The 56,430-nt window shown below is 66.0% G+C and carries 49 protein-coding genes and 2 pseudogenes (1 of these 51 only partly in view); 19 read left to right on the top strand and 32 right to left on the bottom strand.

Features of this window, described 5'->3' with window-relative positions:
- From J7I92_RS12965 to J7I92_RS12955, 3 genes are all read right to left on the bottom strand, one after another.
- On the bottom strand, positions 1-783 hold the 5' portion of the coding sequence (locus tag J7I92_RS12965; protein ID WP_214841075.1) for a hypothetical protein. 57 nt of this gene lie to the left of the window's left edge; the window shows 783 of its 840 coding nt (coding positions 1-783); its start codon is at positions 781-783; its stop codon lies off the left edge, out of view.
- A gap of 87 nt (positions 784-870) precedes the next feature.
- Entirely contained in the window at positions 871-1,770 is a 900-nt protein-coding gene (locus J7I92_RS12960; protein ID WP_214841074.1) for a hypothetical protein, read from the bottom strand.
- A gap of 217 nt (positions 1,771-1,987) precedes the next feature.
- Complete coding sequence (locus tag J7I92_RS12955; protein WP_214841072.1) at positions 1,988-2,656, bottom strand: hypothetical protein; 669 nt, start codon at positions 2,654-2,656, stop codon at positions 1,988-1,990.
- 160 nt (positions 2,657-2,816) lie between these two features.
- On the opposite strand from J7I92_RS12955, the gene J7I92_RS12950 reads away from it, so the two are divergent.
- Positions 2,817-4,067, top strand: a complete 1,251-nt coding sequence (locus J7I92_RS12950) for a mechanosensitive ion channel family protein (RefSeq protein WP_251039870.1) — start codon at positions 2,817-2,819, stop codon at positions 4,065-4,067.
- A gap of 91 nt (positions 4,068-4,158) precedes the next feature.
- On the top strand, positions 4,159-6,027 hold the full coding sequence (locus tag J7I92_RS12945; RefSeq protein WP_251039869.1) for an alpha-glucosidase: 1,869 nt from the start codon (positions 4,159-4,161) through the stop codon (positions 6,025-6,027).
- Positions 6,028-6,338: 311 nt separating this feature from the next.
- Here the strand turns inward: J7I92_RS12945 and J7I92_RS12940 are convergent, their stop codons facing one another.
- The 6 genes from J7I92_RS12940 to J7I92_RS12915 all read right to left on the bottom strand — a co-directional run bounded on the left by J7I92_RS12940 (position 6,339) and on the right by J7I92_RS12915 (position 13,054).
- Positions 6,339-7,133 carry an alpha/beta fold hydrolase gene (locus J7I92_RS12940; RefSeq protein WP_214841070.1) on the bottom strand — a complete coding sequence of 265 codons (795 nt, stop codon included), beginning with the start codon at positions 7,131-7,133 and terminating at the stop codon, positions 6,339-6,341.
- A gap of 91 nt (positions 7,134-7,224) precedes the next feature.
- Entirely contained in the window at positions 7,225-8,091 is an 867-nt protein-coding gene (locus tag J7I92_RS12935) for a glycosidase (protein WP_214841068.1), read from the bottom strand.
- A gap of 225 nt (positions 8,092-8,316) precedes the next feature.
- Positions 8,317-8,694 carry a hypothetical protein gene (locus J7I92_RS12930; RefSeq protein ID WP_214841066.1) on the bottom strand — a complete coding sequence of 126 codons (378 nt, stop codon included), beginning with the start codon at positions 8,692-8,694 and terminating at the stop codon, positions 8,317-8,319.
- 27 nt (positions 8,695-8,721) lie between these two features.
- Positions 8,722-9,546: an alpha/beta fold hydrolase gene (locus J7I92_RS12925; RefSeq protein ID WP_214841064.1), complete on the bottom strand. Its 825-nt coding sequence runs from the start codon at positions 9,544-9,546 to the stop codon at positions 8,722-8,724.
- Between the two features lie 3 nt (positions 9,547-9,549).
- Complete coding sequence (locus J7I92_RS12920; RefSeq protein WP_214841063.1) at positions 9,550-11,847, bottom strand: FdhF/YdeP family oxidoreductase; 2,298 nt, start codon at positions 11,845-11,847, stop codon at positions 9,550-9,552.
- A gap of 118 nt (positions 11,848-11,965) precedes the next feature.
- Positions 11,966-13,054: an adenosine deaminase gene (locus J7I92_RS12915; protein WP_214841062.1), complete on the bottom strand. Its 1,089-nt coding sequence runs from the start codon at positions 13,052-13,054 to the stop codon at positions 11,966-11,968.
- Between the two features lie 48 nt (positions 13,055-13,102).
- Between J7I92_RS12915 and J7I92_RS12910 the strand changes: the two genes are divergently transcribed.
- Both J7I92_RS12910 and J7I92_RS12905 read left to right on the top strand, forming a co-directional pair.
- Positions 13,103-15,745 (top strand): excinuclease ABC subunit UvrA, encoded by a 2,643-nt coding sequence (locus J7I92_RS12910; RefSeq protein WP_214841061.1) that lies wholly within the window; start codon positions 13,103-13,105, stop codon positions 15,743-15,745.
- Positions 15,746-16,006: 261 nt separating this feature from the next.
- Entirely contained in the window at positions 16,007-16,675 is a 669-nt protein-coding gene (locus J7I92_RS12905) for a transglycosylase family protein (RefSeq protein ID WP_214841336.1), read from the top strand.
- Positions 16,676-16,820: 145 nt separating this feature from the next.
- Here J7I92_RS12905 and J7I92_RS12900 read toward each other — a convergent pair whose 3' ends face one another.
- Positions 16,821-17,873: a siderophore-interacting protein gene (locus J7I92_RS12900; protein WP_214841060.1), complete on the bottom strand. Its 1,053-nt coding sequence runs from the start codon at positions 17,871-17,873 to the stop codon at positions 16,821-16,823.
- Between the two features lie 27 nt (positions 17,874-17,900).
- Positions 17,901-18,905, bottom strand: a complete 1,005-nt coding sequence (locus J7I92_RS12895) for an ABC transporter substrate-binding protein (protein WP_214841059.1) — start codon at positions 18,903-18,905, stop codon at positions 17,901-17,903.
- Positions 18,906-19,006: 101 nt separating this feature from the next.
- On the opposite strand from J7I92_RS12895, the gene J7I92_RS12890 reads away from it, so the two are divergent.
- Genes J7I92_RS12890 through J7I92_RS12880 form a run of 3 tightly spaced genes read left to right on the top strand, consistent with a single transcriptional unit; the run spans position 19,007 to position 21,992 of the window.
- Positions 19,007-20,101, top strand: coding sequence for an iron ABC transporter permease (locus tag J7I92_RS12890; RefSeq protein ID WP_214841057.1), 1,095 nt, complete (start codon positions 19,007-19,009; stop codon positions 20,099-20,101).
- Positions 20,098-21,189: an iron chelate uptake ABC transporter family permease subunit gene (locus J7I92_RS12885; RefSeq protein WP_214841055.1), complete on the top strand. Its 1,092-nt coding sequence runs from the start codon at positions 20,098-20,100 to the stop codon at positions 21,187-21,189. The genes J7I92_RS12890 and J7I92_RS12885 overlap by 4 nt, the downstream gene beginning before the upstream one ends.
- A complete protein-coding gene (locus tag J7I92_RS12880; protein ID WP_214841053.1) occupies positions 21,186-21,992 on the top strand; it encodes an ABC transporter ATP-binding protein in 807 nt (268 codons plus the stop codon). The genes J7I92_RS12885 and J7I92_RS12880 overlap by 4 nt, the downstream gene beginning before the upstream one ends.
- A 135-nt stretch (positions 21,993-22,127) precedes the next feature.
- On the opposite strand, the gene J7I92_RS12875 is transcribed toward J7I92_RS12880, so the two are convergent.
- On the bottom strand, positions 22,128-22,700 hold the full coding sequence (locus J7I92_RS12875; RefSeq protein WP_214841051.1) for a hypothetical protein: 573 nt from the start codon (positions 22,698-22,700) through the stop codon (positions 22,128-22,130).
- Between the two features lie 197 nt (positions 22,701-22,897).
- Here J7I92_RS12875 and J7I92_RS12870 point away from each other — a divergent pair, with 197 nt between their 5' ends.
- The 4 genes and pseudogenes from J7I92_RS12870 (at position 22,898) to J7I92_RS12855 (ending at position 26,081) form a co-directional block, all read left to right on the top strand.
- Complete coding sequence (locus tag J7I92_RS12870) at positions 22,898-23,809, top strand: MSMEG_6728 family protein (RefSeq protein WP_214841049.1); 912 nt, start codon at positions 22,898-22,900, stop codon at positions 23,807-23,809.
- 52 nt (positions 23,810-23,861) lie between these two features.
- Positions 23,862-24,764 carry an NAD-dependent epimerase/dehydratase family protein gene (locus J7I92_RS12865; protein ID WP_214841047.1) on the top strand — a complete coding sequence of 301 codons (903 nt, stop codon included), beginning with the start codon at positions 23,862-23,864 and terminating at the stop codon, positions 24,762-24,764.
- Between the two features lie 58 nt (positions 24,765-24,822).
- Positions 24,823-25,191, top strand: a pseudogene (locus J7I92_RS12860) (DUF1622 domain-containing protein); the annotation flags it as partial.
- A gap of 134 nt (positions 25,192-25,325) precedes the next feature.
- Positions 25,326-26,081 carry a YqjF family protein gene (locus J7I92_RS12855; protein WP_251039867.1) on the top strand — a complete coding sequence of 252 codons (756 nt, stop codon included), beginning with the start codon at positions 25,326-25,328 and terminating at the stop codon, positions 26,079-26,081.
- Between the two features lie 100 nt (positions 26,082-26,181).
- Here J7I92_RS12855 and J7I92_RS12850 read toward each other — a convergent pair whose 3' ends face one another.
- The gene (locus J7I92_RS12850; protein ID WP_214841046.1) at positions 26,182-26,736 is read right to left on the bottom strand and encodes a TetR/AcrR family transcriptional regulator; all 555 of its coding nucleotides are present in this window, start codon (positions 26,734-26,736) and stop codon (positions 26,182-26,184) included.
- A gap of 350 nt (positions 26,737-27,086) precedes the next feature.
- On the opposite strand from J7I92_RS12850, the gene J7I92_RS12845 reads away from it, so the two are divergent.
- The 3 genes and pseudogenes from J7I92_RS12845 (at position 27,087) to J7I92_RS24400 (ending at position 29,279) form a co-directional block, all read left to right on the top strand.
- The gene (locus J7I92_RS12845; protein ID WP_214841044.1) at positions 27,087-27,608 is read left to right on the top strand and encodes a DUF2269 domain-containing protein; all 522 of its coding nucleotides are present in this window, start codon (positions 27,087-27,089) and stop codon (positions 27,606-27,608) included.
- 555 nt (positions 27,609-28,163) lie between these two features.
- Positions 28,164-28,914: pseudogene (locus J7I92_RS24405) on the top strand (DUF222 domain-containing protein); the annotation flags it as partial.
- Positions 28,875-29,279, top strand: a complete 405-nt coding sequence (locus J7I92_RS24400) for an HNH endonuclease signature motif containing protein (RefSeq protein WP_396020389.1) — start codon at positions 28,875-28,877, stop codon at positions 29,277-29,279. The pseudogene J7I92_RS24405 and the gene J7I92_RS24400, both read left to right, overlap by 40 nt.
- 16 nt (positions 29,280-29,295) lie before the next feature.
- Here the strand turns inward: J7I92_RS24400 and J7I92_RS12835 are convergent, their stop codons facing one another.
- The 3 genes from J7I92_RS12835 to J7I92_RS12825 form a co-directional block, all read right to left on the bottom strand.
- The gene (locus tag J7I92_RS12835; RefSeq protein ID WP_214841043.1) at positions 29,296-29,655 is read right to left on the bottom strand and encodes a hypothetical protein; all 360 of its coding nucleotides are present in this window, start codon (positions 29,653-29,655) and stop codon (positions 29,296-29,298) included.
- Between the two features lie 103 nt (positions 29,656-29,758).
- A complete protein-coding gene (locus J7I92_RS12830) occupies positions 29,759-31,633 on the bottom strand; it encodes a gamma-glutamyltransferase family protein (protein WP_214841041.1) in 1,875 nt (624 codons plus the stop codon).
- 80 nt (positions 31,634-31,713) lie between these two features.
- Complete coding sequence (locus J7I92_RS12825) at positions 31,714-34,218, bottom strand: Tex family protein (protein ID WP_214841332.1); 2,505 nt, start codon at positions 34,216-34,218, stop codon at positions 31,714-31,716.
- A gap of 288 nt (positions 34,219-34,506) precedes the next feature.
- Here J7I92_RS12825 and J7I92_RS12820 point away from each other — a divergent pair, with 288 nt between their 5' ends.
- Entirely contained in the window at positions 34,507-34,803 is a 297-nt protein-coding gene (locus tag J7I92_RS12820) for a hypothetical protein (protein WP_214841040.1), read from the top strand.
- Between the two features lie 86 nt (positions 34,804-34,889).
- Here J7I92_RS12820 and J7I92_RS12815 read toward each other — a convergent pair whose 3' ends face one another.
- Positions 34,890-35,393, bottom strand: a complete 504-nt coding sequence (locus tag J7I92_RS12815) for a nucleoside deaminase (protein WP_214841039.1) — start codon at positions 35,391-35,393, stop codon at positions 34,890-34,892.
- A gap of 246 nt (positions 35,394-35,639) precedes the next feature.
- On the opposite strand from J7I92_RS12815, the gene J7I92_RS12810 reads away from it, so the two are divergent.
- On the top strand, positions 35,640-39,467 hold the full coding sequence (locus tag J7I92_RS12810; RefSeq protein WP_214841038.1) for a bifunctional RecB family nuclease/DEAD/DEAH box helicase: 3,828 nt from the start codon (positions 35,640-35,642) through the stop codon (positions 39,465-39,467).
- Here the strand turns inward: J7I92_RS12810 and J7I92_RS12805 are convergent.
- The 13 genes from J7I92_RS12805 to J7I92_RS12750 all read right to left on the bottom strand — a co-directional run bounded on the left by J7I92_RS12805 (position 39,424) and on the right by J7I92_RS12750 (position 52,052).
- Positions 39,424-40,311, bottom strand: coding sequence for a triose-phosphate isomerase family protein (locus J7I92_RS12805; RefSeq protein ID WP_214841037.1), 888 nt, complete (start codon positions 40,309-40,311; stop codon positions 39,424-39,426). The two genes, J7I92_RS12810 and J7I92_RS12805, sit on opposite strands and share 44 nt — an antisense overlap.
- A gap of 114 nt (positions 40,312-40,425) precedes the next feature.
- Positions 40,426-41,775, bottom strand: coding sequence for an MFS transporter (locus J7I92_RS12800; protein ID WP_214841036.1), 1,350 nt, complete (start codon positions 41,773-41,775; stop codon positions 40,426-40,428).
- A gap of 51 nt (positions 41,776-41,826) precedes the next feature.
- On the bottom strand, positions 41,827-42,021 hold the full coding sequence (locus tag J7I92_RS12795) for a hypothetical protein (RefSeq protein ID WP_214841035.1): 195 nt from the start codon (positions 42,019-42,021) through the stop codon (positions 41,827-41,829).
- A gap of 12 nt (positions 42,022-42,033) precedes the next feature.
- Positions 42,034-42,801 carry an SDR family NAD(P)-dependent oxidoreductase gene (locus J7I92_RS12790; RefSeq protein ID WP_214841033.1) on the bottom strand — a complete coding sequence of 256 codons (768 nt, stop codon included), beginning with the start codon at positions 42,799-42,801 and terminating at the stop codon, positions 42,034-42,036.
- A 73-nt stretch (positions 42,802-42,874) separates the two neighbouring features.
- Positions 42,875-43,876, bottom strand: a complete 1,002-nt coding sequence (locus tag J7I92_RS12785; RefSeq protein WP_214841032.1) for a 3-hydroxyacyl-CoA dehydrogenase family protein — start codon at positions 43,874-43,876, stop codon at positions 42,875-42,877.
- A gap of 2 nt (positions 43,877-43,878) precedes the next feature.
- Positions 43,879-44,373 carry a ribose-5-phosphate isomerase gene (locus J7I92_RS12780; RefSeq protein WP_214841031.1) on the bottom strand — a complete coding sequence of 165 codons (495 nt, stop codon included), beginning with the start codon at positions 44,371-44,373 and terminating at the stop codon, positions 43,879-43,881.
- The gene (gene dhaL, locus J7I92_RS12775) at positions 44,370-46,178 is read right to left on the bottom strand and encodes a dihydroxyacetone kinase subunit DhaL (protein ID WP_214841030.1); all 1,809 of its coding nucleotides are present in this window, start codon (positions 46,176-46,178) and stop codon (positions 44,370-44,372) included. The genes J7I92_RS12780 and dhaL overlap by 4 nt, the downstream gene beginning before the upstream one ends.
- 86 nt (positions 46,179-46,264) lie before the next feature.
- On the bottom strand, positions 46,265-47,269 hold the full coding sequence (locus J7I92_RS12770) for a sugar phosphate isomerase/epimerase (RefSeq protein WP_214841029.1): 1,005 nt from the start codon (positions 47,267-47,269) through the stop codon (positions 46,265-46,267).
- Between the two features lie 161 nt (positions 47,270-47,430).
- A complete protein-coding gene (locus J7I92_RS12765) occupies positions 47,431-48,138 on the bottom strand; it encodes a GntR family transcriptional regulator (RefSeq protein WP_214841028.1) in 708 nt (235 codons plus the stop codon).
- A gap of 143 nt (positions 48,139-48,281) precedes the next feature.
- Positions 48,282-49,361 (bottom strand): alkene reductase, encoded by a 1,080-nt coding sequence (locus J7I92_RS12760; protein ID WP_214841027.1) that lies wholly within the window; start codon positions 49,359-49,361, stop codon positions 48,282-48,284.
- Positions 49,362-49,373: 12 nt separating this feature from the next.
- Positions 49,374-49,898 carry a zinc-binding dehydrogenase gene (locus tag J7I92_RS24615; protein WP_396020382.1) on the bottom strand — a complete coding sequence of 175 codons (525 nt, stop codon included), beginning with the start codon at positions 49,896-49,898 and terminating at the stop codon, positions 49,374-49,376.
- 23 nt (positions 49,899-49,921) lie between these two features.
- Complete coding sequence (locus J7I92_RS24610) at positions 49,922-50,188, bottom strand: hypothetical protein (RefSeq protein ID WP_396020381.1); 267 nt, start codon at positions 50,186-50,188, stop codon at positions 49,922-49,924.
- A 73-nt stretch (positions 50,189-50,261) separates the two neighbouring features.
- Positions 50,262-52,052: an NAD(P)/FAD-dependent oxidoreductase gene (locus tag J7I92_RS12750; RefSeq protein WP_214841026.1), complete on the bottom strand. Its 1,791-nt coding sequence runs from the start codon at positions 52,050-52,052 to the stop codon at positions 50,262-50,264.
- Between the two features lie 224 nt (positions 52,053-52,276).
- Between J7I92_RS12750 and J7I92_RS12745 the strand changes: the two genes are divergently transcribed.
- Positions 52,277-53,629: a helix-turn-helix domain-containing protein gene (locus J7I92_RS12745; RefSeq protein ID WP_214841024.1), complete on the top strand. Its 1,353-nt coding sequence runs from the start codon at positions 52,277-52,279 to the stop codon at positions 53,627-53,629.
- Positions 53,630-53,656: 27 nt separating this feature from the next.
- On the opposite strand, the gene J7I92_RS12740 is transcribed toward J7I92_RS12745, so the two are convergent.
- Both J7I92_RS12740 and J7I92_RS12735 read right to left on the bottom strand, forming a co-directional pair.
- Complete coding sequence (locus tag J7I92_RS12740; RefSeq protein WP_251039866.1) at positions 53,657-54,202, bottom strand: PKD domain-containing protein; 546 nt, start codon at positions 54,200-54,202, stop codon at positions 53,657-53,659.
- A 404-nt stretch (positions 54,203-54,606) separates the two neighbouring features.
- Entirely contained in the window at positions 54,607-55,269 is a 663-nt protein-coding gene (locus J7I92_RS12735; protein ID WP_214841022.1) for a DUF6318 family protein, read from the bottom strand.
- 238 nt (positions 55,270-55,507) lie between these two features.
- Here J7I92_RS12735 and J7I92_RS12730 point away from each other — a divergent pair, with 238 nt between their 5' ends.
- Both J7I92_RS12730 and J7I92_RS12725 read left to right on the top strand, forming a co-directional pair.
- Entirely contained in the window at positions 55,508-55,942 is a 435-nt protein-coding gene (locus J7I92_RS12730) for a pyridoxamine 5'-phosphate oxidase family protein (protein WP_214841020.1), read from the top strand.
- 43 nt (positions 55,943-55,985) lie between these two features.
- Positions 55,986-56,405, top strand: a complete 420-nt coding sequence (locus J7I92_RS12725) for a very short patch repair endonuclease (RefSeq protein WP_214841018.1) — start codon at positions 55,986-55,988, stop codon at positions 56,403-56,405.
- Positions 56,406-56,430 lie beyond the last annotated feature (25 nt).

Genomic DNA, 56,430 nt, shown 5'->3' with positions numbered 1-56,430 from the left:
CCAGACCAGCACGGCGCCAATTGCGCCGATGAGCACCGGGATGGTCAGGCCCAGCGGCTGCGCCCAGTCCTTCACCACCGCATTCAGCAAATAGCCCAGCTCGATCTCCACCTGGATGTCTTCCCGGAACGTCTCCAGGCTCAGGTCAGGGCCGTCCTCGGCAGTGGCAAACAGCTGCAGTGTCATGGTTTTCCGGCCCCAGTCCCGGGGCGTGATCCACCAACTCCACTCCGCCACACCCTGCTCCGGGACCAGCATCTCCCCGTCCGGGTTGCCGGCCCGCTGAATGTCCATGCCCGGCCCGGACAGGTCCGCCCGCATCTCCTCGCACACGATGGGCGCCCGGGTCTCCACCGGGTTGCTGCCCGGGATCTTCTCTTCATGGCCTGCACCCGGATCGCCCATGGTGAGGTGCAGGACGAACTCCCTGGTCTCGCCCTGGCGCATAGGGGACGGCGGGCGGAAGGTCAGCTCCCCTTCCAGGCACGTCTCGAGGATCTCCCTGGCACGGCGGGCGCGCTCGACCCTAGTGGCCGTGGAACTTGGCGCAGGCGTGCTTTCTTCGGGGAACGGCCCGGTTTCGGTCACCGAGTAGGTGGTAGGCGGGCCGCCGGGATCGACGCCGGGACGGGTGGTTGTAGGGGTGGCCGGCGGGCCGCCCGGTCCCGGCTCGCAGCCGCCCAGGCCGATTGCGACGCAAAAGGCCACGACAGCGGCTGCCATTACCTTCGCACCGCCTGCCTTCGCACCGCCCTCGAGCTGCTGCTTCCCCAGCGCGTACATCAGAACTCCGACTGATCGGACCGCTCCTGATTCGAGTCTGCGCGGGCCGGCAGGGCGAGTCAAGGAACGCCGGCAGGCCACGGCAGGCTATCGCGCGGGCCGCAGCGATGTGATCATCCGGCGGATATTCCGGTACTCGCCCGTCTCGACATAGAGCATCGCCTTCTCCAGGTACGGCAGCGACGGGTCGCCCGGCGTGGTGTTGTTGGCGGGGTCGTAGCCCGCCCCGAACACCGCTCCGCTGGGCGGCCACCGGAACAGCAGGAAGATCGGGCACGCCAGCGTCCCGATCTCCTCCGGGATCATGGTGATGCCGTAGGCTGCGATTGTTTCGGCCGTCCGTGCCGGCGCGGACGGATCTCCCCTGGTCTCGAACATGTATCGGGGCGCAGTTTGGTCCGCCACGCCTTTTTCAGCGAGGGCCGTCATGGGTTCGGAATCCAGCGCGGTGAACGGGTACTGCTGCACGCACTCCGCACCGGTGACCACCTTGGTCTGGAGGACGGCCATCGGCTTGCGCGCCGCGTTGGAAACTTCGACGAACATTCCGCCGAGGGGCGAGCTTCCGGCCGGATCCTTGATGGTCCAGTCGCCGGGATAGTCGAATGTCAAGTCCCTGTCCGACGTCGTAAACGTCTTCCAGCCGGACGCCGTCGGGGACGGCAACCGGCTCGGGGTGGTCTCCGACGGCGGCTCGGTCAGCGTCGGGCCGGCGGTGGCGCCGGGCGGGACGGAAGTCACTGTCACCGAAGCGGTCGCAGTGGCGCTCGCTGTTCCGTCCGTAGTACTGCCCGCCGTCGCGCTGGGCGGAGTGGCCGACGCGGACCCGGCGCCAGGCGGAGCCGAGGACGGCTCGCAGGCTGCCAGAAGGAGTGCGAGGCATGCCAGCGCGGCAACCGCGACCCCGGACCCTGGTGGTCCGGAACGTGGTGGTCCGGAACGTGCCGGTCCGGATGATCGATAGCCGGGCTTCACTGATCGGCGCATGCAATCCTCCTCAAACCGCTGAGGAATTAATTGTGGCCCTGCCCTTCGCGGCTGACGCGGGCGGGGCCATTTTGCCGCCAAAACGTTGCGCACCGCGGGTTGCCCCGCGGTGCGCAGCGAGTCTTGCGGTTTGACGCTGTTTGGCTCCCTCTGTTCAGGCGGCGGGCCGCAGTGAGGTGATCATTTTCTTGATGTTCTTGTATTCCTGCGTCCCCATCTAGACCTCAGGGGTGTCCACGTGCATCTCATTGCCGGGCGTCGTGTCGAAGGGGTCGTAGACGCCGCCGAACATCGCGCCGCTGGGCGGCCAGGTGAAGAAGTGGAAGATGGGGCATGCTTCCGTTCCGGTGGGTTCGGGTGCGGACGTGATGCCGTAAGCGAAAAGGGTCATCAGCTTCGGATCAGTGGCGGTGGTATCCGTCCGGCTCTCGAAGGTGTACCGGGGCACGCTTCCGCTCTGTTCGAGGGCAGGCATGGGTTCGGATTCATAGCCAGCGAACGGCTGCTTCTGCGTGCACTCGGCGCCGGTGACCACATTCGTGCGGAGCGTCGCAATGTTCTTGCCGTTGGCGTTGGTGATTTTTACAAAGACGCCTCCGGCTGCTGCCTCCCCGCCCGGATCAGTGATCTTCCAGTCCTCCGGGTAATCGAAGGTGAGTCCGTCGGACGTGGTGTAGGATTTCCAGCCCGCTTCCGGCTCCGCCGAGGAGGAGGTTGTCGCCGTCGCGCTCGGCGACGCCGAAGTGGTGGAGGTAGCGGTGGCCGTAGCCGTGGCCGCCGGGGAACTCGTCGACGGTGACGAAGCCGGCGGGCCGCAGGCTGCCAGCAGGAACGCGAGGCAAAGGGCCCCCGAAACTGCGACAACCGGGTGTGCTGAGCGGTGCATCTGAACTCCTGTTTCTCATGAGACCGCGAATTATTCCTCAATTGTGGACCGGCCCAAACACCCCCGAAAGCAATAAATCCAATCAATGTCCAAATGTTATCGCCACGCCGGACGCCGGCGTAATTTCAGCCCTTCCGCGAAGCTTGATAGAGCTTAAACAATGCAAGCTTTCATCACCCCTGCCATGCCCTTCCTGGCGATCGTGCTCGCTGTGGCGGCGGGACTGGTCCTGTCCTGGCTGGTCCGCAAGACCGTCCTCCGGCTCAACCGCCGCCGTCCTGAACTTCACGCCACCTCACGCGTGGCGCGACTTCCCTTGCGCCTGGCGCTCTGCCTGATCGGCGTCCGCGTCGCGCTGGCGCTGACCACCAACGACGACGGCGGGTGGCGGTCCGCCGTCGACCATTTCCTCTTGATTGCCCTCATGGGTTCCCTGGCATGGCTCGCCGTGGCGGTGCTGTTGATCGTGGAGGCCTTGGTCCTCAGCCACTACAGCGTGGACGTGGCCGACAACCGCCGCGCGCGGCGGCTGCAGACCCAGATGATCCTGGCCCGGCGGATCGGCGTGGCACTCATCGTGGTGGTGGCAGCGGGCAGCGTCATGCTGACCTTCCCCGCCATCCAGGCACTCGGCGCCGGGCTGCTCGCCTCCGCCGGCGTGATCTCCATCGTGGCCGGGCTCGCCGCGCAGACCTCGCTGGTCAACGTATTTGCCGGCATGCAGCTTGCCTTCACGGATGCGATCCGGGTGGACGACGTTGTGGTGGTCCAGAAAGAGTGGGGCCGGATCGAGGAGATCACCCTGACCTACGTGGTGGTCCACATCTGGGACGACCGCAGGCTCATCCTGCCCTCCACCTACTTCACCACCACGCCGTTCGAGAACTGGACCCGCCGCCAGTCCGAGGTGATGGGAACCGTGGAGTTCGACCTCGACTGGCGGGCCCCGATCGAGGCCATGCGCGCCGAACTGCGGACCGTGCTGGCCGGGACCGACCTGTGGGATGAACGCGTGGGAATTCTGCAGATCACGGATGCCACCAACGGCTATGTCCGGGTCCGGATCCTGGTGAGCGCCGCGGACAGTGCCGCGCTCTTTGACCTGCGGTGCCTCATCCGCGAAGCCATGGTGACCTTCTTGCAGGAAGGCCATCCTGCCTCCCTCCCGCATGTGCGCTGGGAGCCCGTGCAGCCGGCGCCCGCCCGGGAGCTGCACCGCGGGATGGAATCCCGGCGCCCCGCGGTGGAATCGCGGGAGCCGCGGCATCCGGGACACCTGCATCAAACGGATCCGCAGGATTCCCAGCTCTTCACCGGGTCGGTGGAAGCCGTGGAACGGTCCCGCGCGTTTACCGGTCCCGGCGAGGAAGTCTTCGAAGACCGCGACAAGACGCTCGCGGCGAGGAACTAGCGGGGACGCCTTTCCTGCCCGGCGGATCTGAACAATAATCGAAGCGAGCCCCACCGTCAGAGCAGCAGCAAGCAACTGAGGAGACCAGGCCATGACCACCCACGCGGAACCCGCAACGGAACCACCTGTCAGCGAAGCGGCAGACACCGATGATGAGGTGACCACGGATCCTGGCTGGTTCCGCAAGGCGGTGGTCTACCAGATCTATCCGCGCAGCTTCGCGGACTCGAACGGCGACGGCATCGGTGACCTGCCCGGGATCATCAGCAAGCTGGACTACCTGCAGAAGCTGGGGGTCGACGTCGTCTGGCTCTCCCCCATCTACATGTCCCCGCAGGACGATAACGGCTACGACATCAGCAACTACCGCGATGTGGATCCCCTCTTCGGCACGCTGGCGGACCTGAAGAAACTCACCGACGGGCTGCACTCGCGCGGGATGAAGCTGGTGATGGACCTGGTGGTCAACCACACCTCGGACGAGCACCCCTGGTTCGTGGAGTCGCGGTCGTCGAAAGACAATCCCAAACGCGACTGGTACTGGTGGCGGCCGCCCCGGGAGAATCCGGAAGCCGGCCCCGGAGCCAGCGCTGAACCGAACAACTGGGGCTCCGCGTTTTCCGGCCCGGCGTGGGAATTCGACCAGGTCACCGGCGAGTACTACCTCCACTTGTTCTCCCGGAAGCAGCCGGACCTGAACTGGGAAAACCCGGAAGTCCGGGCCGCCGTCTACGAGATGATGAACTGGTGGCTGGACCGCGGGGTGGACGGCTTCCGGATGGACGTCATCAACTTCATTTCGAAGGACACTTCCTTGCCGGACGGGCTCAAAGCGGAAGGCATGCTGTTCGGCGACGGCAGTCCGCACTTCATGTCCGGGCCGCGGATCCACGAGTTCCTGCACGAGATGCACCTGGAAGTCTTCACCGGCCGGGACAAGCCGCTGCTCACCGTGGGCGAGATGCCCGGCGTCACCGTGGAGGATGCGGTCCTGTTCACGGATCCCGCCCGGCGCGAAGTGGACATGGTGTTCCAGTTCGAGCACGTGGCGCTGGACCAGGAAGACGGCAACAAATGGCGGCCCAGAAAGCTCCGGCTCACTGACCTGAAGCAGTCCCTTGGCCGCTGGCAGGAAGGGCTGGCCGGGCGCGGCTGGAACAGCCTTTACTGGGGCAACCACGACCAGGCCCGGGCCGTGTCCCGCTTCGGCGACGACGGGCAGTACCGCGAGCTCTCCGCCAAGATGCTGGCGGGCATCCTGCACCTGCACCGCGGCACGCCGTACGTGTACCAGGGCGAGGAACTGGGCATGACCAACATGAGCTTCGGCGCTATCAGCGATTACCGCGATATTGAAGTGCTGAACCACCACCGCGAAGCCACCACGCACCTGGGCCACACGGACGCAGAGGTCCTGGCCGCCCTGGCACCCCTGAACCGCGACAACGCGCGCACCCCGGTGCAGTGGGATGCAAGCCGGCACGGCGGCTTCACCACCGGAGCCCCCTGGATCGCCGTCAACCCCAACACCAGCCATGTGAATGCCGCCGAGCAGGTGGACAATCCGGACTCGGTGTTCAGCTTCTACCGCCAGGTCATTGCCCTGCGGCATTCCGAACCGGTGGTGGCCGACGGCGACTTCACTATGCTGCTGCCCGATGACGAGCATGTGTACGCCTTTCGGCGGTCGCTGCTGGGACCGGCGTCGGAATCCGGGGCGGGGGCAACGCCCGGCGTCCAACTGCTGGTGCTGGGCAACTTCTCCGGGGAAGACCGGACGGTGGAGCTCGACGGCGGCGGCTGGGGCGACGCCGAAGCAGGCGCAGCGGAACTGGAACTGGGCCACTACCCTGCGGAACTGGTCCTGGGCAATTACCCGCACGACGGCGCCGGGACCCACGATGCCGTGACCCTGCGTCCCTGGGAACTGAAGGTATTCCGCCGTCAACACAACAACTAGGCCGTCACACCAAGTAAGCCCAACATCAGCGAAGGAACCACCCCCGAAGCAAGGAGTGCATCATGACAATTCCACCGCTGCCTGAACCGGATCCGTTCCCGCCCGAACCGGGCCCCACCGGCCCGCCGGACCCGGACAATCCGTTTCCGCCCCACAGGCCTGACCCCACGGAACCGCGCCCGCCGGGCCCGCGGCCCGAACCGGGACCTGCGCCCGGGCCGCTGCCGATTCCCGACCCGGGACCGGTCCCGCCGACACCGCCGCCGCCCAATCCGGACCCCACGCGGTTCCAGCGGTAGGAAAGTTCAGTCTTAGTCGCCGATGCTGTGCAGGAAACGCCGGACTTCGGTGTTGAACGCCTCGGGCGTTTCCGCCGCAACCATATGCCCGACGTCGGGAATCATCACGAGCTGGGCGCCGGGAATCTGGCGGCGCATCTCCCGGGCCACCGCGAGCGGGGACCGGACGTCTTCTTCCCCGTAAAGCAGCAGCGTGGGCACGGTGATGGTGGGCAGCACGTCGCGGTAATCGGCGTGCCCGCTCGCGCTCAGCATGGCCCGCATGCCGTCGGGGTGGAAGTCGGCCATGATGGCGCTGGCCTCTTCGACGACGGCGGGATCAGCCCGCTCGGTGAAGAGGGTGGGCATCCAGACGGGGATGAATTGCTCGGGCGGCTGGTCGAGTTCGGCGAGAACCTGCGCGTACCGCCGTTCCACTTCTTCGGGCGGCAGCGAGCCGGCCCAGCCGGCGTAGGCCGAGACCAGCAGCAGCGACGCCGCCATGTTCGGGTGGTTCCGGTACAGCTCCAGCGCAACCCCTGAACCCCAGGACAGCCCGAGGACGTGCGGTTTCCGCGGAGCTACTGCACGGAGGAACCCGGCCAGGGCATCGCCGAGGTCCCGGCCGGAGAAGTCCGGAGGGGGATCGTCTGACCGGCCGCATCCCGGGGCGTCCCAGGCAATAACAGTGAAGTCCCGGGACAGCGCCTCGAGTTGCCGGCGCCAGATGCGGCTGTCCTCATACGCACCGTGAAGCAGGACCAGCGGAGGCCCCTCGCCGGCACGCTGATAGCCGATGCGCAGTCCTGAGATCTCAACGGTGTCCATGCCACACCGGTCCTTTGTGGAGCTGACCCTGATTGCTCTGATTCTAAGCCGATCAGGGTCAGCTGCCTACAGGACTAACCGAGGGGGCGGCTTAGACCAGGGTGATGTCCCGGGTCCGGTGATCGTAGTTGAAGGTGATCCGGCCACCGGGGTGGTGCAGTTCGTGGTTGGCGCCATCAAACGCACCGAAGGCTCCGTAGTTCTCGTCCCAGGAGCGGTTCAGGGCGATCTTGAAGGTGTAGCGCCCGGCGGGAAGGTCTGCGGAGAGCTTCCACAGCTGGTCCACGGCATCCAGCTTCATCTGCGCTTCGTCGTACTGCGGCGCCCAGTTCGCCGGTGCACCCAGCAGCACGTTGAAGTCGCCGGCGATGGCAACTGCCTCCGGCTGGTCGATGGACTCGACGCTCGGGGTCTGGGCGTCCTCGTCGGCGGCAGGCTTCGCGGCCGCTTTGCGGGTGCGCACAGCCTTCGTCACCGGCGCAACCGCGTCTTCAACCAGCTCGGCAGCCTTTTCAACTACCTTGGCGGCCCTGGACGGCGCCTTCTTCTTCGGTGCAGCCTTGGGAGCTTTTGCCGCGGCGTTGGCGGGGAGAGCCGTGGGTACCGGTACGTCAGCGGGAACGGGCGTGCCTTCGGCAAGTGCCGCTGCGAACGAGTCAACGTCCGGGAAGGCCACCGTGGCACGGAGGCCGTCCTCGGTGATGGTCCAGCCGCCGCGTCCCTTGACGAGCCAGCCCGCCTTCACAAGCTTGCTGGTGGCCGTGGTCAGGGCCTTGTGTCCCCGCGGGATCCCTCCGCTGAGCAGCTCACTTTCCTTCTCGTTCAGCGGCACGCGGACCGTGGCCTGGGCCAGGACGGCGCCGGCACCGAGGGTCTCGCCTGACAGAACGCTCTCCGCGAGGATGTCGAGCACTGATTTGAGTCGAACAGTGGTGGAATCTGCAATAGCCGTGGGCATGTTTGTCCTTTCGAGCAGGTGATCACTCAGCATTTTGCCAGTGAACTGTGAATACAGGCGACTATGCGCGTAAACAACGTGTGTCGTGACCGACTGTGACGCGGAAGGCGGCCTAAATGATCCTAGTGCCAGCCGGATGGCGCAAACATCGGGACTTTAGGCCCCTTGACAGGGCCAGAAGCCTGCGCAAACCGGGGACGCGTAGCGACGTCCGAATTCGGCCGCTCAGACCCGGGCGAATCCCGCATGTAGGTCGCGGACGATCACTATCCCACCCAGAAGTTGAGCCTTCGCCTCAAGCCGTTCCAGCAGCTGCTGATTCACCGCTCCGAAGATTTCGATGGTCAGAAGCTGGACGAGGGGCGCAATCGGACGGAACAGCGGGCCCGCGACCTTCAGATGGAACTCCAGCGAAGGTATGTCCTTGTGGATGTGAAGGACGCTCATGCGGCTGCCGTCGCGCGAGAAGTAAACGTCGTACGCGACGATCCGCGGCTCATTTGCCTCGACAAAGCGGGCAAGTTCCGTCATGGCAGCCTTCAGTTCGCCCAGCCTCCCGGGCCTAACGTCAGACGTGTCAAGATACACAACGAAATCACTCATGGTGCCCTCCCAAGGGCAGGGCTGGCGTTAGGAGGCGGCGTCGTCCTGTACGGCGTATTTGATGACGGTTTCGGCATATTCGTGCGGGTGCGTCAGGTGAGGGACGTGTCCCGCGCCGGCCCAGGTGACGCGTTGCGCGTTTGGCAGGGCGAGTTGGAGGCGATCCAGTATGGAAGCAAACATCGGCGGGCTCTGGTCGCCCTGGGTCAGGAGTACCGGGCCGGTGTAGCCCTGCAACTTCCCGAGATCGAGCGAAAGGCCGTCCGGGTCGCCGAGCTCGTCGAGGAAAGTGGGCGCGTTGCGTACGAACGTCTCCCGCTGGTCCGGTGGAAGGCGTTCCCAGCTTCCGGGACCCAGCGCGATCGAATCAACGAAAAGCTCAGCACCCTGCGCGTTATTCCCCGCCTTCAGGGCTTCCGCCACATCGCCCACGTGCGTTGTGAAGCCCTGGAGAACCTCCGAATAGGCCAGATCTTCAGCCAGCAGCCAGAGCCCCGGCGGTTCATGCCCAACAATCGCCGCAATCACTTCCGGGTGGGCCGCGGCCAGGCGCAGCGCAATCAGCGCGCCAAATGAATTGCCCATGACCACGGCCGGATCGAGGCGAAGCAGACGGATCAGCGCGAGGAGATCCTCAACGTCCTCGTGAACCGAGCCCTGGTGGTTTGTCAGCGAACTCTTGCTATGGCCCCTCCGGTCGTAGCTGACTACCCTGAAGTGTTTGGCCAGCAGCGGGACCATTTGATCCCATTCATGGTGATCCACCCAGGATCCGTGCACCAGCACCAGGCCCGGGCCGCGGCCTGCCTCCTCATAGAACATGTCAACGTCTCCAACAGTGATGACGGCCATGACTCACCCCGAACTCGGCTCCAGCCGGACGATCACTGCCTTGGACACGGGCGTATGGCTGCCTTCCGCCACCGTCTCAAGCGGCACCAGCACATTGGCCTCCGGATAGTACGCCGCCGCACACCCCCGGGCCGTGGGGTAGGAAACGACCCTGAGCTTTCTCATGACCCGCTCCGCACCGTCCCCGTACACCCCGTGGAGGTCCACAGACTGCCCGTCCGCCAGGCCCAGCTCGGCGATGTCCTCGGCACTGACGAAGACAACGTCGCGGCCCTTCTTCACGCCGCGGTACCGGTCGTTGTGCCCGTAGATGGTGGTGTTGAACTGGTCGTGCGAGCGTATGGTCTGCAGGATCAGGGTCCCGGCCGGCCGCTCCACCAACTCCAGGTCGTTGACGGTCAGCATCGCCTTCCCCGTCGGCGTGCGGAAGGTCCGGGAATCCCTCGGCCCGTTGGGCAGGACGAAGCCGCCCCATTCCCGGATCCGCCGGTTGTATTCCTCGCAGCCCACCACCACATGGGAGATGTGGTCCCGGATGAGGTCGTAGTTCCGTTCAAACCCTGTCCAGTCGGCGTCGATCCTGCTGCCGATGGTTGCCCGCGCCAGCCTGGTCACAATCGCCACCTCGGACAGCAGCCCGGGCGCCACCGGATTCACCTTTCCCTCGGACGCGTGCACAGCTGACACGGTGTCTTCCACGGACACGAACTGCGGCCCTGATTCCTGCAGGTCGATTTCGGTGCGCCCCAGCGTGGGCAGGATCAGCGCCTCCTGGCCGGTGACCGTGTGGGAGCGGTTGAGCTTGGTGGAGATCTGCACGGTCATCTCGGTGTTCTCCACGGCCGCTTCAGCGGCGTGGGTGTCCGAGATGGCGGCCACGAAGTTGCCTCCCATGGCAACGAAAACCTTGATCCCGCCGTCGCGCATTTTGCGGATGGCCTCAACCGCATCCACGCCGGATTCCCGGGGCGGCTCGAAACTGAATTCCTTGGCGAGGGCATCCATAAAGGGCCGCGGCATCTGCTCCCAGATGCCCATGGTGCGGTCTCCCTGCACGTTGCTGTGGCCGCGGATCGGCGACGCTCCGGCACCGGGCTTGCCGATGTTCCCGCGCAGCAGCAGGAGGTTGATGATCTCCTTGATGGTGGGCACGGCCTTCTTGTGCTGCGTGATGCCCATCGCCCAGGTGATGATCACTTTGCCGGCACGCAGGTACCGCTCGGCAAGTCCATCGATTTCCGCACTGCCCAGGCCCGTGGCCTTCAGCACGGTGTCGTCCTGCAGCTCCGCCAGGTGCGCCTTGAGTTCGTCCAGGCCTTCGCAGTGCTCCCGCAGGAAGTCGTGGTCCAGCACTTCGCCCGGCCGCTTCGATTCCGCGTCGAGCACCCGCTTGGACAGCGCCTGCATGAGGGCCATGTCCCCGCCCAGGCGGATCTGCAGGTACTGGTCCGCGAGCGCCGTTCCGTGCCCCGCGATGCCCTTGACCGTCTGCGGGTTCTTGTACCGCATCAGCCCGGCCTCCGGCAGCGGGTTGATGGCCACGATCTCGCAGCCGGCCTCTTTGGCTTCCTCTAGGGCGGTGAGCATGCGGGGATGGTTGCTGCCCGGGTTCTGCCCCATGATGATAATCAGGTCCGCCTTGGCGAAGTCGTCATAGGTGACCGTGGCTTTGCCCACCCCGATGGTCTGGCCCATGGCCCAGCCGGAGGACTCATGGCACATGTTCGAGCAGTCCGGCAGGTTGTTGGTTCCGTACGCCCGCACGAACAGCTGGTACAGGAACGCGGCCTCATTCGAGGTCCGGCCGCTGGTGTAGAACACGGCCTCATCCGGGCTGTCCAGGCCCTGGAGTTTGCTGCCGATCATCGAAAACGCCTCGTCCCAGCTGACCGGACGGTAGTGGTCCTCCCCCGCCGGCTTGTACATCGGTTCCGTCAGCCGGCCCTGCATCCCGAGCCAGTATTCTGACCGTCCGCGCAGTTCACTGACCGGGTTGTCAGCCCAGAATTCGCGGGACACCAGCACCGGCGTCGCCTCCCACGTGACGGCTTTCGCGCCCTGTTCGCAGAACTCGAAGGTCTTGCGGTGGCCGGGGTCGGGCCAGGCGCAGCTCATGCAGTCGAAGCCGTCCTTCTGGTTCAGCCCGAGCAAGGTCTTTCCCGTCCGTCCCACACCCATGTGTTTCAGCGCGGGCTGCATGGAGTGGTAGATGCCGGGGATGCCCGCGGCCCAGTCCTTGGGCTTGCCCACTTCGATGTTGTTTTCGTCAGCTTCTTCAACGTGCGGGTTCTTGCGCGCCATGCTGCACCCTCCTTGACTCAGTGCTGCTTTGAACTGATGTCCCCGATGGATAGAACCTTTTATCAGGATTAGCAGTTATGGCATGCCCCGGCAAGCATTGGGCCAGGGCCCCAGGGAATTACGAGTAGCCGAGCTCCTCGAGCAGCTCGGCTTTCCGCTCCTCGTCCGCGAACGAGGACCGGATGGAGTTGGAGGCCAGCCGCACCCGGTCGAATTCGGAGAGCTCCAGCACGGCCACCAGCTGGCCGAAGTTGTCGTCCACATACCCGCCGAAGTAGGCGGGGTCGTCAGAATTTACGCTCACGTTCAGGCCCGCGGCGAGCATGGCCGGCAAGGGATGGTCGGCGAGGGTGTCAACAGCCCGGAGCCGAACGTTGGACAGCGGACACACGGTCAGCGGCACCCGGTCGTCCACAAGCCGTTCCACCAGCTCGGGGTCCTCCATGCACCGGATGCCGTGGTCAATCCGCTCCACGTCCAGCAGTTCCAGGGCATCGATGATGTACGACGGCGGTCCCTCCTCGCCGGCGTGCGCGATCCGGTGCAGCCCGGCCTCCTTCGCCCGGGCAAACAGCCGCTCGAACTTGGCCGGCGGGTTTCCCACCTCGGCCGAATCCAGCCCGATGCCGACGATCGGCGCGTTCATGGCAAGAAGCTTCTCCAGCACTTCGAGGGCCGATTCCTCGGTCAGGTCGCGCAGGAAGGCGGCGATAAGCAGGCTGGATATGCCGTACTCCGCCTCGGATGTGGCCAGCACGGACGCCACCCCGTTCACGCAGGTTTCCAAGGAGACCCCGCGGGCCAGGTGGGCCTGCGGGTCCATCATGATCTCCGCATGCCGGACTCCCGCAACAGCCGCACGCTCCAGGTAGGCGCGCGTCATGTCCGCGAAGTCCTGTTCCGTCTGCAGCACGGCCATGTTCGCGTAGTACAGGTCGAGGAAGGACTGCAGGTCCGTGAACTCATACCGCGCACGCAGCTCGTCCAGGTCCGCGTAGGGCAGCCGGATGCCGTTGCGCTCGGCCAGCGCAAAGATCAGCTCCGGCTCCAGGGTGCCCTCGATGTGCAGGTGCAGCTCGGCCACCGGCAGCAGCTGTGCAGCCTCCTCCGCGAGGACTTCCTCGGCGTCGGGGACAACGGCATCAACAGGGCCATCGTGCAGTGCTGGCTCGCTGCCGGGTTCAGGCGCGCGCTCGAAAGTTTCCATCAGGCAAGGATATGCCCGCGGCCCGTCAGCACCGATAGAGTCGAATCGATGCACCTCGAACAGCAGGCCCCCGATTTGTCCTTCCTTACTCCGGACCACCCCACCAACGGATTTGTCCGGGTACGCGGAGCCCGCGAAAACAACCTCCGCAACGTGGATGTGGACGTGCCCCGGGATGCCATCGTCGCGTTCACCGGCGTTTCGGGTTCCGGCAAGTCGTCCCTCGCCTTCGGAACCATCTACGCCGAAGCCCAGCGCCGCTACTTCGAGTCCGTGGCTCCGTACGCACGTCGTCTGATCCAGCAGGGGCACAACCCCAAAGTGGAGCTGATCACCGGGCTGCCTCCCGCCGTCGCGCTTCAACAGCGCAGGGGCACGCCTAGCAGCCGTTCCACCGTTGGAACGGTGACCACGCTGTCCAACTCGCTGCGCATGCTGTTCTCCCGCGCCGGGACATACCCGCAAGGGACGGCGCAGCTGGACTCGGACGCGTTCTCGCCTAACACTGCCGCCGGCGCCTGCCCGGTCTGCCACGGCCTGGGCATTGCGCACACCGTCAGCGAATCCTCGCTGGTACCGGACGCGTCGCTGAGCATCGCGGACGGCGCCGTCGCGGCCTGGCCGGGCGCCTGGCAGGGCAAGAACCTCCGCGACATCCTCAGTCATCTGGGCTACGACGTCCACACGCCGTGGCGGAAGCTCCCGAAGAAACACCGCGACTGGATCCTCTTCACCGAGGAGCAGCCTGTGGTGGAGGTGACGCCGAAGCGGGACCGCGTGGCCAAGCCGTACAAGGGCCGCTTCTGGAGCGCCAGGAGCTACGTGCTCCACACCCTGGCCGACTCCAAGAGCGACACCATGCGCCAGCGCGTCCTCCGGTTCATGGAAACAGGGCCGTGCGAGCGCTGCGGCGGGAGCGGCCTCACCCCCGCCGCCCTGGCCGTGACGTTCGCGGGCCGCAGCATCGCGGAGCTCAACGCGCTGCCCATGGCCGAACTGGCGGCGATCCTCCGGCCCACCAGCAAGCTCAAGGACGCCGGGACGGCCAGCCGCACCGCGGCCTCCGGTGAGACCAATGAAGTCGCCGTCGCCATCGCCCGTGACCTCCTGCTGCGGATCACCGTCCTGCTGGAACTCGGCCTGGGCTACCTCGCCCTGGGCCGCGCCACGCCCACGCTCTCCCCCGGTGAAATGCAGCGCCTGCGGATTGCAACCCAGCTCCGCTCCGGGCTGTTCGGGGTGGTCTACGTGCTGGACGAACCGTCCGCCGGGCTTCACCCCGCCGACGCGGAGCCCCTCCAGGCGGTACTCGAAGCGCTTAAATCATCCGGGAATTCGGTATTCGTGGTTGAGCACAACATGGACGTGGTCCGCCGTGCCGACTGGCTGGTGGACGTTGGACCCCGCGCCGGGGAAGGCGGCGGCGAGATCCTGTACAGCGGCCCGGTTGCTGGGCTAGCCGATGTGGACGCCTCCGTCACGCGGCCTTTCCTGTTCCCGGACGAGCCGCGTGCTGCGGGCGCCGGAGGCGGAAGGATCGACGGCGGCGGTGCGGGCGGCGGCGGTGCGGGCGGCGGCGGTGCGGGCGATGCCGCGTCAGAGCGGAAAGCTGCAGTCAGGGAAGCGGATGGCTGGCTCGGCTTGAAGGGCATCAGCCGGCACAACCTTCGGAATCTCGACGCCGAATTCCCGCTGGGCATCCTGACAGCGGTCACCGGGGTGTCGGGCTCGGGCAAATCGACCCTGGTGAGCCAGGTCCTGGCCGAGGTGGTGAACACCCAGCTGAACCCGGAGCGGGAAACTGACGCGGCAGCGGCACAGGAACCGCTGGAGGAGTCCGACGCCGCCTCCGACTGGCCTCTGGATGTGGCAGAGGCAGTGGCGGAAACCAGCGGAGTGGACCGGATCGACCGCCTGGTGCGGGTGGACCAGAAACCCATCGGCCGCACGCCGCGGTCCAACCTGGCCACATATACCGGGCTGTTCGACGCTGTGCGCAAGGAGTTCGCCGCCACCGAGCAGGCCCGCGCCCGGGGTTTCGGCGCCGGCCGGTTCTCCTTCAATGTTGCCGGCGGCCGCTGCGAGACCTGCCTGGGCGAAGGCTTTGTGGCGGTGGAGCTCCTGTTCCTTCCGGGCAGCTACGGCCCCTGCCCCGAATGCGAGGGCACGCGGTACAACCCCGAGACCCTTGAGGTCGCCTACAAAGGCAAGAACGTGGCGGAGGTGCTGGCCATGACCGTGGACGCGGCCGCCGGCTTCCTTGCGGAGGTTCCGGCCGCTGCCCGCAGCCTGCAGACCTTGCGCGACGTCGGCCTGGGCTACCTCCGGCTGGGCCAGCCCGCCACGGAGTTGTCGGGCGGCGAGGCACAGCGGATCAAACTCGCCACTGAACTCCAGCGCGCCCGCCGCGGGCACACGCTCTACCTGCTGGACGAGCCCACCACGGGTCTGCACCCTGCTGACGTGCGGCTGCTCATGGTCCAGCTGCACGGGTTGGTCGATGCCGGCAACACAGTGATTGTGGTGGAACACGAGATGGATGTAGTGGCAGCTGCGGACTGGGTGATCGATCTCGGGCCGGCCGGTGGCGACGCCGGTGGTGAGATCGTTGCCGCCGGAACGCCCTCCGCCGTCGCCCGTTCCAAGGGGAGCCGGACGGCACCGTACCTGGCGACGGCGCTGGCCCGGTAGTTACAGGCCGCGGGCAAGTACGCCACGCCCGGTAACTATCTCGATTTGATAACGCGGCGGCACTGTTTTAGCGTGGACTGCAATCCCGCCGAACGGGACAACGAATGCCCGGTGCTGCCACCACCAGTTACTGCCCGGCCGGCAGACACCGCACATGACCTCTAGTTCGTCAGGGGCGGGCAGTGGCGCGACAACGTCCGGGGACGGACCGAGCGCAGGTGGCCCTCAGGAGCATCCACTTTCATGAACACCTCCATTCGCATGAACAAATCCAAATTGGGAACTGCTGCGCGCCGGGGAGTCACGCTGGCCGCAGTGTCCGCGGCAGGCCTCGCCCTGTCCGCCACCGCCGCCAACGCGGCGGTACCCACCGCAACCAGCGCCAGCACGTGGGACGCCCTCGCCCAGTGCGAAAGCGGCGGCAACTGGAGCACGAACACCGGAAACGGCTTCAGCGGCGGACTGCAGTTCACCTCCAGCACCTGGGCTGCTTTCGGCGGCACGGGATCACCTGCAGACGCCACCCGCGAACAGCAGATCGCCGTCGCCGAGAAAGTCCAGGCCAGCCAGGGCTGGGGTGCCTGGCCCGCGTGCGCGGCCAAGCTCGGCCTGAGCGGCGGCGGCGGTGCGCCCGCACCAAGCGTTCCTGTCGCCCCGGCGGCGCCCGCGGAAGTTTCGGTGCAGGCAGCCCCGGCGCCCGCGCAGGCTCCGGTACAGGCGGCAGCACCTGTCCAGGCCGAACCCCGGCATGCAGCTGAGGTCCCGCTGAGCGGCGAAACCTACACGGTTGAGCACGGCGACACCCTGAGCACCATCGCCGAAAAGCTGAACATCGCCGGCGGCTGGCAGACCCTCGCCGACGCCAACACGGACACCATCGTCGATCCCGACCTGGTCTTCGAAGGACAGGTCCTGCAGCTACCGGCCTAGTGCCACAGCGCTCCAGGTTCAGGGCCGCCGGGTAACCGCAGGGCCGCCCGGTAACTTCAGGGCCGTGAATTAACTACGACGCCGGAGCGTCCCCTTGGGGGGGAGCTCCGGCGTTTGTTTTCTGCTTCTGTTGTGTATCCGGTTGTTAATCTGGTGGTGCAGTTGCCGTCCTGCTCAGTTGCCGGCCCTTCGCCTCCAGTCCGATGGGCGTGCCGTTGGCCCCCGAACCGGCCTTGCCCAGGCTCCAGTAGGCCCGGAACTCGGAGCGTTTGGGGTCAAGCCCGGCCTCGTCCACCAGGTACCGTCGCAGGGCCTTTACCGTGGCCGCCTCGGCCGCCACCCAGGCGTAAGTGTCACCGCCGTAAGCGTCCCCGCCGTTGGTGTCCCGGCCGTTGGTGTTCCGGACGGGCGCTGTCGTAGAGCCGGCAGGCACCATAGTTGACCTGACGGCCGCCTCCAGCAGGGCACCTCGCGGGCTGTCTGTCGTTGCGCGGGCCAGCCAGGTGATGAGAACTGAGGATGGAGTGCTGATGGACTGGAAGTCTTCAGGGTCGGGGACCTCCAGGAACGCATGCCCGCTGATGTTGGCAGGCAGGGTTTCGAGGATGGAGCTGATCGCGGGAACTGCCGTTTCGTCCCCCACCAAAAGCACATGAGCCGTTCCGCGGGGCTCCCACCTGATTCCGGTTTCGCCGGGCGCCGTGGCGCCGGTGATGGCGGTTACGTCGGGCCCGATGATCACGGCGTCCATTCCGATGGCGGCACCGGCGGCCCATTCGGATCCCGGCCCGCTGTGTCCGTCGGCAGTGCTGTGTCCATCCGTAACGCTCGTGCCCTCCCCGGCGCTGTGGAGGACAAAATCGATGTCGATTTCGGGGCCTTGCGCGGCAGTCCGGATGGCACGGACAGTGTAGCTGCGGATGAATCCACGGCCTGGCTCGTCAGTCCTGAGCCAGTCCTGGTACCAGCCATGGTGCAACTGGCCGGCCGGTCCGCCGAACCGTCTGAGTGGCTGCCCGGCCGCCGGGATGAGCAGCTTGATACGAAGGTCCTTGGTTGGGCCGGGAACGCCAAACCGCTCCAGGGCGGCGCCGGAGAAAGTGATGCGGCGAAAGTGGCTGCTCACATCTTCGACGCGCCGCGTCACGACATCGAAGGCCCGGAGGGGGTAGGCCGGGGCATCAAGGGGTGTGCTCATGGTTCGGCTTTCGTGGATCTGTTTCAGCTACGGCAGCTGCGGGTCTACGCCGTAGTGCTTTGCCAGATCGGTGATCACTGCGTGCGCACCCTGGATGCTGACGGAGGCCAGGAACGTGGCGTCGTCGACGTCGATCACGTCGCCTTCCAGCCGCTCCCACAGCGGGTTGGACTGGAACTTGGCCTGCTGCTCGCGGGCCTTGTCGCCCTCGGCACCGGCCGGTGTGAACGCGCTGACCATGACCAGCCCGGCGTCGCCCTGCAGAATCTGTTCGGAGGAGAGCGGTACGAAGATTTCCTTCTCGCTGTCCGGTGCGTCCTTGGGCCGCGGGATGCTCATGTCCGTCATGATTTCGCCGATGAACGACTTGGACGAGTAGAGCCGGGCAGTGTCGCCGCCGGTGAACCGGATGAGGGAGTACGTGGCGTCCGGCTTCTTGGCCAGGATCTCGGCGCCGACCTTCTGCGCGCGGTCCTCGTACGCCTTGACGAGCTCTTCGGCCTTGTCCTTCTTGCCCAGGGCTTCGCCAAGGAAGACGACGTTTTCCTTCCAGGTGGGTCCGGTGCTGACGGAGAAGATGGTGGGCGCAATCTTGGACAGCTGCGGGTACAGGGCCTCGTGCCGGACCTTGGCCGAGACAATCAGGTCGGGCTCAAGCTCCAGGATTTTTTCCAAGTTGGGCTCGGCGAGGGTGCCCACGTTGACGGAATCCTTGGTCGCCTTCGCGACGTCCCCGAGGTAGGGAGCGAACGGCGCCTTCGGATCCTGGCGGTACTGGACGTACCCCACCAGGTCCGCCCCCAGCAGGAGGGCTGCGTCGATGTAGCTGGGGTCCAGCGCGACGACGCGCTTCGGGACGGTGCCGATGGTGGTGGAACCCATGGTGTGTTCCATGGTCAGGGGGAACCCGGCCGATTCTGCCGGTGCGGAGGATGCTTCAGTGCTGGCGGCCGGGGCGCCGCATGCCGTTGTGGCCAGGAGGGCCAGTCCGGCGGCGGCAGCGCTGAGCTGCTTGAGGATGCGTGTTTTCACGGAGTCGCTTTCGAAACGATGTGACGGGGAGTTGGCTTCTTAGGCAAGGCTTACCTGCGTCTGGCGTAGACTGTAGCAGGATTTTTCCAAATACATCACAGATGAATGTCGTAATAGAAGGGAGCCGCGTGGTGACACTCGACCCGGCCGTGGCCCCGCCCCGGGTGCAGGGAAGAACGCCAGTTCCCCTGCCGCGCCCGCGCAGGAGGGCCGCAGCCGCCCGCTGGCTCTGGGTATCTGCAGCCGCCCTTCTGGGCGCCGCATTCCTGAGCATCTGCATCGGCGGGCAGCCCTCGTCCCTGCAGGACGTCTGGCATGCAGTGGCCGCTCCGGACGGAAGCGTCATGGATGTGACCATCCGGGAACTGCGGTGGCCGCGGACCGTGCTGGCGGTCTGCGCGGGCGTCTGCCTCGGCCTGGCCGGAACGCTGGTCCAAGGGCACACCCGGAACCCTGTGGCCGATCCGGGTCTCCTGGGCATCAACCAGGGCGCCGCGCTGGCCATCGTCGCCGCCACGGCGCTCGCCGGCGAGCTGCCTCCCCTGCCGCAGGCCCTGCTGGCCTTCGCCGGGGCGCTGGCGGCCAGCGTCCTGGTCTTCATGATCGGATCTGCTGCCCAGCACGGGGCCACTCCGGTCACGCTGGTGCTCGCGGGCGCTGCCGTAACGGCCTTGTGTGCCGGGCTCGTGTCCGGAATTGTCCTGCTGAACGATCAGGCCCTGGACACCCTGCGGTTCTGGCAGGTCGGATCCCTTGCCGCCCGCAGCGGCGTTCTCGCCGTGATCTGGCCCTTCGTTGTTGCCGCTGCCGTGCTGGCCCTGCTGAATATCAAGCCCCTCAATGGCCTGGCACTGGGTGCGGACACCGCCGTCTCGCTGGGGATTTCAGTGTTCAAGGCCCGGGCCGCGGGGATTGCCGCGGTGACGCTGCTGGCAGGTTCCGCCGTGACCATGGCCGGTCCCATCGCTTTTGCCGGTCTGTTGGTCCCCCACATCACCCGCGCCATGACCGGGCCGGACTACCGGTGGCTGGTTCCAGTGTCGGCAATCACGGGCGCCACGGTGCTCCTGCTGGCCGACACGGCGGGACGCGTCATTGCCCGCCCCGGCGAACTGTCGGTGGGAGTGGTTCTGGCCGTCATCGGGGCGCCGTTCTTCGTTTACCTTGCCCGTAGGCGGAAGCTGGCCGCAGTATGACCCTCCTGCAAAAAGACAGAACGCCCTCCGCTACGTCGATCCGCGTGCTGCGCGCCGGGCCCGTCTCAGTCCGGCTCAACCTCCGCATTGTTCTCGTGGGGTGTGTGCTCGGCGTGGTGCTGCTCGCCGCCATGGCCCTGCACGTTGCCTTCGGCGGAACGCCCATGGCGTACCCCGACGTACTGCGGGCCCTCCTCGGCGACGATTCAAACTCCCGGATACACCTCGCCGTCACAGAATTCCGGGCGCCCCGGATGGTGGCCGCCGTCGTAGTCGGTGCCGCCCTGGCGACGGCCGGGGCCATCACCCAAACGGTCGCCCGGAATCCGCTGGCCAGCCCGGACCTGCTCGGCGTCACCGCCGGTGCTTCCCTTGGCGCGGTCACGGTGCTGGTCGTGGCCGACGGCGGACATGCCGGGTTGAGCGGCTTCGCGGCCACCGTAGGAACGCCGGCCGCTGCCTTCGGAGCGGGCATAGTGAGCGGCGTGGCCGTCTACCTGCTCGCGTACCGCCGCGGCCTGGACAGCTACCGGCTGGTCCTGGCTGGCCTAGGCATCTCCGGGCTGGCCGCCAGCCTGACCACCTGGATCCTGACCCTGGGCGACGTGACTAGCGCCGCCCAGGCATTGACCTGGATGATGGGCTCACTCAACGGCAAGGACTGGGCCACCGTGCAGCCGATGGCCCTCAGCGCAGGGGTGCTGATTGTCGCGGCACTCTTCAGCAGCCGCTGGCTCCTGTTGACGAGCCTTGGCGAGGACACGGCGATTGGCCTCGGCGCACGGATCGGCATCATCCGGCTCACGGTGCTCACGATCGCCGTGCTGCTGGCCTCCGTTGCCACGGTCACGGCCGGCCCCGTGGCTTTCGTTGCCCTAGCCAGCCCGCAGATCGCCCGCTCGCTGACCGCCAGCGTCATCCCGCCCGTGGGCGTATCAGCGCTGGTGGGCGCAGTCTTCGTCCTGCTGTCCGACACGGTCGCAGCCAACGCCCTCAGCGCACCGCTGCCCGTCGGCGTCGCCACCGCCGTCGTGGGCGCGCCGTTCCTGATCCACCTGATCCTGAAGTACCAGCGGAGGCTGAGTTGACGACCACCACACGGCTTGACCAGGGGCTGCGCGCCGAGAACCTCAGCCTTGGGTACGACGGCGCGGACATCATCCAGGACCTGTCCCTGACCATTCCAAATGCCCAGGTGACCTCCATCATCGGGCCCAACGGCTGCGGAAAGTCCACGCTGCTCCGCGGCCTTGGCCGGCTGCTCGCTCCCCGTTCCGGCGAAGTGATCCTCGACGGCATGCCGCTGGCCGGGCAGTCCACCCGCCACATCGCCACGCGCATCAGCGTGCTGCCGCAAAGTCCCGTGGCCCCGTCAGGGCTGACCGTGGCCGACCTCGTGTCCCGCGGGCGGCACCCGAGGCAAAAGTGGTACCAGCAGTTTTCCCCTGCCGACGAGTCGGTGGTGGAAGACGCCCTGCGCGCGACGGACATCCTGGACCTTGCCGACACTCCCATCGAGGACCTGTCCGGAGGCCAGCGGCAACGGGCCTGGATCTCCATGACACTCGCCCAGGAGACCGGCATCCTGCTGCTGGACGAACCCACCACCTACCTTGACCTTGCCCACCAGGTGGACGTCCTCGAACTCGTCCGCCGCCTCAACCGCGAGCACGGCCGCACCGTGGTGATGGTGCTGCACGATATTTCGCTTGCTGCCCGCTACTCGGACCACATCGTCGCCATGAAGGACGGGCGGATCCAGGCCCAGGGCAACCCTGCCGACGTGGTTACTTCCGAGCGCCTCCTCAACGTCTTCGGGCTCGATGCTGAGGTGGTGAGCGAGCCGACGGACGGCCGCCCGCATGTGATTCCGCTCGGGCACCGCAGCTAGCACGGCCGGTTCAGGCACGGCCGCTTCAGGCATGGCCGGTGCCTGGGCGCAACCTGTAAACGGCGCCGCCGGTTAACGACGACGCCGGAGCGTCCCCTGCGCGGGGAGCTCCGGCGTCGTTCTTTTTAAGTTTGTTCAGGCTGCCTGCGGCAGTTCCCGGACGATCCGGACCTTCCAGGCGGAGTCGTCGCTGGTGTCCAGCAGGGCCACGGTGCCGATGTGCAGGTGCAGGGCGACGCGCTTGGCGGCCAGGAGCTCGAGGTACAGGTGCTCGTTCATGCGCGCCGGCGAATCAATGACGAACTTCACGGCGTCGCGCATCTTGCGGTAGTTGTCGCTGCGTTCGCGGTGCAGGTGCAGCTCCAGGGAGTGGCGCTGGCGGACCTTCGGTTCATGCTTGTTGAGCCATGAAACAGCGGCGTGCACGCCCACCACGAGGGCAAGGGACACAATGTAAATCCACCACCCGGTGGACAGCAGGAACAGCGGGAGATTGGCGATGGCCACTACTGCGATGAACAGGCGCAGGGCTACGATGCGGCGCAGCTTAAGTGCAACAGAGCCCAGGGCGGCGCGGAAGCCGTGCTGTTCCTTGCGGGCGGCTTCGGGATCCAGCGTGAATTCATCAAGCACCAGGATGCCGTTGGCGTCCGGGCTCAGCATTTGTCCGAACTTCGGCGTGAACGGAACTGCTTGGGTAAGTGTCATGTCGTGTCTTCCGGAGGGTGGCTGAGGCGGGATTTGTTTGCGGCCATCTTAGTCAAACTGTGACCGTGTTGTCGCCCCCGTCTCAGCATACGGTCAAGTAGACTACGCCGCACGGTGAGGAAGCCGCTGACAGCCTACCCGACTTTCACGGGCCGTCGGCATTTGGTCTGGAACCGGCGCACCTCCACACTTGAAGAATGCAGACTTTCCTTCCCTATCCAGATTTCCAGCAGAGCGCCGCGGTCCTGGACCGCGTCCGGCTCGGCAAGCAGCGTGTCGAGGCGCTGCAGACACTCCGTGCGCTGGTGATCCCGGAGTACGGCTGGCAGTCGCACCCAGCCGTCCGCATGTGGATGGGCTACGTGCCCGCGCTGACGATGTACGGCCTGGCCATGGTTGATGAATGGACCGCCCGCGGCGGGGAAGACACCACCCGGGCCAAGATCGCCGAATTCGCACCCCAGGCAGACCACGCTGCCTACGCCGCCAAGATCGCGATGCCGCCGTGGCTCGGCGAGCCGGACTTCCACCTCAGCCACCGCTCCCGCCTGCTGCAGAAGGAACCGCGCTTTTACAGCGAAGTGTTCCCCGGAACGCCGGCCGATCTCGAGTACGTCTGGCCCGAACCCAGGCACGAGTTCCTCCCCGAGGATCCGGTAGGCGAGAGGCTGTGGATCCTGCGCGCCCACGTGGATGATACGGAACCTGAGAAGCTGAACACCATCAGCCTGCCTGAGGTTGGCCGCGCAGCGAAGGCAGCTGCCCCGGCCGACGAATATCAGTTTGTCTACGCTGACTCCACATCGCGCCGGCCGGACAAGAACCCCCGCAAGGCTCCGCCCAAGCAGCTGGTGAAGAAGCCCACCCGGAAGCGGCAGCGGCAGGAAGAAGCGTTCCGCACCCTCCCCGGCAACACGCCCGTCGCTGTTCCGTTCGACGGCGGTGCCACCTTCGCGATTGGCAAGGTCCAGGGACGCCCCATCACAGTGGAAGGCCGCTTCGCCCGGAACTTCGAGGTGACGGAGGTCGTGGACCGTTCCGCGTTCGACTACCCGGCCCTGCTGCAGGACCCCCGGCTGTTCTTCCCGGTTCCGGCGCCCCAGGCATAGTTTCAGGGGTTTATCGCCGGGCGTTCGGCGCCGCTCTGGCAGACTGGCCAGTATGACTGTTCTTATGGCCGGCTGCGGCGATCTTGGTACCGAAGCCGGGCTGCGGTTCGCCGCCGCCGGCCACCGCGTGGTGGGCTGGCGGCGGTCGCCCGAAAAGCTTCCGGCTGTCATCGAAGGTGTCGCGGCTGACCTGTCCGCCCCGCCGCTGCCGCCCATCCCTGCGGACACCACCGCCGTCGTCGTCGCCGTCGCGGCCGATGCGTCCACCGAGGCCGCCTACCGGGCTGCCTATATCGACGGGCTGACTAACGTGCTCGACGCGCTGGATCGCTCCCGCGGGCACGACGGCGTCGCGCTCCCGTCGCTGGTCCGGCGGGTCGTGTTCGTCTCGTCCACCGCGGTGTACGGCGACGCGGGCGGCGGCTGGGTGGAGGAAAATACGACGCCGGCACCCGGCGGGTTCTCGGGCCGCATCATGTGGGAGGCCGAGGAGCTGCTGAACACGCGGCTGCTCGGCTCCGGGGTCACTCCCGTGGTGCTTCGCCTGGGCGGCGTGTACGGCCCCGGGCGGACGCGGCTCATCGACCAGGTGCGCGCAGGGTCTGCGGTGCCGCCCGCTGAGCCCCGCTACACGAACCGCATTCACCGTGACGACGCTGCGGCGGCCATCGTGCACCTCTGCACCATGGCGGCTGAGCCGGCTCCCGTGTATCTCGGCGTGGACGACGACCCTGCCGAGCTTGGCGAGGTCCAGCGCTTCCTGGCCGCCGAGCTGGGACTCCCCCAGCCGCCGTCGGCCGTTCCCGGTGGCGGTTCGGGTGGCGAGCCTTCCCGCGGCGGGAACAAGCGGTGCAGCAATGCACTGCTCCGCATCACCGGGTTCGAGTTTGCCTACCCGACCTTCCGCGAGGGCTACCGTGCCATCCTGGCAGGCGAAGGCGTGCGGCACCCGTGATGCAGCATGGTCTTTACGTGTCCGAAGCCTTGTAGTCCGAATTTTTGTAAGGGGAACAGTGGATTTTCAGCACATCATCGAGACAATCGGCAGATTCATGGACTTTGCCGGCGTCGCCATTATGGTGGTTGGCGCCGTCGTGTCCATCCCGATGGCCATCCGCGGATTCCAGCCCAAGCGCCTGCCGGAAGGCTCCGAACCACTCTCGGTCTACCGGTCCTACCGGCAGCTGCTGGGGCGTTCCATCCTGCTGGGGCTTGAGCTCCTGGTGGCGGCTGACATCATCCGGACGGTCGCGGTTACGCCAACCTTTGAAGGCGTAGGCGTGCTGGCGGTTATCGTGCTGATCCGAACCTTCCTGAGCTTCTCGCTCGAGCTGGAAATTACCGGCCGCTGGCCATGGCAGAAGGAGCCGGCTAGTTCCGCCGGCGCGGAGACATCCTCGAAACCGACCGCGACCGCGGCCCCGGCAGCCGCCGCGGCGTCTGCTGCCTCCCCGGCGTCTGTTGCTTCCCCGGCTCCGGCTGCCTCTTCGACGTCGGCCGACTGACGGCCTTCGACATGGTCGCGCCGGAGACCCCGAAGGAGCATCTGCCTGACCCCTGGCCGAATCCGCCCGAGCTGCGCGGACCGGTCCTTATGGAACAGCGCTGGGCCGATGCAGTGTTCCTGCACTGGCGCATCCCCGAAGCAACTGCCGCCGCATTTATGCCGCCCGAGGTGGTGCCTGACGTTTTCGACGGTTCAGCGTGGGTAGGCCTGATCGGTTTCCGCATGCAGAAGGCGGGCTTTGGCCGAGGTCCGGCGGTGCCGTATCTCGGGGACTTCAATGAAATCAACGTCCGCCTGTATTCGCGGGAGCCCGACGGCACCCGGGGTGTTGTGTTCCTGAGCCTGGACGCCGACAGGCTCGCAGGGGTGCTCGCCGCCCGCGCCGCCGGAATTCCCTACGTGTGGTCGCACGCCTGCTTCCGACCGGCTAGTTCCGGCAACCCATCCCTCGGCTACTCCGTCCGGCGGTTCCAGCGCGGGGCCAGGACCGATTTCGCCGTCGTTCCGGCGTTCGACGACGTCGCCACGGATCCGTTGTCAGTCCACCTGACCGCCAGGTTCGGCCTGCACTCCCGGTTTCGCGGACGTACGCTCTACATTCCGAACTCCCATCCGGCCTGGCCGTTGTGCCGGGCCGAGGTGTCGGCCCTGGAGGACGGCCTCATTGGCGCTGCCGGCATCCATGTGGCGGGACCGCCCGACTCAGTGCTGTACTCCCCCGGCGTCCGCACCCAATTCGGACGGCCGCGGCTGGTCCGGAGCTGACTTTCTGGAGCCGGGCTCGGGGCGGCGCGGCTGGCGGGACTCCTCGCGCTTGCCATTCCGGCTGGCTAAACCGCGGCAACGTCCTGCCGCCCAGCCGTGCTCAATGGATTCGAAGGCTGTCCAGGGTGAGTTGCACCAAGCGGTCCACGGCCGCGCGGGAGCTTTCTTCCGCTGCCGCGGAGAGCGCATGCAGGCAAAACTTCGCGAGTTCCTCGGAACTTATGTCGCTGCGGACCACTCCGCTGTCGGCGGAGCGCTGGAGAATATCCTGAAGGAATGCCAGCTGGTGCTTCCGGGCACTGCCTTGGTGCATGACCGACGAAATGGCGCTGCCATGGTGTTCGTGGACCATCATGGCGTGGATCCGGAGAATCTGTTCCAGCTGCCGGGCCGGGTTACCGCCGGCGTCCCGCACCGCATGGAGATGTTCCAGCTGGCCTGCCACCTGACGGTCATGCACTGCCAGCAGGATCCCCTCAACGTCCGGAAAGTACTTGTACAGCGTGGCCCGCCCGATACCCACCTCCTTGGCAACTTGGGACATCGTCACCGACAACGGCCCGTGCTTGGACACGAGAGTCATGGCGGCATCCAGGATTGCATCCCGCACCGCGGAACGGTGAGCTTCAATCGTTTCGTTCCAAAGTTTCGGCACCGCCACAGTCTATACGCACCGACACGCGTGCGACAGATTGCCTTGTTCGAGACATATTGTATCGATACCCTGTAATCGGCGACCAACCAAGCCCACTGAACAGGACCAAATATGTCTCAGCCCGAACAGCCCGGTGACCGCCCCAGCCGTTCCCCGCATCCCCGAAGGCCTGGCCCCACGCCCAGATGGGTAAAGGTGTCAGGGATCGTCTTTCTCATCCTGGCCGTTCTTGTTGCGGTGATGCTGCTCAGCGGCCATGGGCCCGGCCAGCACATGAGCGGCGCTCCCACCAGCCCCGCCCCGCACGGCTACGTATCCGGATACGTAAAAGCGGGCGTCGGGGATGGGGCATGAGAACCTCCCAGCGCCTGCGCAAAGCCATGCTCGTGGCGCACGTGACCGTCGCGGTCGGATGGCTCGGAGCTGTGGCGGCATTTCTTGCCTTGGCCATTACCACCGCGGCCAGTCCGGACCCCGACCTTGTTAGGGCGTGTGCCCTGGTCATGGAACTGATCGGCTGGAGCGTTCTCGTGCCACTTAGCCTGGCCTCGCTGGTGACGGGTATCTTCCAGTCCCTGGTCTCCACTTGGGGGCTGTTTCGACATTACTGGGTTCTGGCGAAACTCATGATCAACGTCGTGGCGACCGCCATCCTGCTCCTGTACATGCAAACCGTCACTCACCTGGCGGCAACTGCCGGAACGAGGACTCCCCCGGGCACCGGCCACGAGTCCCTGCAGAGCTGGTCTCCTGTCCTCCATGCGGGCGGAGCGCTCATCCTGCTGGTCCTCGCCGTCCTGCTCTCTATATATAAGCCGCGCGGCCTCACCGGCTTCGGATACAGAAAGCAAAAATTCGAGGCTGGTTTTTAGGGATTGCATTCACAGTGAAATGCAGAAGCACTGACCATTTCGATCCCTTTTTGTCGTACCCCTTTGACAGAGTTATCCCATGAAAGCCATGGGGGAATTTGCAGCAGGAGGGACCTTGCTGTGGCCGGCTCTGCCTGCGGCCGCTGTACGGCCTCCAGCTACGCGGGGTTTGCGGAGCATCCCGGCGGAAGTGGGCCCGTCACATCCGGCGTCCGACGGCGGTGGTTCCGGTGTCCTGTCCCGGTGCCTTGAGCTGCTGAAGAACGCGGGTTCGACGGCGGTGGCGGAAGCTGCGCTCTTCGGTTTCGGTGAAGCTGTTGATTTCGCCGCCGGAGTCGAGGAGATCTCCCGTGCCGCGGAGTTCCTGCAGGTGGTCGCGGCCGGAGCGGTGGACCGGACCCGTCGTCAGGCGGCGGCGGGCAGTTCAGGTACGGCGGCCGGCTGGACCACGGGCTGGGGAACAGAGGGGGAAACGACGAACCCCGCCACATCGGCGTGCCCGGTGCAGGGGTCCACGGCGCAGGCATCATCAGCACCAAACCCGGCGGATGACGGGTGCCGGAACGCTGCCGAAGTCCTGCGCTCCCGGCTGCGATCAGCGCCGGCGAGGCCCGGCGGCGGATCGCCCTTGCCGGGGCGGTGCTGCCCCGCACCGGTTTCACCGGGCACGAAGAACCCCCGGAACGGCCCGAGCTCGGTTGCGCCCTCGCCGCCGGGACCATCGGTTCCCGGGCCGCGACGACCATCACCCTCGCGTTGGACCAGGTCCGGCACCACGCCCCGCAGGACACCACTGCCCTGATGGAGCACGCCCTGGTCAGCACCGCGGCCGAGGACCACGCCGACTTCCTCTCCCGCATGGCCCGCCGCTGGATCGACGCGATCGACCAGGACGGGACCGAACCGTCCGAGGAGGAACTCCGCCACCGGCAGGGCGCGTTCATCCGCCGACCCCGCCGCGGACTGCACCACGTGGAAATCTTCGCGACCCCGGACCAGTACGAACACCTCCTGACCGTCATGAACACCGCCACCAACCCCCGCACCCGCCCCGGCGAAACCAGCAGCAATGGAGCTGGACCGGCGCACCCATGCGCAGCGGCGCCTCGACGGCCTCGTCAACGGCTGCAAAGCGGCCCTGGCCAGCGGAAAACTCCCGGCCGCGGGAGGACTCCGCCCGCAGGTCATGGCCACCATCGACTACCGCGAGCTCCTGAACCGCCTCGACCACGCCGCCGAAGGTCAAAGCGGCCCCGGAACGTTCACATTCACCGGTCCCGTCACCGCATCCACGATCCGCAAGATCGCCTGCGACGCCGACATCATCCCGGTCCTCCTCGGCAGCGAAGGCCGCGTCCTGGACATCGGCCCACCACCAGGGTCTTCCCGCCGCACATCCGCAAAGCCCTCACCGCCCGCGACCAGGGCTGCGCCTTCCCCGCCTGCACCATCCCCGCCCCCTGGTGCGAAGCCCACCACATCACCTACTGGTCACACGGCGGCACCACGAGCACCGAGAACGGCACCCTGCTCTGCTCCCATCACCACCACCTCATCCACAAAGAACAGTGGACCATCCAAGTCAAAGCCGGCGTCCCGTGGTTCATCCCGCCGCCGCCCCACATCGACCCGCGCCAAAAACCACAACGAAACAGTCCCTTCAGATGCTGAGCAGCACTAAGGCTGCCTAATCCTCCGGCAGTTGCGCAGGTTCGTACTCATCCGGGCGTGTGTCAGTCCAGCCGCGACCTTTTTCGAAAGTGGACACCAGTTCGCCGGTTCCTTCCTGGAGCGAATTGGACGGATCATCGTAGAGCAAGGCTTCCCGCGCCCGGCTGTGCGTGATGAGCTGTTCAGCTTCCAGTTTGGCTTCCGGTACCGTGGCGCCCATGATCCCGGTGCGGGCCGGCAATTCCGGCGCATGGACAATGGGTGCGTCGGTCTCCGAAAGCGGGACGGTTGTTCCGGTGCGGATTTCATCGTGCGGAAACTCGTACTCGCTGCCATCGTGTTCCGGCGGGACCTTGTATTCGAGGAAGTACGTCATGAGCCCAGCCTTGCAAAGATCTGCCGCAGACGAAAGCACCACGCCTGCGAAGTTTGCTCCGGCCACGGCCCAACAGGGTCGGCGCTCAATAAGTAGGGCGATCCTAGCGACCTGCCGCGTAGCCCTGACCACCGCGCGGGTTCGCCGCGGCCTGAACCACACCCGTCAAAGGGTCACGGACGACGGCGGACAACCGTCCCAGCGTCCAATTTCCGGCCCTCGTGATCCGGTGACCGCGCCGCTCCAAGCCCGCAATCACGTCGTCGCCCAACCTGTCCTCAACGACGACGCCGCCTGGATTCCACGTCCGCGGCCAGAATGAACCGGGCATCGACGTCGTGTGGAAAGTCGGCGCATCAATGGCCTGTTGCGGCGCGTAGCCACCCACGATAGTCCGCAGCAGATACGGCAACTGCCACTGGTCCTGCTGGTCGCCGCCAGGCGAACCCAGTGCGGTTATCGCATGCCCGTTCCGCAGCACAAGCGTCGGCGTCAAGGTGGTGCGGGGGCGCTTCCCCGGCGTCAGCCTCGACGGCGATCCGGCTTCGAGCCAGGTCATCTGCAGCCGGGTACCCAGGCAGAAACCCAACTCGGAAATGGCCGGAGATGACTGCAGCCAGCCGCCGGAAGGAGTCGCCGAGATCATGTTTCCCCAGCGGTCCACCACGTCGAGGTGGCAGGTATCGCCGCGCGTCTCGCCCGTGGGCAGCACGGTCGGCTCGCCGACGCCGGCGCTGGCGCCGGCCGCTCCCGTTCCCCGGGTACCGCCCGAATCGGAAGCACCCCCGCGAAGGCCCGGCCCGTCGTCGTCGTTCGTGAGCGCCGGCGGAACATACCCGGTCCGCAGCGGCGGCATAAACGGTTCACGCCCCGGAATCCGGCCAGGCCGGAACTCGAGCGAGGCACGATCGCCAATCAATGCACGGCGCGCCGTGGCGTACTCCGCCGACAGCAGGTAGTCGAGCGGAACATCCGCGTCTCCGTAGTATGCCTCCCGGTCCGCGAGCGCCAGCTTCTCCGCCTCAAGGATGGTGTGTGCGCCGAGCTCGGTGGACGGGTCCAGGTAGTGGTCGTCGAATCCGTCCAATATCGCAAGGGTCTGCAGCAGCGCCGGTCCCTGGCCCCAGGCCCGTGTCTTGGCGATGGCGTGCCCGCGGAATTGCATGGTGGCGGCAGGCTCATAGCCCGCCTCGAAATCCTCAAGGTCGCTCATGGCGAGCACTCCGCGATGATCCGTTCCGGACGAGTGCCGATGCGGTGTCTGGACAGACCGAACCATCGCAGTCGCGACAAACCCTACGCTCCATTCCCGCCGGGCCGCGTCGATCCGTGCCTCCCGTGATGACCCTGCAGCGCCGGACTCCACCAGACGCTCGAGGGTCCGCGCGTACGCCGGGTTTCGGAGCAGCTCCCCCTCTTCGGGGATCCGTCCGCCGGGCATCCACAGCTCAGCTGAAGTGGGCCAATGCTTGCGGAAGAGTTCAGCCACCGCCCCTATCGTGGCACCAACCCGCCCCAGCACCGGATGGCCGTCTCCGGCGTATCCGGTCGCATACTCCAACACCGCTTGCAGCTCCCATGTCCCGTGGTCGCGCAGCAAGAGGAGCCAGGCTTCGACGGCGGCAGGCACCGCGGCGGCCAGGGCACCTGATCCCGGGACCAGGTCGAGCCCTTCCGACCTGTAGTGCTCCGGTGATGCCGCGGCGGGTGCGGGACCCTGTCCCATCAAAACCACTGGATTGCCCGGCTCTTCCGCGGTGACGAACACGCCGGTCATGTCCCCGCCCGGACCGTTCAGGTGCGGTTCAACAACGTGGAGTACAAACGCTGCGGCGGTGGCGGCGTCGAAGGCGTTGCCGCCACGTTCCAGCACCGACTGCGCTGTGGCCGTCGCCAGCCAGTGCGTGGAAGCGCTCATCCCGAACGTCCCCCGCAGCGTGGGCCGTGTGGTGAACGGATCGGGCTTGGTGAAAGTCATGGGCACCACTGTAGCCACGGCCAGCGGCGGTCCGCCGGGTTGCAGGCACGAGTGGTCGCAGCAGAGCGCCCGAAAGCGCCCTATTTGCCCAGGCCTGCCTTCCGCAGGGCTTCCGCCATGGCGGTGTTCACCGGTGCAGGCTTCGGCGGCGGTGTCCGCTTGGCATCCGTACGGTCGTTCCGCGCAGGCCGGCCGTCATTCCGGGACTGACGCCCATCACCTGCCTGCCGTGCTGCGCCATTGGGCTGCCGCCCGGCACCGGGAGCCTGCCGCCCGCCGGCACCCGCCGGCTGGCCACCGCCACCCTGACGGCCACCGGAAGCCTGCCGGCCGGCAGAAGATGCCGGTTCGTCGTCGAGCCTCAACGTCAGTGAGATGCGCTTCCGCTCGGGGTCGGCTTCCAGAACCTTGACGCGCACCACCTGCCCGGACTTCACCACCTCGCGCGGATCCGACACGAAACGGTTGGCCAGCGCCGAAACGTGAACCAAGCCGTCCTGGTGAACGCCAACGTCCACAAATGCCCCGAATGCAGCCACGTTGGTGACCGTTCCCTCCAGGATCATGCCGGGGCGGAGGTCCGAGATCTTCTCGATGCCCTCGGAGAACTTAGCGGCCGCAAAAGCCGGACGCGGATCCCGGCCGGGCTTCTCAAGCTCGGTCATAATGTCCTGCACAGTCGGCAGGCCGAAGGCGCCCTCCACAAAGTCCTGCGGATTAAGCGTCGCGAGGCTGCCCGCAGCGGCGCCGCCGAAAGCTGCCTTGCCGACAGCTTTGCCACCCGCGGCAGCGAGGATCTTGCGCGCCACCGGATAGGCCTCGGGATGCACACTGGAAGCGTCCAGCGGCTCGGCCCCGCCGGTGATCCGGAGGAAGCCGGCGCACTGTTCGAACGCCTTGGCGCCAAGCCGCGGCACCTTCTTCAGGTCACTTCGTTTGGCAAACGGGCCGTGCTCGTTCCGGTACGCCACGATGTTCTCGCTGAGCAACGGACCCACGCCGGCCACGCGGCTGAGCAGGGCCGGCGACGCCGTGTTGACGTCCACACCCACGGCGTTCACACAGTCCTCCACCACGGCGTCCAGGCTGCGGTCCAGCTTCGCCGCCGTGACATCGTGCTGGTACTGCCCGACGCCGATCGACTTCGGTTCGATCTTCACCAGTTCGGCCAGCGGATCCTGCAGCCGGCGGGCAATGGACACGGCGCCGCGTAAGGAAACATCCATGCCGGGCAGTTCGGCAGCGGCCAGCGCCGACGCCGAATACACCGACGCTCCGGCTTCGGACACCACCAGCTTTTCCGGCGCCCGGGTTCCGCCCGCCGGGTTGCCATGCTGCTCCGCGCCCGGCTCCGCGGACAGCTTCTTGATCAGTTCCGAGGCAAGCTTGTCGGTCTCCCGGGATGCCGTTCCGTTGCCGATCGCGACCAGTTCGACGGCGTGCTGCCGTGCCAACCGGGTCAGGGTGGCCAGGGCTTCATCCCACTTCCGCGCGGGGGCGTGCGGATAAACGGTGTCCGTGGCCACCACCTTGCCGGTCCCGTCCACTACGGCCACCTTCACACCGGTGCGCAGTCCCGGATCCAGCCCGAGAGTGGCACGGTTGCCGGCCGGTGCAGCCAGCAGCACATCGCGCAGGTTGGCGGCGAAAACCCGCACAGCCTCGTCCTCGGCCGCTGCGAACATCCGCCCCCTCAGGTCAGCCGTCAGCCGGGCCAGCACCCGCGAGCGCCACGCCACCTGCGCGGTCTGCAGCAGCCACTCATCGGCGGGCCGGCCGCGGTCCGCAACCCCGAGGAACCTGGCCACGGCAGATTCGTAACGGCCGCGGGCGGCGGCCATGGCGGCGTCGTCTGACGGTTCAGCCTCGGCGAGCTCCAGCTCCAGGACGCCGTCCTTTTCCCCGCGGAGCAGCGCCAGGACGCGGTGCGACGGCATGCCGGACGGCGCCTGTGAAAAGTCGAAGTAGTCCTTGAACTTTTGTCCCTCTGCCTCCTGGCCCTTCTTCACCCGGGACACCATTCGGCCCTGGGTCCAGAGCCGTTCGCGCAGCGTCGCGGCGAGATCCGGATCCTGCGCCACGCGCTCCACCAGGATGGACCGGGCGCCGGCCAGCGCCGCGGCGGCGTCGTCGATGGAGTGTTCAGCGTTCAAGTACTTGGCGGCTTCGCGCCCCGGATCCAGCTCCGGCCTCTTGAGAAGGGCATCGGCCAGCGGCTCGAGCCCCGCCTCACGGGCAATCTGGGCCTTGGTGCGGCGCTTGGTTTTGAACGGAAGATAGATGTCTTCCAGCCGGGATTTAGTATCGGCGTCGACGACGGCAGCCTGCAGTTCCGGGGTCAGCTTGCCCTGGGCGGCTATCGCCTCCAGAACGGTCCGACGGCGGTCCTCCAGTTCGCGGAGGTACCGGAGCCGCTCCTCAAGCTCGCGGAGCTGGGTGTCGTCAAGGGTCCCGGTGGCTTCCTTGCGGTACCGCGCGATGAAGGGAACGGTGGACCCGCCGTCGAGCAGTTCAACAGCGGCTTTTACCTGCCAGGCCTTTACGCCCAGTTCGCCGGCGATCTGGGCCGCGATCTGTTCCGCCAGGGCGTCGGGAGTCTTTCCCGCAGGCTGGCCCGCCGGGGTTCCAGCTGGGTTTCCGGCTGGGTTTCCGGCCGGTTTGCGGGCCAGTGCCGTGGCCGGTTGGCCGGCTGCTGCGGCGACCAGACTGGCAGGGGTAGCGGAAGAACGCTGGATGTTGTTCACCCTGAACATTTTGCCCTACCCCACCGACACTATGGCGCGGCCGCCGTGAAAACTGGGACTATCCAGGCCGGACAAGAAGTGGTGTAGTGGCAGTTGGGGGAGCCAGTTGATCTACGGAGGCGGTCAAGCATGCAGGAATTGCTCATCATCCTTCAGGACGGCTTTGACGAGGACAATGTCACAGTTTTTGTCAATGGCAAGCAGGCGAGGCGCGACACCGAGCTCTCCACCAACCCGCTGCTGGGCATAGCGGAGGAAGTGGCAATCGAGCTCCCCGCACGCGGTGCGATCATCGGCGTCGAAGTCACCAGCAGGGGTCTCTCCGGGGGCGTGAAACTCAGCGGCAAACCTAAGAGTCTCCTCGTGTCGATCGAAGACGGCAAACTCGTGATTAAGGAAGGGACCGGACGCGAGGCCTTCCTGTAGCGGCTTTGACCGCCGCGGCCTTGCCAGGCACCGGGGTTAGGCACAGGGCGATGCGGAGTTGCGACGCCGACTCGCGGGGTGCGGATTCAGGCTCCGGCTGTGTCCGCCAGCGCGTCTTCCGCCAGCGACTCCTCTGCGATGTCCTCGGCCCACAACTCCGGGTTATCGCGCTGGAAGTTGAGCATCATGTCAACGCTGCGCTGGTCGTCCAGCACCACCACTTCCACGCCCCGCGAGCGCAGCAGATCGAATTCGCCGGGGAACGTCCTGGCCTCGCCCACTACAACCCTCGGGATCTTGAACTGGATGATCGTCCCGGTGCACATCGCGCACGGAGCGAGCGTGGTGTAAAGCGTTGTGTCGCGGTAGCTCCTCTGGCGCCCGGCCGCCCGGAGCGCTGCCATCTCGCCGTGGGCTATGGGATCCCCGTTCTGCACGCGCTCGTTGTGGCCGCTGGCAATCACTTCGCTCCCCCGTGCCAGGGCGGCCCCGATGGGGATGCCGCCCTCACTGAGGCTCTTCTGGGCGGCGCGGACGGCAGCTTCGAAGGCCTCTTCGTCGAAGGCAGTGAAGTCATTTTGCACAGTCATGTTCCCCGTTCAGTCCCGGTGTCGTGGATCGGTGGTGTCTGGTTGGCCTTGCCGCCTCACGCTGCTCAGACCTTACCCCTGTTCCGCGTCCCCCGGCCAGACCCCCTGAGGCTATGGGCCCGGCGGCCTTTCCGGTCCCTCCGGTCGTTCCGACGGCCGAATCCCTGGCGAGCTAATCTGGCGAGCTAATAATGTCCGGGGCCTTTGATAGCTTGGCAATAAGACATCAACGGCATCGGGGGCGCAGTGTTTCTTCTTGAACCGGACGTACCGGATCTGGCACAGGATCTGGTCTTTTCCGCGAGCGATCTGGTGATCGCGGCAACGTGCGAGTACCAGTTGCTGCGCAAGCTGGACGAGAAACTGGGGCGCTCCCCCAAGGCCGAGTTCGAGGCCGACGAGATGCTGGCCCGCACCGCAAAACTGGGTGACATCCATGAGCACAAGGTCCTGGACAAATTCCTGGCCCAATTCGGCCCCTGGGATCCGGCTACAGGACGCGGCGTGTACGACGTCGAAGCCGCGGCCGCCATGGACCGCGCCACCCTGCAGGCCAAGCATGCTGAGTCCGTCGATGCGCTGCGGGCCGGGGCCGACGTCGTGTTCCAGGCGGCCTTTTTCGACGGCCGCTTCCACGGCCGCTCCGACTTCCTGGTGAAACAGGACGACGGCAGTTACGCCGTGTACGACACCAAGCTGGCGCGCCACGCCAAAGTGACGGCGTTGCTCCAGCTTGCTGCCTACGGCGACCAGTTGCTCCACGCCGGAATTAGGCCGGATCCCGCGGTGACGCTAATCCTGGGTGCCACCGTGGCTACCCCGGGAGGCGGCTTCGACTACGTCCGGAGCAGCCACAAGCTTGCGGACATCCTGCCGGTCTTCCGGGAGAGGAGGGACAGGTTCATGGATTTGACCGCCGGCCACCGCAACCAGTCCGACGCCGTCAGCTGGGGCACGCCCGGCGTTGTGGCCTGCGGCCGTTGTGATTACTGCCAGGAGCAGGTTAAAGCATCGGACGATCTGCTCCTGGTAGCTCGGATGAACTCGGCGCAGCGGAAGAAGCTCCATGCGCAGGAGATCTTCACCGTCAAGCAGTTGGCCGACGCCAGTTTGCCTGGCGCCAACGCCTCTCTGCTGAGACTGCAGGACCAGGCCAGGATGCAGAGTAACGCCGGCACGGCCGAGGGATCCGTCAGCTACGTCAAGGACGGCGAGCAGCACACAATCAGCTACCGTGTGGTTCCGGAGCACACGCTGGCCGAACTTCCCCCGCCAAGCCCCGGAGACATCTTCTTTGACTTCGAAGGGGATCCGCTGTGGCAGGACAGCGAGACGGGAGTCTGGGGGCTCGAGTACTTGTTCGGAGTCATCGTGGCACCGCTCCATTCCGGCGGCCAGTTGGTTTTCAAGCCGTTCTGGGCGCACGACCGGGCTGCGGAGAAGCAGGCCTTCCTCAATTTCCTTGATTACGTGGAGAACCGGCGGCGCCAGTATCCGGACATGCATGTGTACCACTACGCCCCCTACGAGAAGACCGCACTCCGCAAACTGTCGGTGATGCACGTCGCCGGCGAGGATACCGTGGACAACTGGTTGCGGGACGGTCTGCTCGTGGACCTGTACCAGACCGTGCGGAACAGCATTTGCATCTCCGAGAACTCTTACAGCATCAAGAAACTGGAGCCGCTGTACATGGGCAGCAACCTCCGCTCCGGCGACGTGAAGGACGCCGGCGCGTCGGTGGTGGCCTATGCCGATTATTGCGAAGCCCGTGATGCCGGGCAGGCGCAGGATGCCGCGGCCATCCTCGCTGGTATCTCCGACTACAACGAATACGACTGCCTCTCCACGCTGGAGCTACGTGACTGGCTGCTGCGGCTGGCGACCGAACGCGGGATCGTGCCCGCACCGGCCGGTCAGCAGGCTGACTCCCCCGGGCTGTTGGCTGGCCGCAAGAACGGCGACGGCGGAAATGGCGGCAGGAGCGGGACAGGGGGTCCGGCCGGAAATTTAGGGCGGGCGGCCCCTGAGACTGACGAGGGTGCCGCACTGGGCCGGTCCGAGCGTGCCATCCGGGCATTTCTTGGCCGCGCCGCAGCGATCCGCGCCGCCAACGCCACAGCTCAGTCGGTCGGCAGAGCTCCGGCGGTCGGGGCAGTTCCCTCGGTCGGCAGAGCTCAGTCGGTCGGTGCCGGTCCGTCGGTCGGGGGCGAGGGCCACGCCGTCCCTGATCCCGATCTTCAGGCCATCGCCATGGTGGATGCGGCCGTGAGCTATCACCGGCGCGAGCGCAAAGCCTTCTGGTGGGCGCACTTTGACCGTTGCGAAAACGGCCCCGGCACCCACCAGCAGGACCGGAACGTCTTCCTGGTGGAGGAAGCCCGCATCCTTGACGACTGGCATAAGGTCGGGTCCAGGCTCCCGGAGCGTAGGGTCCAGCTGACCGGCACGGTGAGCGCCGGCTCGGACCTCCGTGAGGGCAGCACGTGGTTCCGGATGTACGACCGTCCGCTGCCGGCCGGGCTTGAAGGTACGGGCAGCGACGGCTCCGGCCGGGGCGGGGTGTTCGGGACGGAGATCCTGGAGCTCGGCCACGAAGACGGCAGGGACACCGTGGTGATCCGCGACAAGCTGCACCGGAAAATGGAACCGCACAACTGCCTGCCCATTGCGCTGACCGAAGACCAACCCATTCCCACCAAGAGCCTGGAGGAGGCGCTGGAGTTGCTGGCCGATCAGGTGGCGGCCGGGCTTCCGGACCCAGCGGCGGAGACTCTTGAGACACCCATCCTCCGCAAACATCCGGCTTTGGACCTCGTGCGCCGCATTCCGCCCATGCTGGTGACAGGCGGCCCGCTGCCGGTGCCGGCGGGTGGGCCGGACCGCTTTATCGACGCGATCACCGCGGCTGTGGAGGCCTTGGACCATTCCTACCTGGCTGTGCAGGGACCGCCAGGCACGGGGAAAACCCATGTGGGCTCGCATGTCATTGCGCGGCTCGTGGCCCGCGGCTGGAAGGTGGGCGTGGTTGCCCAGTCGCACGCGGTGGTGGAGAACCTGCTCTGCACCGCCGTGGAAAAAGCGGGAGTGGACCCGCTGAGGGTCGCCAAGGACGTGAAGCACGACGATTTTCTGCCGTGGCATCACCGTGGCGCCGCGGATGTGGAGCGGCTGCTGGGTTCGCCCGGCGGCGCCCTGGTGGGCGGCACCGCCTGGACCATGACCGGCACCACTGTGCCGGCGGGGTCTTTGGATCTCCTGGTGATCGACGAAGCCGGGCAGTTCTCGCTCGCGAACACCATGGCGGTTGCCCAGGCGAGTTCGCGGTTGCTGCTGCTGGGTGATCCGCAGCAGCTCCCCCAGGTCAGCCAAGGCACCCACCCTGAGCCGGTCAACGAATCTGCGCTCGGCTGGATCTCGGATGGCCATGCGACGCTGCCGCCGGAGCTCGGCTACTTTCTGGCGGACTCATGGCGGATGGCTTCCCCGCTGTGCGCTGCCGTCTCGGAACTCGCCTACGACGGCAGGCTGCAGTCAGCCGGCGCCGCGGACTTGCGCTTCCTGGACGGTGTTCCTGCGGGAATCGAAACCGTCATGGTTCCCCACACCGGCAATATCACCTCCTCTTTGGAGGAAGCAGAGGCAGTGGTCCTGCAGGTCCGCAGGCATCTGGGGTTGACGTGGCACGATGAAGCAGGCGACCGCCCTCTGGAACCGGAGAACGTCCTGGTGGTGGCGGCCTACAACGCGCAGGTGAACCTGATCAGGGACGCCCTCGACGCCGCCGGCCACTCGGCCGTCCGGGTGGGCACCGTGGACAAATTCCAGGGCCAGGAGGCTGCCGTGGTGATCGTTTCCATGGCCTGTTCCGCGGTGGCCGAAGCTCCGCGCGGCATGGAGTTCCTGCTGTCCCGCAACCGGATCAACGTCGCAGTGTCCCGGGGGAAGTGGCGCGCGGTGGTGGTGCGGGCCCCGGAACTGACCAACTACCTGCCAAGCCACCCTGAGGGGCTTGAACAGTTGGGCGGTTTCATCGGGCTGTGCCAGCGGTCAGTGACAGGCCAGGGGCAATGAGCAGTGCCTCATCCAGCACCTTGCCGAAGTTCGCGGCGTCGTGCGCGAAGCGGCCAAGGAACAACCCGGACACGCCGCCGAGCCCGGGCAACAGCCCCGGTTTGGCCGATCCGCCGTAGATGGCCGGAAGATCCTGGAGCCCGTGCGCGGCCAGTAGGGTTCGAAGGCGATTCACGACGTCGGACACGTAGTGCGCGTCCGCCGGCTCGGCCGCGCCGATGGCCCAGACGGGCTCGTAAGCGATGATGAGACGCGAGGCCAGCGTCCAGTCGCCGTCCACGGCAGCCCCGATCTGCCGGTAGACAAAGCTGGCAGCGGCACGCGCCGCACCAGTGCCGTCTTCAACGACGCCGCCTTCACCAACGCGGACTTCTCCACTGCGGACTTCACCAACGCGGTTGCCGCGAACGCGGTCTTCCCCGACGCAGAGCAGCGGCGTCAGCCCGGCGTCGTCGGCGGCGCGGACCTTAAGCGCCACCACGGCGTCGTCTTCCCCGAAGTGGGCCCGGCGTTCGGCGTGGCCGATCTCCACCAGCCGGACGCCCAGCTCGGCCAGCATCGACGGTGCCACTTCACCGGTCCAGGCTCCCTCTGCCCAGCCGCAGTTCTGCGCTCCCAGGATCAGAGGCGAGTCCTGCAAAAGGGCCGCGGCCGCCGGGAGCACCGGGAAAGACGGGGTCACGAACGGGACAACCCGCCCGGCCGCGAGGGCCGGGCGGGAGTCCACTTCATGGCAGAGACCTTCCAGCCAGTCCAGGGTGCTGCGGTAGCCCAGGTACATCTTGGTGCTGACGCCCACGTAGGTGACAGGGCCTGTGGCCTGGCTGGCTGAAGCCTGGTGCATGTGTTTGTGCCTTTTTGCTAGTGACGGGTCCGCTTAGTCGTGACGGGTCCGCTTAGTCGTGACGGGTTCCCTGTTCTAGTGACTGGCCCGCTGTGCTCGTGACGGGTGTGGAACTTACTTCTCCAGCAGTTCGTCCGCCTTGTTTCGGAACCGCTTGGTGGCGTACATCATGACCGCGGCCACGAACGGCAGGACGCCCAGGGCGTAGACGCCCATGGTTCCGGTGTCGGACGCCGTGACCTGGTTGACCGTGGTGCGTAGGATCGGGGCCACAAAGCCGCCAAGGTTGCCCAGCGAGTTGATGAGGCCGATGCCGGCGGCGGCTGCCGTTCCGGTGAGGAACGCCGTCGGATAGGACCAGGCGATGGGTCCGATCGACAGGAAGCTGCAGACTGCAAGGGTGATGAAGAGGATGCCCAGTGCCGGGACATGGTTGGCGCCGGCCCACGCCGAGCCAAAGATGCACAACCCGGTGGAGAGGAAGAGGCCGGTGCCCCAGACGCGGCGGCGGACCACGGTGTTGGCCGCCTTGCCGATGAAGTAGCAGGCAAAGATGCCGAAGAACCACGGGATGGCTGCCAGCAGGCCCACCATGATGCCCACCTTCTGGCCGGTCAGCTGGGCGACCTGCTGCGGCAGGTAGAACGTCACTCCGTACACCGCCACCTGCAGGCAGAAGTAGATGACGGTGAAGTACCAGACCTTGCGGTTTTTCATTGCGGCAAGCACACCGCGGGGGCCGGTTTCTTCCTTGACCGTGTCCTCCAGGGCCATGACGTCCAGCAGCGCCTTCTTCTCACCGGGGTTGAGGAATTTGGCGTCCTGGGGGCTGTTGATCAGGAAGAAGTAGGCGGCGATGCCTGCCAGGACTGCGAGCATGCCTTCAATGAAGAACATGACCTGCCACCCGGCCACCCCCGGAACCTGGTCGCCGATGTTGATCAGCCAACCGGACAGCGGGGCGCCCATCATCTGGGAGAACGGCTGCGCCAGGTAGAAGATGGCGAACATCTTCACGCGCACCTTGTTCGGGAACCAGGCGGCCAGGAACATGATGACGCCCGGGAACAGGCCGGCTTCAGTGACACCCAGCAGGAAACGCAGGATGATAAACGAGGTCTCGCCCTGGACGAAGGCGAAGCACGCGGACACGATGCCCCACGTGATGGCGATGCGCGCCAGCCACACCTTGGCGCCGAACCTGGTCAGCAGCAGGTTGCTGGGGATCTCGAACAGGGCGTAGCCGATGAAGAAAATGCCTGCGCCCAAGGCGTAGGCACCGGCGGTGACCCCCCGGTCCACACCGAGCGCCGCTTCAGCGAAGCCCACGTTGGTGCGGTCCAGGAATGCCACCACGTACAGGATGACGAGCATCGGCATAAGCCGGAACGAGGCCTTGGAGATCGCCGATTTGAGGACCGGCGAATCCAGGAGCTCCTTGGTGGACGTTGCTGTTAGGGACATCAAAACTCCTCTTTGAGTAAATCAGTTGCGAACGAAGGGGTGCTGCCGGTCCTAGCGGGAGAACGCGATGATCATGACGCCGGCGAGGCAGGCAAGGATGCCCACCGCGAGGTAGATGCGCCGTTCCCGGCTCCAGGAGCTGGTCCCGGACTTGGGACCGGTGGCCTCCCCCGGCGCAGGCCCTGGACGTGCTGAACTTGGACGTGCCGAACTTGGACGTGCTGCAGTGGGGCGGTGTTGTGCCATGGCTGTCCGTCCCTAGTGCATGTAGAGCCCGCCATCCACATTCAGCGTCTGGCCGGAGATGTACCCGGCGTCCTCGCTGATGAGGAAGGCGATGGCTGCGGCGATGTCACGCGTGGACCCGACCCGGTTGACCACCAGGTCCTTGGTGAGTTCGTCCTTGCGTTCCTGGCTGAGCGTGCCGCCCATGATGTCGGTGTCGATGGGACCCGGAGAGATGGCGTTGACGGTGATGTCGTACTCCCCCAACTCCCGGGCGGTGGAACGGGTCAGCCCGATCACGCCGGCTTTGGCCACCGAGTAGGGCGTCTTGGAGTACGTGCCGCCGCCGCGCTGGGCGGACACGGACGAGATGTTGACGATGCGCCCGATCCGGCTCCTGACCATGGACTCGGCCACGCGGCGGGTGGCGTAGTGGACACCGTTGAGGTTGATGCCCAGCACCCGGTCCCATTCGGCTGCGTCCAGTTCAAGGTACGGAACCGGGGAGCTGACGCCGGCCACGTTGGCCAGGGCCACGATCTGCGGCAGCTCCGCCTCGAGCTCGTCGATGGCGTTGCGGACGGAAGTTTCGTCGCCGACGTTGGCGCCGACACCGCGGGCGCGGATCCCGTACTGGGCCGCGATTTCCTTGGCCGTGGCCTTGCACAGGGCGTCGTCGAGGTCGATGATGCCGATGTTCCAGCCCTGCGCGGCAAGGTAGTTCGCGGTGGCCCGGCCGATGCCGCGCTCCGATACGGCTCCGGTGACGATTGCCGTGCGTTCTGCGGGGAAAATGCTCATGGTTGCTCCTTGATGAGAACGAAGACTGTGAGGGCGAAGAATCTTAAGCGAAAGACCATAAACCGAAGCCGGCTCAGCTGATGGGCGCCGGGCCGAGGTCTTCGATCAGCTTCTGCATGGCCACGTAGGCCTTGTTGCGGTAGGCGATCAGTTCGGGCGTGCGCTCCGCCGGAACGTTGAGGAAGCCTGCGCCCGTTTTGGTGCCCAGCTTGCCTGCCTCCACGAGGTCCGTGAGGATTTTCGGGGTGGCGAACCGCTCCGGGAAGTCGGTCTGGAGTGACTTGTAGCAGAAGTTGTAGACGTCCAGCCCGGCCATGTCCGCGATGGCGAAGGGCCCGAAGAACGGCAGCCGGAAGCCGAACGTGGTGCGGACCAGGGTGTCGACGTCGTCCGCCGTTGCGATGCCTTGTTCCACCAGCTGCGCGGCTTCGTGGAAAAGCGCGTACTGCAGGCGGTTGAGCACAAAGCCGGTGACGTCCTTGACGACGGCGGTCTGCTTGCCCGCAGCGTGAACCAGGTCGCGGGCTGCGCCGACGGTGGCCGCCGAAGTGCCGGCGTGCGGGATGATCTCGACGCCGGGGATGAACGGCGACGGGTTGGAGAAGTGCACGCCCAGGAACCGCTCCGGGTTGGTGACCGGCTCGGACAGCTCAGCGATGGAGATGGTGGACGTGTTGGAGCCGATGATGGCGTCGGGCCGGGCGGCGGCGCTGATGCGGGCCAGCGTCTGGTGCTTGATGGCGATGACCTCGGGGACGGCCTCCTCGATGAAGTCCGCGTCCGCCACGGCTTCCTCGATATCCTTGGCGGCCCACAGGTTCTGCTTCAGGATTTCCGTGGAACCCGCGGGGAACAACCCGTCGGCCACGAACTGGTCCGACTCGCTCAGGAGCCGGTCGTAGTTGTTCTGCGCCACTTCGGCGGACACGTCGGCCAGTGCCACCCGGGCCCCGCCGAGCGCCAGGACCTGCGCGATCCCGCCGCCCATGTAGCCGGAGCCGATGACGGCGATCTTCCGCGCGCTGTTGACTGCTGCTGCGCCGCTGGGGGCGGCGGTGTTTGCTGTTTCGGTCATGATCAGACTGCCTTCGTGTAGTCGGGCTCATAGGAGCAAATGGCGTCCACCTTGGCGGCGGAGGATGAAGTCTCGTCGAAGCGGTAGTCGAGCCACTCGCCCACCAGCTTCTTGGCCAGTTCCAGGCCGATCACCCGCTGGCCCATGGTGAGGACCTGGGCGTTGTTGCTCAGGACCGAGCGCTCCACGGAGTAGCCGTCATGGGCGGTGACCGCGCGGATCCCGGGGACCTTGTTGGCGGCGATGGCCACTCCCAGTCCTGTGCCGCAGATCAGCAGTGCACGGTCCGCTTCCCCGTCGGACACTTTGCGGGCTGCGTCGACGGCGACATGCGGGTATGCGGTCGCGTCATTTGCAGCCACGCCCACGTCCACCACGGAGGCGACGCGGCTGTCCGCTTCCAGCAGCGCCTTCAGTGCTTCCTTGTATTCGACGCCGGCCTCGTCGTTGCCGATGACAATGCGCCATCCTGCCGCGGCGCCTTGGTTTGTGCTCATGCTTGTGCTCCATTTCCGGCCACGGAGGCAGCCAGCGGGGAATCAGTCGGTTGGGAAGTGTTCAGTCCGGAATCCGCCGGTCCGGAATCAGCCAGCCCGGAATCAAGGTAGGAGGAGATCCGGGCCGCGATGAGCCCGAAGGACACGGCGCCGGGGTCCGGATGGCCCAGACTCTTCTCGGCCAGCGGCCGTGCCCGACCCTTGAGCGGCCGGAGTGAAGCGGTGGCGTCTGCGGCTTCCCGGGCAGCAGCCGCTGCCTCGGCGAGTGCCCGTACTACCGGGGTCCCGCCGTCGCGCGCGGCCAGGAAGGTGTCCCGGAAGGGAAGCAGCGCGTCCACCATGGTCTTGTCCCCCGGTTCGGCCTTGCCGAGGGCGGTGATTGCGTCGGCAAAGGCGGCGACGGTGGCCGTTGCGTCCTCGCCGTGGTACGAGTCCTTGTTGCCGAGGGCGAGTCCGGCGGCCATGACGGCGGACCCCCACAATGCCCCGGAGGTTCCGCCGGCACGTTCGCTCCAGGCCTCCCCCGCCGCGGTGAGTACGCGTTGCACGGAAGCGCCGGCTGCCGACGTTTCCACCGCGGCAGCGGCTGCAGCGTCCACACCGCGGCGCATGCCAATGCCGTGGTCGCCGTCGCCCGCGATCGCGTCCAGCTTGCCAAGCTCTTCTTCATGCTCGACGACGACGGCCTGCACTTGGGCGAGGACGGCGGTTGCCAGCCGGCCCAGGTCTGCCGCCGCCGCCGTCGCCTGTTCCTCTTCGCCGGCTGCTGCGTCTTCCGGTCCGGCGAGCTCGCGGCGGGCACGGGGCGCAAGGTTTCCTTTGCGGAAGGCGGGAGTGTCCGCGGGTGCCGCCCAGAACTCCTCGAGTTCGTCGTCCAGCCAGAGCAGGGTCAGGGAGAGCCCGGACATGTCGAGGCTGGTGACCAGTTCGCCGCATTCCGGTTCCACCACCGTCAGGCCGGCCTTGTTGAGTAGATTTTCGATCTTGCCGAACAGCAGGAACAGCTCGTCGTATTTGACGGTGCCCAGGCCGTTGACGATCGCCACCACGCGGTCCCCGGCATCATCGGGCTTGTCCGCCAGGAGACGCGCGACGAGCAGTTCGGCGAGTTCGGAGGCCGTGGGCATGGGGTGTTCGGAGATGCCCGGTTCGCCGTGGATGCCCAGGCCCAGCGACATCTGGCCGGCGGGAACGTGGAACAGCGGGGCCTCTGCGCCCGGGAGTGTGCAGCCGTCGAAGGCTACGCCCAGGGAGCGGGTGCGGTAGTTGGTGCGGATGGCCAGGCGCTCGACGGCGTCGAGGTCCAGTCCGGTTTCGGCGGCCGCGCCGGCGATCTTGAAGACCGTCAGGTCCCCGGCGATGCCGCGCCGCTTCTCGATCTGGTCCAGCGGAGCGCTGGCGATGTCGTCTGTGACCAGGACCGTGCGGGTCTCGATTCCCTCGGCGTTAAGCCGCAGCTGGGCCTGACCGAAGTGGAGGACGTCGCCGGCGTAGTTGCCGTAGCTCAACAGCACACCGCCGCCTGTGTTCGCTGCTTTGGCCACCCGGTAGACCTGGCCGGCCGCCGGAGAGGCGAACATGTTGCCGCAGGCTGAGCCGGTGGCGAGGCCCGGCCCTACCAGGCCCGCGAAGGCCGGGTAGTGGCCGGAGCCACCGCCCACCACCAACGCAACCTGGCCGGCAGGCACTTCGGTGGAGCGGACGACGCCGCCGTCCACCCGGGCAACGTACCCGCGGTTGGCTGCCACAAAGCCGTCCAGTGCCTCATCCGCAAAGTCAGCGGGGTTGTCGAAGATCTGGGTCATGGTTCCTCATTGAATCCGTGTTGGAAAGTGCGGTTGGGTGGACGCCGGCGCCATGGGCCGGATGCTCCTCAGGCGCCGGCTCCTGGTCAGACTGCAGCGAGTGCGACGGCGGCGGGCTGCTGCCGCCCCTGGGCAACCTGGCTCTTGCCAAGCGTGTAGCCGTCCGTCTTGGGCAGGACGTGGCGGCGAAGGTAGTCCTGGTTGCTGGCCGTCACGCTGAGGCCGTCGCCGCCGTAGTGCTCGGTGCAGAGGATGCCCTGGAAGCCGACGGACATTGCCAGCTTGAACGCCTCCCGGTAGTTGATGAGGCCGCTTTCCATCGGTGCGGGCATGGTGACGTACATGCCGCGGGCTGTGTCCTCGTCGCGGATGTAGTTCTTCATGTGCCAGTAGTTGGAGTACGGCAGCGTCTTGGCCACCATTTCGCGCCAGTCCTCGATGGGCCGGTGGAGCCGGATCAGGTTGCCGAGGTCGGGGTTGAGGCCGACGTTGGCCAGGCCGATGTCCTGGACCAGCTGCACCGAGGAATCCGCGGTGCCCAGGTAGGTGTCTTCGTACATTTCGAGAGAGAGCAGGACGCCCACGTCGGCGGCATGCCGGCCCAGTTCCCGCAGGCGGGTGACGGCGTTGCCCCAGGCTTCCTTGTTGCCGGCAGGGTCCTTGTAACCCTCAACGGTCCAGAACCAGAGCTGTTTCTGCTGTTCCGGCGTGATGGCCTGGTGGAGTCCGAAGGAGACAACTTCGCACCCCAGCTCGGCGGCGGCGTCGATGGTGCGGTGGCTGTAGGCGAGGTTGGCTTCCCAGTTGCCCTCTTCGATCACGCTGCGGCGGATGGCGGAAATGACGGGGATGCCGATGCCGACGTTGTCCGCCGTCTGTTTGAACTCTGCGAGGCGCGCCTTGCTGAGATCGCCGGGGCGCACCCAGCTGTCGGTGAGGTCGGCGTGGGCGAAGCCGGCTTCCTTGACCTCGGTGAGGACCTCGGCCCAGGCCGAAGCCTCGGCGTCGTTGATGTCTGTTCCCCGGGCGTCCGTGCCCGGGAACTGCAGCAGGGCCGCGGTGATGGGCCAGTTCTCGGCGGTGTAGGCCATAACGTTCACTCCTTGTGCAGATCCTGTTTCCTATAGGATTTACTATCGACAAAAAGTTGTCAAGGTCACATGAGGGCGTGCCGGCCCGACCAGGCAGCCGGAGGTGTCGTTTTGGAGCTCCAAAACGACACCTGCTGCTACTTACCTGGGAGGGAGGGGGCTTAGCCTTCCGGCGCGTCGGCCATGGCCCGGCCGCGGACTTTGCGGACGTGGTCGGCCATGGCGGAGGCGGCGGTTTCCGGATCCCCGGTGGCCAGGGCGTCAAGGACTGCCTGGTGTTCGGCGATGGCGTTCTCGGCATCGGTGATGCCCACGCCGCCGAACAGCCGGAAGCGCTGGACCTGGCCGCCGAGCGCTGCATATGCCGCCACCATGAACTGGTTTCCGGTCTGTTCGGCAATGAGCCGGTGGAACCGCTCGTCGGCTTCGAGGTAGTCGCGGTATTCAGCGAAGGACGGTCCCCGCGGCGCGGTCTTCAGGTCCGTGACTGCCTGCTCCAGCTGGGCGAGCCGCTCCGGGGTGAGCCGGGCGCAGGCGAGCCGGGCATTCACCGGTTCAATGGCGAGCCGCGCCTCCATCAGTTCGGCGAAGTCCTCACGGGTAAAAACCGGGGCCACCCGGTACCCCTTCAGAGCTATGCGGCGGACCATGCCGGTGTGCTCCAGGCGCGCAAGCGCCTCACGGACCGGGGTTGGCGAAACGTCGAGGTCCCGCGCCGTGCCATCGATGCTGACGGTGGCGCCGGGTTCGAGCCGGCCATCCATCAGCGATTCCAGCAGCTCCTCATAGACATGGTCTGCCAGCACCTGGCGGCTTACCGGCCTGCCCTTGCGGCTGCCGGGACTGGTAATCGGGGACGGACGCTGCATGTTCAGATCCTATAGGGCTGGTCCGCCCCCTCATGGTTCCATGACGGGGCGGACCAGGTCGCACTCCGCCCGGGGCGCGGGTGCTGGCGAAGCGCGTGCTGGCCCAGCGCGTGCTGGTTCAGCAGCTGCTAACAAAGCGGCTGCTAGCTCAGGGACTCTTCGTAGAAGGGGTAGTCCGTGTAGCCTTCGGCGCCGTCTGCGTAGAACGTTGCCTGGTCCGGGTTGTTGACCGGCAGGCCTTCGCGCCAGCGGCGGACGAGGTCGGGGTTGGCGATGGCCGGACGGCCCACCACCACCGCATCCGCCTGGCCGTCCGCGACCAGGGCGATGGCTGCATCGCGGGTGGTGATGACGCTGAAGCCCGTGTTGACCAGGAACGGGCCGTTGAACCGCGCCCGCAGGTTCTGCACCAGTTCAGCGGCAGGCTCGTCATGCAGGATGCTCAGGTAGGCCAGGTCCAGCGGAGCGATGGAGTTGACCAGCACGTCGTAGGTTGCGCGGACGTCAGCGGCGTCGGTCTCTTCGATGCCCTGGACGTTGTGTTCGGGCGAGATCCGGATGCCCACGCGGTTGGCGCCCAGCGCCTCGACGACGGCGTTCACCGTCTCGATGACGAAGCGCGCGCGGTTTTCGGGGGAACCGCCGTAGCTGTCCGTGCGGATGTTGGTGTTGGGTGCCAGGAACTCGTGGAGAAGGTAACCGTTGGCGGAGTGCAGCTCGACGCCGTCGAACCCCGCCTCGATGGCATTGCGCGACGCCGTGACGATTTCCTCGCGGACGAGCGGAAGCTCATCGGTGGAAAGCTCATGCGGCACAGGATGCGGCTGCTTGCCGTTATAGGTCCGGGTTTCACCTTCGACGGCGATCGCGCTGGGGGCAACGACGCCGTGGCCACCGTTGATGTCCTCATGCGAGACGCGGCCGCCGTGCATGATCTGGGCAAAAATCCTGCCGCCTTCGGCGTGGACTGCGTCGGTGACCTTCTTCCAGCCGGCGATCTGTTCGGGGGCGACCAGCCCAGGCTGTCCCGGGTAGGAACGGCCGGCCGGGCTGGGGTAGATCCCTTCGCTGACAATCAGGCCGAGGGAGGCGCGCTGGCGGTAGTGCTCCGCTACGAGCGGGCCGGGGATGCCTTCCTTGCCGGAGCGGAGACGGGTCAGCGGCGCCATGACCAGGCGGTTGGGCAATTCGAGCTCGCCGAGGGTCAACGGGGAAAACAGCATGCGCGGTTCCTTTCAAAGCGGATGGGGTCCACTCGAGACAACTGGGAGGCGCGTGCAACTATTCCTGATGAGATGCAGATCACGACGGGCGGACGATGTCTTCACCGCGGTTTCGTTGTGGTTGATGAGGGTGTCGAAGCCCTTGTCCACCAGGTCCTCCAACGCGATCCTGCCGGTGATGAAGGGCTTGAGATCCACTTTCCCCTCCTGAACGAGCCGGATTGCGGCCCCGTGATCACCGCGGTAGGCGATCGTTCCGCGCAGGTCGATCTCCTTGAGGACGATCTTCTGCATGTCCACGGCGGCCGGACGGCCCCAAATGGACACGTTGACCACCACCCCGGCGGGCTTCACGACGTCGAGCACGGTGTCCAAAACCGCGCTGACGCCGGCACATTCGAACGCGGCGTCCGCACCGGCACCGCCGGTCAGTTCCAGAACACGGGCTTTGATGTCCTCGACGCCCGGGTCCAGCACATGATCCGCGACGCCGGACGCCGCCGCCTTTTCCTTGCGCGCAGCGGACAGCTCCGTCACCACCGTGGTGACGCCCAGGCCCTTCAGGACAGCTGCCGTGAGCAGCCCGATGGGACCCGCACCGCCACGACGGCGACACTCTCCGGGCGAAGGCCGCTTCGGCTGACGGCGTGATGGGCCACTGCGAGGGGCTCGATGAGGGCGGCTTCGTCAAGGGGAATGTCGCCGACTGAATGGACCCAGCGTGAGTCGACCCATGACGGCGATTTTACGGCACCGGGGCGGAGTTCCGGCTCGGGGATGTCTTCTATCCGCACGTCCTTTTGGGCGTGGAATCGTGCTGCTTTCACGATGCTTCGCCTTAGTTGGTTGCGCGTCCACGGCCGCGCCCGGCGGCACGGCCGTGGACTGCTGGTTGGATGGTCAGCGTGTGTGGTGGGTGGGCTGGAGCTCGTAGACCGGCGTGGGCAGTCCCTCCATGCGGGCCTTGAGCTGAAGGGCAAGGTAGTTCGAATAATGGCGGCTCTGGTGCAGGTTCCCTCCATGGATCCAGAGGTTCTCAACGTTGGTGGGTTTCCACATGTTGCGCAGCTCCCCTTCCCAGGGACCCGGGTCCTTTGGCGTGTCTGAACCGTAGCCCCAGCATTTACCGACGGCGTCCGCCACTTCGGGCGAGACCAGGTCTGCAAGCCAGCCGTTCATTGAGCCGTAGCCCGTGGCGTAGATGATGACGTCGGCTTCGAGTTCAGCTCCGTTGTCCATGACCACCGCGTTGCCGGTGATCTTGCTGACCTGTCCGTTCGCCAGTTTCACGCGACCGTCGATAATCAGCTGTGAGGCGCCGACGTCGATGTAGTAGCCGGATCCGCGCCTCAGGTACTTGAGGAACAGGCCGGAACCGTCCACTCCGAAGTCCAGGTCGAAGCCGGCGGCTTCAAGCTGGGAGTAGAAATCGGCGTCGCGTCTGGCCATCTCCTGGTACACAGGGATCTGCGCCTCCGGCAGGATCCTGTACGGCAGGGACGCGAACAGGAGGTCGGCCTTCTCCGTGGTGACGCCGTTTGCCAGTGCCTTCTCTGAGTACAGGTCGCCGAGGGCGAGTTCCATAAGCGACTCGCTCCGGGCAATGTGGGTCGATGAGCGCTGAATCATGGTGACGTCGGCGCCGTGTTCCCAAAGATCCGCACAGATGTCGTGGGCTGAGTTGTTGGACCCGATGACCACGGCCTTCTTGCCGGTCCAGTCCCCTCCGCCCGGATGCTTGGACGAGTGGTACTGCTGCCCCAGGAAGGACTCGGCGCCGTCGAAGGTTGGAACGTTCGGGTAACCCGAGACGCCCAACGCGAAGACGAGCTGCTTGGGACGCAAGGTGACCGGCTCGCCGTCGCGGATGACCTGCACGATCCACTCCTGCGCGGCTTCATCGAAGCGGGCGTTGGTGCACTCGGTTTTCGACCAGTAGTTCAGCTCCATGATCCGGGTGTAGTGCTCCAGCCAGTCGCCGATCTTGTCCTTGGCGGCGAAGACGGGCCAGTCGTCCGGAAACTTCATGTAGGGCAGGTGGTCGTACCAGACGGGGTCGTGAAGGTGGAGGGACTTGTACCGGTTCCGCCACGAGTCGCCGGGGTTCTCATTTTTCTCCACGATGATGGTTGGGACGCCGAGTCGGCGTAGCCGGGCGCCGAGTCCGATTCCGCCCTGCCCGCCGCCGATGATCACGGTGTACGGCTGGTCCTCGTATCCCAGGCGGGCTTCCTGCTCCTCCTTGAGTTCCAGCCAGGACTTGCGCCCCTTGCTGATCTGGTGCGCCACGCCCTTTTCACGGTTGGGACCTTTTTTCTCCTCGAAGCCTTTTAGTTCCTGCATGGTTGTGAGCAGCGTCCAGCATTTGCCGTTCCGGAGGCGAAGGTGCGCATAGCCGCGTGCTTGCGCCGTTTCAAAGTCCACCCACGCTTCGGTGTTGGCTGCGTCTCCGGTGGCGTCCTCGGCGAGCGCCCAGTTCTCTGGCTTAACTTCCGGGAGGGTGGCCTCCAGCATCCGCTTGATGTCCGCCTCGCCCTCCAAAGTTTTGAGGTTCCACGTGAAGGATACGAAGTCGCGCCAGTACGGTTCGTCCTCGAACAGCTGCAGTGCGGCATCCGTGTCGTTGCTGCGCAGCGCCTCTTCGAACTGCGCCAGCCAGGCCTCCACGATGCCGTTTGGTGTCTCAGGCATGATTCCTCTTTTCCTTTGCTTATAGTGATCCGCTCCGGGTCCGCCTCCCGGCGACCGACCCGTGACCCGCATCCCAAGTAAAAGGCTGAGGGGGTTACAATCGGGTGACACGGCCCCTCCCCACTTTCGGGTTGCCTTCGTTTTCGAGCTGCCTGCAGTGAGCCGGTTCCGGAAAAGCTGCGAGGGGGCCGGGCACGATTCGATGACGAGTTGGGAGATTGCGGATGCGGACTGGCACCGGTGCGATCAGCCATCTTCGGGACCTGAGGTTTACTGCGCCGGCAGAGTACGCACGGACGCTGCGCAAAGCCCACGAAGCCACGATTTCTGGCACCCCTGACCCTTCAATTTCACCGGCCCTCATCAAGTCGTGGCAGCGTTCGCTTGCCTTGGGCATCGATCCGGATCAACACAGGCCGGTCCACCGGCACGACGTGTCCGAGGCACGCTCGCTCAGCGCCGGGCACCCGCTTGCTGCCGTGATGCCGGCTCTGTCCCAGCTCCTGGCCGACGAGTCCTCCGCGGGCCGCCACCTCCTGATCGTCACTGACCGACAAGGCGAAGTGCTGTGGCGGGTGGGCAGCCGGCAGGCGCTGAGGCTGGGCGACTCCTTGGAATTCGTTGAGGGTGCCGACTGGTCCGAGTCCGGGGTGGGAACCAATGCCATCAGCGAGGCCCTGATGACCGGTGGGCCTGCGCAGTTATTCTCGGCCGAACATCTGGTCCGCACGCATCACGACTGGGCCTGCACTGCTGCACCCATCCGCGATCCATACACGGGCGAGGTCGTGGGTGTCCTCGATGTCTCCGGCCCCTTCGAATCGGTGACGCCGGACAGTCTGCGTATGGTCCGCTGCGGAGTGCGACTGGCGGAGGAGATGTTGAAGTCAGCGGGTATTGCAAGGGCTGGCGGCTTTTCTGCAGCTGGTGGCGCCACACTGCGCGGGGTTACGCCGTTATCCGAGCGGCCCTCCGGCAGTAGCGTGCGCTCGACGTTGATGCTGAGGTTGCTGGGCGACAAGCCGAGCGCCGAGCTCGACGGCGGCGCCCGGCTTCCGCTGACACTGCGCCGCGCTGAGATCCTGGCTTTACTTGCGTCCAGAACCCAAGGTTGGAGCGCGGACGAGCTCGCGTACCACCTTCACGGCGAGGACGGTGCCGCTACTGCCATCAGGACGGAGATGCATCGCATTCGGAGCATCCTGGGCAACGTTGTGGAACCGAACCCTTACCGTTTCGCTTCCTCCATCTGCGTTGTGACGGACGCGTCCATGGTCGCCGGTCACCTGCGGGAAGGCCGGGTGAGCGAAGCCCTGGCTGCCTATCCTGCGAAGCTGCTCAACCGCTCGGCTAATCTGTCCGTTGAGCTGATGCGGGATGAACTCAACGAAGCTGTGGGCGCGTCCGTCCGCTCCAGCAAGGACGCCCAGCTGATCATGCGGTGGTGCGCGAGCGATATGGGCGCGTCGGACACCGAGGCAGCTGCCGCAATGGCCAGCCTTATCGGGCCGAGCGATCCGCGCTATCAATTGCTCCGGGCACGCATGGACCGGGTGGACCGCGAATTGCAGTCCTGACCGGCCTGTTGACTAGGGAGCCTAGGGCTACGGAGCCGGCGCTGCCGCTCCCGGGCAGCCTTGGCCTTGCGGATTCCTGATGCAGTCGTCGGCGTAATTGCGGGTGATCGAGCGCCACACACTGATGGTCTGAGGCTGGGAACTGAATTGTCCTTGGCCGGGAATGGGCAGCGGGGGTCCGTTATTGACGGAGTATGTTCCCTGGAAATGCGTCGTAAGGACCACTTGGAAATCACCGGTCTGCGTATAGACATGACTAGTCCGGGTCTTTTCGCCCCACCGGTCCTGCGGCAATGGACCGCCGGCCGACGCCTGCGGTCCAAGAGTTGTCCCGTCCCCGTAATTCCATGTGTACTGCACAGGCGTGGCGACGACATGAACCTTCTGACCCAGGATCGTGATGTCGAACTGTTGCTCAGCCGAGTCCGCATAGAAATTGGTCTCGGCTCCCCGCAGGGTGTGCGGGCTCGGCTGGGCTGTGACAGTTCCCGCAGCCACGGGCAGTTTCTGGAACTCACTCTGAATCAGCGCGGCAATGCGGGGCAGGAGATCCTCGACACGCTCGTCGTACAAGCAAGACGGCCCACTGCCGGTTGGCGTCCAATCCGTCCACACGGGGTCCGGGATGCCCCGAGGTGCCACCTTCCAGATCACAGGGATCCCCGCTTTGCCGCCCTCTTCGCGGGGCGGGCATTGCTGCTGCCCCGGCAGACACTTCACACTCACGTTGTTCTCGTCCGTTTGGCACTGCAGGACTGCTTTGTACTGATTGGGGTCGTTCGGGATGTCGACAGGTGCCTGTGTCCATGTGTTAGACCCGGGATCTTGGTTCCAATCACCTCCCACATTTGCTCCACTCTCGTCCCAATCTCCCTTAATGGGTGAATCTGACGGCAGAGCCGGACCCCCAACCAAAGCCAATCCAAAGTAAACGAGCAGCCCTAGAGTGCAGGCCGACGTTCTGACGAGTAGCTTGCTCATTGGCTGTTAGTCAGGTGTTCAACGGTTTTGGCTCGCCAGCCGCCCTGATACGAGGCGAGCATTATGTCGCCCATTGACGGCTTTTGATCAGTCTTCTCGTCGAGTTTTCCATCGGCGAGGTAATAGGAAAGGGGTTCTTGAGATACCTGAACCACTACCTGATATTCGCCGGGCGCTGTCTCTACAAATTTGGATTGGGCACCCTGCACGATCATCTTGCCGCCAGCAAGCCATCTCCCCTCCGAGTGCCAACCTTCAACAACTTCTTTTACGCGCAAACAGGACGCGCATGTCGTTGCGGATATGGCTTCTATCGGCGAAGTGTCGCCAGTCTCGTATGCATAGCTGAGGGTTGCATACCAATACTTAGCAAATGCCTCCAGCCCTTCCTTCGTCTCCGCCTTCGCCGCCTCGGGCAGCACAGGAACCGGGACGTTTTCCGCTATGCCCTTGGCGTCGGCCGGCTTATAGGTGGCGGTGGGCGTGGTGCTCGGCGTCGCAGTTGCCGAAGCGGTGGCCGAGGCGGATGCCGATGACGTGCCCTCATTCCCAGGCGGATTCCCGCCGCTATTGCACCCTGTGAGGACCAGAGCCGAACCAATGAAAAATGCGGCGGCGGAATTGCGCAGCCTCATGAAAGACGAAGTACGAGATGTCATGGGCAGCTATTCCCCCGATAGTTTCAAGACGTCCGCGTCCGGCCGGAAATAAATCCGGACGTTCGTTAAAGGGTAACTGAGGTCACATTTGAAAGATCAAAGTTATCCACAGGCACCGCCCCTCCGGTCTACCACCCAGAGCCAGCGATAGGAAGTCACATCGCCAAGACGCCAAGGCGCCACAGAATGAGCCCTTAAGGCACTGGCCATCGAGCCCGCCCGGCTGAACAATGAGCCCATGATGTTCGAACATGCAGACGACGACCCGATTTTGAACCTGGATGACGACCAGTCGTGGAAGCTCCTGGAGGGCACCAAGCACGGCCGGCTGGTGGTAACCGTCGGCGGCGAGTCGGACATCTTCCCGGTCAACTACGCCGTGGGCAACCGGAAGATCTACCTCCGGACCGCTCCAGGGAACAAGCTCGCGGAATTGACCATCAATGCCAACGTCCTCTTTGAGGCGGACGGCATCCTGTCCGACGAAGCCTGGTCCGTGGTCCTCCGGGGAACAGCACGAGTCCTTGAACAATCTGCGGATATTGCCGCGGCGGAATCGCTCGGTCTGCAGCAATGGGTGCCCACCTTGAAGGACTTCTACGTGGAAATCCAGCCCGTCTCGATCAGCGGCCGGCACTTCAAGTTCGGTGAGAATCCCCCGCGCGCATTGTAGCCACCGCCGATCCCCGCGGAATGAGCCCGCCTAGACTTGGATCATGGCCGACCAGCTGACTCCCGAACAGCGCAGCTGGAACATGTCCAGGATCCGGGGCAAGAATACGAAGCCGGAACTGCTTGTCCGGAGCCTGCTGCACTCGAAAGGCTACCGTTACCGATTGCACGGCAGCGCCGGGGGCGGCAAGCTCCCCGGTAACCCTGATTTAGTGTTCGCGGGGCGGCATAAGGTCATCTTCGTCAACGGCTGCTTCTGGCATTTCCACGACTGCAAGGCCGGGCAGCATGCTCCCAAGGCAAACGCGGACTTTTGGGAGGCGAAACGGACACGGACAAGAAACCGCGACGCCGAACAGCGCCAGCTCCTGGAAGCTTCCGGGTGGATGGTGCTCACCGTCTGGGAATGCGAACTCAAGGATGTCTCTGCCCTGGAAAAGCAGTTGGAGCAGTTCCTCGCATAAGGCGCCGACGCTACGAGCACCAACT

The organism is Arthrobacter sp. ISL-72, from assembly GCF_018613755.1.
Taxonomy (GTDB): domain Bacteria; phylum Actinomycetota; class Actinomycetes; order Actinomycetales; family Micrococcaceae; genus Arthrobacter.
Note: the sequence above shows the minus strand (reverse complement) of the source record. Positions and strands in the feature narration are given on the sequence as shown.

Excerpts from the sequence above, each read along its gene's own strand:
- J7I92_RS12960 (WP_214841074.1), bottom strand. The coding sequence starts at position 1,770 with ATGCGCCGATCAGTGAAGCCCGGCTATCGATCATCCGGACCGGCACGT.
- J7I92_RS12955 (WP_214841072.1), bottom strand. The coding sequence starts at position 2,656 with ATGCACCGCTCAGCACACCCGGTTGTCGCAGTTTCGGGGGCCCTTTGC.
- J7I92_RS12950 (WP_251039870.1), top strand. The coding sequence starts at position 2,817 with ATGCAAGCTTTCATCACCCCTGCCATGCCCTTCCTGGCGATCGTGCTC.
- J7I92_RS12945 (WP_251039869.1), top strand. The coding sequence starts at position 4,159 with ATGACCACCCACGCGGAACCCGCAACGGAACCACCTGTCAGCGAAGCG.
- J7I92_RS12940 (WP_214841070.1), bottom strand. The coding sequence starts at position 7,133 with ATGGACACCGTTGAGATCTCAGGACTGCGCATCGGCTATCAGCGTGCC.
- J7I92_RS12935 (WP_214841068.1), bottom strand. The coding sequence starts at position 8,091 with ATGCCCACGGCTATTGCAGATTCCACCACTGTTCGACTCAAATCAGTG.
- J7I92_RS12930 (WP_214841066.1), bottom strand. The coding sequence starts at position 8,694 with ATGAGTGATTTCGTTGTGTATCTTGACACGTCTGACGTTAGGCCCGGG.
- J7I92_RS12925 (WP_214841064.1), bottom strand. The coding sequence starts at position 9,546 with ATGGCCGTCATCACTGTTGGAGACGTTGACATGTTCTATGAGGAGGCA.
- J7I92_RS12920 (WP_214841063.1), bottom strand. The coding sequence starts at position 11,847 with ATGGCGCGCAAGAACCCGCACGTTGAAGAAGCTGACGAAAACAACATC.
- J7I92_RS12915 (WP_214841062.1), bottom strand. The coding sequence starts at position 13,054 with ATGGAAACTTTCGAGCGCGCGCCTGAACCCGGCAGCGAGCCAGCACTG.
- J7I92_RS12910 (WP_214841061.1), top strand. The coding sequence starts at position 13,103 with ATGCACCTCGAACAGCAGGCCCCCGATTTGTCCTTCCTTACTCCGGAC.
- J7I92_RS12905 (WP_214841336.1), top strand. The coding sequence starts at position 16,007 with ATGAACAAATCCAAATTGGGAACTGCTGCGCGCCGGGGAGTCACGCTG.
- J7I92_RS12900 (WP_214841060.1), bottom strand. The coding sequence starts at position 17,873 with ATGAGCACACCCCTTGATGCCCCGGCCTACCCCCTCCGGGCCTTCGAT.
- J7I92_RS12890 (WP_214841057.1), top strand. The coding sequence starts at position 19,007 with ATGAATGTCGTAATAGAAGGGAGCCGCGTGGTGACACTCGACCCGGCC.
- J7I92_RS12885 (WP_214841055.1), top strand. The coding sequence starts at position 20,098 with ATGACCCTCCTGCAAAAAGACAGAACGCCCTCCGCTACGTCGATCCGC.
- J7I92_RS12875 (WP_214841051.1), bottom strand. The coding sequence starts at position 22,700 with ATGACACTTACCCAAGCAGTTCCGTTCACGCCGAAGTTCGGACAAATG.
- J7I92_RS12870 (WP_214841049.1), top strand. The coding sequence starts at position 22,898 with ATGCAGACTTTCCTTCCCTATCCAGATTTCCAGCAGAGCGCCGCGGTC.
- J7I92_RS12865 (WP_214841047.1), top strand. The coding sequence starts at position 23,862 with ATGACTGTTCTTATGGCCGGCTGCGGCGATCTTGGTACCGAAGCCGGG.
- J7I92_RS12855 (WP_251039867.1), top strand. The coding sequence starts at position 25,326 with ATGGTCGCGCCGGAGACCCCGAAGGAGCATCTGCCTGACCCCTGGCCG.
- J7I92_RS12845 (WP_214841044.1), top strand. The coding sequence starts at position 27,087 with ATGAGAACCTCCCAGCGCCTGCGCAAAGCCATGCTCGTGGCGCACGTG.
- J7I92_RS12835 (WP_214841043.1), bottom strand. The coding sequence starts at position 29,655 with ATGACGTACTTCCTCGAATACAAGGTCCCGCCGGAACACGATGGCAGC.
- J7I92_RS12830 (WP_214841041.1), bottom strand. The coding sequence starts at position 31,633 with ATGACTTTCACCAAGCCCGATCCGTTCACCACACGGCCCACGCTGCGG.
- J7I92_RS12820 (WP_214841040.1), top strand. The coding sequence starts at position 34,507 with ATGCAGGAATTGCTCATCATCCTTCAGGACGGCTTTGACGAGGACAAT.
- J7I92_RS12815 (WP_214841039.1), bottom strand. The coding sequence starts at position 35,393 with ATGACTGTGCAAAATGACTTCACTGCCTTCGACGAAGAGGCCTTCGAA.
- J7I92_RS12805 (WP_214841037.1), bottom strand. The coding sequence starts at position 40,311 with ATGCACCAGGCTTCAGCCAGCCAGGCCACAGGCCCTGTCACCTACGTG.
- J7I92_RS12800 (WP_214841036.1), bottom strand. The coding sequence starts at position 41,775 with ATGTCCCTAACAGCAACGTCCACCAAGGAGCTCCTGGATTCGCCGGTC.
- J7I92_RS12795 (WP_214841035.1), bottom strand. The coding sequence starts at position 42,021 with ATGGCACAACACCGCCCCACTGCAGCACGTCCAAGTTCGGCACGTCCA.
- J7I92_RS12790 (WP_214841033.1), bottom strand. The coding sequence starts at position 42,801 with ATGAGCATTTTCCCCGCAGAACGCACGGCAATCGTCACCGGAGCCGTA.
- J7I92_RS12785 (WP_214841032.1), bottom strand. The coding sequence starts at position 43,876 with ATGACCGAAACAGCAAACACCGCCGCCCCCAGCGGCGCAGCAGCAGTC.
- J7I92_RS12780 (WP_214841031.1), bottom strand. The coding sequence starts at position 44,373 with ATGAGCACAAACCAAGGCGCCGCGGCAGGATGGCGCATTGTCATCGGC.
- dhaL (WP_214841030.1), bottom strand. The coding sequence starts at position 46,178 with ATGACCCAGATCTTCGACAACCCCGCTGACTTTGCGGATGAGGCACTG.
- J7I92_RS12770 (WP_214841029.1), bottom strand. The coding sequence starts at position 47,269 with ATGGCCTACACCGCCGAGAACTGGCCCATCACCGCGGCCCTGCTGCAG.
- J7I92_RS12765 (WP_214841028.1), bottom strand. The coding sequence starts at position 48,138 with ATGCAGCGTCCGTCCCCGATTACCAGTCCCGGCAGCCGCAAGGGCAGG.
- J7I92_RS12760 (WP_214841027.1), bottom strand. The coding sequence starts at position 49,361 with ATGCTGTTTTCCCCGTTGACCCTCGGCGAGCTCGAATTGCCCAACCGC.
- J7I92_RS12750 (WP_214841026.1), bottom strand. The coding sequence starts at position 52,052 with ATGCCTGAGACACCAAACGGCATCGTGGAGGCCTGGCTGGCGCAGTTC.
- J7I92_RS12745 (WP_214841024.1), top strand. The coding sequence starts at position 52,277 with ATGCGGACTGGCACCGGTGCGATCAGCCATCTTCGGGACCTGAGGTTT.
- J7I92_RS12735 (WP_214841022.1), bottom strand. The coding sequence starts at position 55,269 with ATGACATCTCGTACTTCGTCTTTCATGAGGCTGCGCAATTCCGCCGCC.
- J7I92_RS12730 (WP_214841020.1), top strand. The coding sequence starts at position 55,508 with ATGATGTTCGAACATGCAGACGACGACCCGATTTTGAACCTGGATGAC.
- J7I92_RS12725 (WP_214841018.1), top strand. The coding sequence starts at position 55,986 with ATGGCCGACCAGCTGACTCCCGAACAGCGCAGCTGGAACATGTCCAGG.